The organism is Paraburkholderia sp. RCC_158, assembly GCF_041355255.1.
Taxonomy (GTDB): Bacteria; Pseudomonadota; Gammaproteobacteria; order Burkholderiales; family Burkholderiaceae; genus Paraburkholderia; species Paraburkholderia graminis.
In genome coordinates this window covers 1-44,534 of sequence record NZ_JBFUPM010000033.1, presented here as the reverse complement: position 1 = coordinate 44,534, position 44,534 = coordinate 1, and the positions used below count along the sequence as shown (strand labels likewise).

42 protein-coding genes and 4 pseudogenes are annotated in these 44,534 nt (G+C 62.3%); 30 read left to right on the top strand and 16 right to left on the bottom strand.

Annotated features, from left to right (window positions below):
- Positions 1-882: 882 nt before the first annotated feature.
- The 3 genes from AB6809_RS33840 to AB6809_RS33830 all read right to left on the bottom strand — a co-directional run bounded on the left by AB6809_RS33840 (position 883) and on the right by AB6809_RS33830 (position 3,690).
- Positions 883-2,124, bottom strand: a complete 1,242-nt coding sequence (locus AB6809_RS33840) for an MFS transporter (RefSeq protein WP_371028247.1) — start codon at positions 2,122-2,124, stop codon at positions 883-885.
- Positions 2,125-2,197: 73 nt separating this feature from the next.
- Positions 2,198-3,127 carry a 3-keto-5-aminohexanoate cleavage protein gene (locus tag AB6809_RS33835; RefSeq protein WP_310074299.1) on the bottom strand — a complete coding sequence of 310 codons (930 nt, stop codon included), beginning with the start codon at positions 3,125-3,127 and terminating at the stop codon, positions 2,198-2,200.
- Entirely contained in the window at positions 3,124-3,690 is a 567-nt protein-coding gene (locus tag AB6809_RS33830) for a cupin domain-containing protein (protein ID WP_371028246.1), read from the bottom strand. The genes AB6809_RS33835 and AB6809_RS33830 overlap by 4 nt, the downstream gene beginning before the upstream one ends.
- A 165-nt stretch (positions 3,691-3,855) precedes the next feature.
- Between AB6809_RS33830 and AB6809_RS33825 the strand changes: the two genes are divergently transcribed.
- The 3 genes from AB6809_RS33825 to AB6809_RS33815 are packed head-to-tail and all read left to right on the top strand — an operon-like array spanning position 3,856 to position 6,180.
- Complete coding sequence (locus tag AB6809_RS33825; protein WP_371028245.1) at positions 3,856-4,716, top strand: ABC transporter substrate-binding protein; 861 nt, start codon at positions 3,856-3,858, stop codon at positions 4,714-4,716.
- Positions 4,717-4,742: 26 nt separating this feature from the next.
- Entirely contained in the window at positions 4,743-5,711 is a 969-nt protein-coding gene (locus tag AB6809_RS33820) for a fumarylacetoacetate hydrolase family protein (protein WP_371028244.1), read from the top strand.
- Positions 5,704-6,180, top strand: coding sequence for a PaaI family thioesterase (locus AB6809_RS33815; RefSeq protein WP_371028243.1), 477 nt, complete (start codon positions 5,704-5,706; stop codon positions 6,178-6,180). The genes AB6809_RS33820 and AB6809_RS33815 overlap by 8 nt, the downstream gene beginning before the upstream one ends.
- Positions 6,181-6,182: 2 nt before the next feature.
- On the opposite strand, the gene AB6809_RS33810 is transcribed toward AB6809_RS33815, so the two are convergent.
- Entirely contained in the window at positions 6,183-7,115 is a 933-nt protein-coding gene (locus tag AB6809_RS33810) for a LysR family transcriptional regulator (RefSeq protein ID WP_371028242.1), read from the bottom strand.
- A gap of 109 nt (positions 7,116-7,224) precedes the next feature.
- On the opposite strand from AB6809_RS33810, the gene AB6809_RS33805 reads away from it, so the two are divergent.
- From AB6809_RS33805 to AB6809_RS33795, 3 genes are read left to right on the top strand one after another with little or no spacing between them, the layout of a single operon-like run.
- Positions 7,225-8,277 carry a Rieske 2Fe-2S domain-containing protein gene (locus AB6809_RS33805; protein ID WP_371028241.1) on the top strand — a complete coding sequence of 351 codons (1,053 nt, stop codon included), beginning with the start codon at positions 7,225-7,227 and terminating at the stop codon, positions 8,275-8,277.
- The gene (locus AB6809_RS33800; protein ID WP_371028240.1) at positions 8,274-9,224 is read left to right on the top strand and encodes a 2Fe-2S iron-sulfur cluster-binding protein; all 951 of its coding nucleotides are present in this window, start codon (positions 8,274-8,276) and stop codon (positions 9,222-9,224) included. Before AB6809_RS33805 ends, AB6809_RS33800 begins: the two co-directional genes overlap by 4 nt.
- 3 nt (positions 9,225-9,227) lie before the next feature.
- Positions 9,228-10,415 carry an MFS transporter gene (locus AB6809_RS33795; RefSeq protein ID WP_371028239.1) on the top strand — a complete coding sequence of 396 codons (1,188 nt, stop codon included), beginning with the start codon at positions 9,228-9,230 and terminating at the stop codon, positions 10,413-10,415.
- A gap of 103 nt (positions 10,416-10,518) precedes the next feature.
- Here the strand turns inward: AB6809_RS33795 and AB6809_RS33790 are convergent, their stop codons facing one another.
- The 3 genes from AB6809_RS33790 to AB6809_RS33780 form a co-directional block, all read right to left on the bottom strand.
- A complete protein-coding gene (locus AB6809_RS33790; RefSeq protein WP_371028238.1) occupies positions 10,519-11,418 on the bottom strand; it encodes a transporter in 900 nt (299 codons plus the stop codon).
- Positions 11,419-11,507: 89 nt separating this feature from the next.
- On the bottom strand, positions 11,508-11,876 hold the full coding sequence (locus AB6809_RS33785) for a Rieske (2Fe-2S) protein (protein ID WP_371028237.1): 369 nt from the start codon (positions 11,874-11,876) through the stop codon (positions 11,508-11,510).
- Positions 11,877-11,888: 12 nt separating this feature from the next.
- The gene (locus tag AB6809_RS33780) at positions 11,889-12,827 is read right to left on the bottom strand and encodes a VOC family protein (protein ID WP_371028236.1); all 939 of its coding nucleotides are present in this window, start codon (positions 12,825-12,827) and stop codon (positions 11,889-11,891) included.
- 251 nt (positions 12,828-13,078) lie between these two features.
- Here AB6809_RS33780 and AB6809_RS33775 point away from each other — a divergent pair, with 251 nt between their 5' ends.
- The 6 genes from AB6809_RS33775 (at position 13,079) to AB6809_RS33750 (ending at position 19,741) form a co-directional block, all read left to right on the top strand.
- The gene (locus AB6809_RS33775; protein WP_371028235.1) at positions 13,079-14,077 is read left to right on the top strand and encodes a fumarylacetoacetate hydrolase family protein; all 999 of its coding nucleotides are present in this window, start codon (positions 13,079-13,081) and stop codon (positions 14,075-14,077) included.
- Between the two features lie 37 nt (positions 14,078-14,114).
- Entirely contained in the window at positions 14,115-15,248 is a 1,134-nt protein-coding gene (locus AB6809_RS33770) for an FAD-dependent monooxygenase (protein ID WP_371028234.1), read from the top strand.
- 31 nt (positions 15,249-15,279) lie between these two features.
- The gene (locus tag AB6809_RS33765; protein WP_371028232.1) at positions 15,280-16,284 is read left to right on the top strand and encodes an ornithine cyclodeaminase family protein; all 1,005 of its coding nucleotides are present in this window, start codon (positions 15,280-15,282) and stop codon (positions 16,282-16,284) included.
- Between the two features lie 75 nt (positions 16,285-16,359).
- Positions 16,360-17,370: a dihydrodipicolinate synthase family protein gene (locus tag AB6809_RS33760; RefSeq protein WP_371028231.1), complete on the top strand. Its 1,011-nt coding sequence runs from the start codon at positions 16,360-16,362 to the stop codon at positions 17,368-17,370.
- Between the two features lie 7 nt (positions 17,371-17,377).
- Positions 17,378-18,847 carry an NAD-dependent succinate-semialdehyde dehydrogenase gene (locus AB6809_RS33755; protein ID WP_371028230.1) on the top strand — a complete coding sequence of 490 codons (1,470 nt, stop codon included), beginning with the start codon at positions 17,378-17,380 and terminating at the stop codon, positions 18,845-18,847.
- 123 nt (positions 18,848-18,970) lie between these two features.
- Positions 18,971-19,741, top strand: coding sequence for a TetR/AcrR family transcriptional regulator (locus AB6809_RS33750; RefSeq protein ID WP_371028229.1), 771 nt, complete (start codon positions 18,971-18,973; stop codon positions 19,739-19,741).
- Positions 19,742-20,640: 899 nt separating this feature from the next.
- On the opposite strand, the gene AB6809_RS33745 is transcribed toward AB6809_RS33750, so the two are convergent.
- Both AB6809_RS33745 and AB6809_RS33740 read right to left on the bottom strand, forming a co-directional pair.
- On the bottom strand, positions 20,641-21,189 hold the full coding sequence (locus tag AB6809_RS33745) for an acyloxyacyl hydrolase (protein WP_371028250.1): 549 nt from the start codon (positions 21,187-21,189) through the stop codon (positions 20,641-20,643).
- Between the two features lie 62 nt (positions 21,190-21,251).
- Positions 21,252-21,647, bottom strand: coding sequence for a response regulator transcription factor (locus tag AB6809_RS33740; RefSeq protein WP_371028228.1), 396 nt, complete (start codon positions 21,645-21,647; stop codon positions 21,252-21,254).
- Between the two features lie 412 nt (positions 21,648-22,059).
- On the opposite strand from AB6809_RS33740, the gene AB6809_RS33735 reads away from it, so the two are divergent.
- Positions 22,060-22,347 (top strand): hypothetical protein, encoded by a 288-nt coding sequence (locus tag AB6809_RS33735; RefSeq protein WP_371028227.1) that lies wholly within the window; start codon positions 22,060-22,062, stop codon positions 22,345-22,347.
- A 419-nt stretch (positions 22,348-22,766) separates the two neighbouring features.
- Here AB6809_RS33735 and AB6809_RS33730 read toward each other — a convergent pair whose 3' ends face one another.
- Positions 22,767-23,540 (bottom strand): SDR family oxidoreductase, encoded by a 774-nt coding sequence (locus AB6809_RS33730; protein WP_371028226.1) that lies wholly within the window; start codon positions 23,538-23,540, stop codon positions 22,767-22,769.
- 131 nt (positions 23,541-23,671) lie between these two features.
- Here AB6809_RS33730 and AB6809_RS33725 point away from each other — a divergent pair, with 131 nt between their 5' ends.
- A complete protein-coding gene (locus tag AB6809_RS33725) occupies positions 23,672-24,550 on the top strand; it encodes a LysR family transcriptional regulator (protein WP_371028225.1) in 879 nt (292 codons plus the stop codon).
- Here the strand turns inward: AB6809_RS33725 and AB6809_RS33720 are convergent.
- Complete coding sequence (locus tag AB6809_RS33720) at positions 24,489-25,448, bottom strand: IS5 family transposase (RefSeq protein WP_371028224.1); 960 nt, start codon at positions 25,446-25,448, stop codon at positions 24,489-24,491. The genes AB6809_RS33725 and AB6809_RS33720 overlap by 62 nt on opposite strands.
- Before the next feature lie 74 nt (positions 25,449-25,522).
- On the opposite strand from AB6809_RS33720, the pseudogene AB6809_RS33715 reads away from it, so the two are divergent.
- A pseudogene (locus AB6809_RS33715) lies at positions 25,523-25,780 on the top strand (LysR substrate-binding domain-containing protein); the annotation flags it as partial.
- Positions 25,781-26,143: 363 nt separating this feature from the next.
- Here AB6809_RS33715 and AB6809_RS33710 read toward each other — a convergent pair.
- Positions 26,144-26,335, bottom strand: coding sequence for a hypothetical protein (locus AB6809_RS33710; RefSeq protein ID WP_371028223.1), 192 nt, complete (start codon positions 26,333-26,335; stop codon positions 26,144-26,146).
- 101 nt (positions 26,336-26,436) lie between these two features.
- Here AB6809_RS33710 and AB6809_RS33705 point away from each other — a divergent pair.
- The 13 genes and pseudogenes from AB6809_RS33705 to AB6809_RS33645 all read left to right on the top strand — a co-directional run.
- Positions 26,437-26,819: pseudogene (locus AB6809_RS33705) on the top strand (helix-turn-helix domain-containing protein); the annotation flags it as partial.
- 111 nt (positions 26,820-26,930) lie between these two features.
- On the top strand, positions 26,931-27,617 hold the full coding sequence (locus tag AB6809_RS33700) for a GntR family transcriptional regulator (RefSeq protein WP_371028249.1): 687 nt from the start codon (positions 26,931-26,933) through the stop codon (positions 27,615-27,617).
- Positions 27,618-27,852: 235 nt separating this feature from the next.
- Positions 27,853-28,440, top strand: a complete 588-nt coding sequence (locus AB6809_RS33695; RefSeq protein ID WP_310031659.1) for an amino acid synthesis family protein — start codon at positions 27,853-27,855, stop codon at positions 28,438-28,440.
- Entirely contained in the window at positions 28,430-29,353 is a 924-nt protein-coding gene (locus AB6809_RS33690; RefSeq protein WP_371028222.1) for an alpha/beta fold hydrolase, read from the top strand. The genes AB6809_RS33695 and AB6809_RS33690 overlap by 11 nt, the downstream gene beginning before the upstream one ends.
- Positions 29,346-30,326 (top strand): flavin reductase family protein, encoded by a 981-nt coding sequence (locus tag AB6809_RS33685; RefSeq protein WP_310031655.1) that lies wholly within the window; start codon positions 29,346-29,348, stop codon positions 30,324-30,326. The genes AB6809_RS33690 and AB6809_RS33685 overlap by 8 nt, the downstream gene beginning before the upstream one ends.
- A 98-nt stretch (positions 30,327-30,424) precedes the next feature.
- Positions 30,425-31,468 (top strand): LLM class flavin-dependent oxidoreductase, encoded by a 1,044-nt coding sequence (locus AB6809_RS33680; protein ID WP_371028221.1) that lies wholly within the window; start codon positions 30,425-30,427, stop codon positions 31,466-31,468.
- A gap of 43 nt (positions 31,469-31,511) precedes the next feature.
- The gene (locus tag AB6809_RS33675) at positions 31,512-32,984 is read left to right on the top strand and encodes an aldehyde dehydrogenase (protein ID WP_371028220.1); all 1,473 of its coding nucleotides are present in this window, start codon (positions 31,512-31,514) and stop codon (positions 32,982-32,984) included.
- 28 nt (positions 32,985-33,012) lie between these two features.
- On the top strand, positions 33,013-33,327 hold the full coding sequence (locus AB6809_RS33670; RefSeq protein ID WP_310031649.1) for an NIPSNAP family protein: 315 nt from the start codon (positions 33,013-33,015) through the stop codon (positions 33,325-33,327).
- An 80-nt stretch (positions 33,328-33,407) separates the two neighbouring features.
- Positions 33,408-34,439, top strand: a complete 1,032-nt coding sequence (locus AB6809_RS33665; protein WP_310031648.1) for an ABC transporter substrate-binding protein — start codon at positions 33,408-33,410, stop codon at positions 34,437-34,439.
- 51 nt (positions 34,440-34,490) lie between these two features.
- Positions 34,491-35,372, top strand: a complete 882-nt coding sequence (locus AB6809_RS33660) for an ABC transporter permease (protein WP_371028219.1) — start codon at positions 34,491-34,493, stop codon at positions 35,370-35,372.
- 4 nt (positions 35,373-35,376) lie between these two features.
- Positions 35,377-36,171, top strand: a complete 795-nt coding sequence (locus AB6809_RS33655) for an ABC transporter permease (RefSeq protein ID WP_371028218.1) — start codon at positions 35,377-35,379, stop codon at positions 36,169-36,171.
- A 25-nt stretch (positions 36,172-36,196) separates the two neighbouring features.
- Positions 36,197-37,288, top strand: a complete 1,092-nt coding sequence (locus tag AB6809_RS33650; protein ID WP_310031642.1) for an ABC transporter ATP-binding protein — start codon at positions 36,197-36,199, stop codon at positions 37,286-37,288.
- Between the two features lie 7 nt (positions 37,289-37,295).
- Positions 37,296-38,003, top strand: coding sequence for a GntR family transcriptional regulator (locus AB6809_RS33645; RefSeq protein ID WP_371028217.1), 708 nt, complete (start codon positions 37,296-37,298; stop codon positions 38,001-38,003).
- 360 nt (positions 38,004-38,363) lie between these two features.
- On the opposite strand, the pseudogene AB6809_RS33640 reads toward AB6809_RS33645, so the two are convergent.
- The 4 genes and pseudogenes from AB6809_RS33640 to AB6809_RS33625 form a co-directional block, all read right to left on the bottom strand.
- A pseudogene (locus AB6809_RS33640) lies at positions 38,364-38,873 on the bottom strand (transposase); the annotation flags it as partial.
- A gap of 241 nt (positions 38,874-39,114) precedes the next feature.
- Positions 39,115-40,107 (bottom strand): asparaginase, encoded by a 993-nt coding sequence (locus AB6809_RS33635; RefSeq protein WP_371028216.1) that lies wholly within the window; start codon positions 40,105-40,107, stop codon positions 39,115-39,117.
- A gap of 57 nt (positions 40,108-40,164) precedes the next feature.
- A complete protein-coding gene (locus AB6809_RS33630; protein WP_371028215.1) occupies positions 40,165-41,415 on the bottom strand; it encodes a D-amino acid dehydrogenase in 1,251 nt (416 codons plus the stop codon).
- Between the two features lie 198 nt (positions 41,416-41,613).
- Positions 41,614-42,693, bottom strand: coding sequence for a GlxA family transcriptional regulator (locus tag AB6809_RS33625; RefSeq protein ID WP_371028214.1), 1,080 nt, complete (start codon positions 42,691-42,693; stop codon positions 41,614-41,616).
- Positions 42,694-43,014: 321 nt separating this feature from the next.
- On the opposite strand from AB6809_RS33625, the gene AB6809_RS33620 reads away from it, so the two are divergent.
- Both AB6809_RS33620 and AB6809_RS33615 read left to right on the top strand, forming a co-directional pair.
- Entirely contained in the window at positions 43,015-44,142 is a 1,128-nt protein-coding gene (locus AB6809_RS33620) for a branched-chain amino acid ABC transporter substrate-binding protein (protein WP_371028248.1), read from the top strand.
- Positions 44,143-44,334: 192 nt separating this feature from the next.
- Positions 44,335-44,534, top strand: a pseudogene (locus tag AB6809_RS33615) (branched-chain amino acid ABC transporter permease); the annotation flags it as partial.

Sequence of the window (44,534 nt, the reverse complement as noted above, 5' to 3'; positions counted from 1 at the left end):
AAAAACAACCTTGTCCTGCTGCCGGGTGGAGGAGTTTGCGCGACCACAAGTGGAGGAGTTTGAGGTGACCGTCCGGGGGATCGATGTCTGGCAATAAGCCAGCATACAGCTGCTGCGTTTATACGGAGATTGCTGGGGGTGAAGTGTCTTTGCGTGCCCGCAGGATGTATGTGCGCGCCCGCACGAAACGCATCAAAGGAGGTAGCGGGATGATCGACACATCTAGGGAAACGGCATTATTGACGCTGTAGCGCTTTTCGCTAGTTGTAGGAAAACAAGAAGAATGAAACTGCGGGAACGCGAGCGGGGGGCCGCTCCACCATGCACTGAGGTCCGTTGTCTGGCGGGAGCAGACATCCGTATGTCTGCGTGAAAATCCTTACCAACGACCGCAGTTGGCCGATCGGGTAAGGTCGCCAGCGGCCGCTTATCGGCACTCTACTTCGCGGAACCTAGATTTGGCTGAATGACCGGTTCGGAGAAAGTTATCTGACCGGAGTGGGTCGACTGCTCCCCGACGAGGCCGTTCTGTGGCCGGAGCACGCTGGCCGGTCGACGTCGGACCGGGGTGGGCCATTATGAGACATTGAACATCTCCCATTGCGAGCGCTTTGGAGTCCGTTCGTGACCTGCCAGCGGTCATTGGACTTGCCCAAGCGATTCCGTCGTCGATTGAGCGTCGGACGTTGCGGTCATCGCCAGTTGAAAGTGGCACGCCGTCTTTTGCCTTCTGCGAGCACGTCCCCCTTGGATGCGCTCCCGTTACCAGACCGTTGCTGTGAGGTCTTTCTGCGGCTCCTGAGCTTTGCGCCGCCGCTGGCAGTCTGGACGACGGGGAGTGCGGCGGACGATGGTCGTCAGCAAGCCGGGACGCCAAGGACATCAGACGGGCGTGACACGGCTAGACTGTGCCGCATGCACCGACTCCCTCGGTCCGCGCTTTGCGAGCGTCAGGATCAGAACCACGATTGCCGTGGCGGCGCACATTAACGCCATCCACGCGACGGCCTGGATGAGGCCGCCGGCAAATCTGCCGACCGATTCGACGACGAGCGGGCTCAGAAAATTACCGAGGAAGAACGAGCCCATGTACCCGCCGGTCGCTCGGCCGCTTTGCGCGAACGGCACGCGTGCCAACGTCCACGTTCCAAGAAGCGGAAGCGCCATGCCCGCACCCGCCGCCGCGAGAAACGCGCCCGCAACGGTCGCGTTGGCGCCCGGACACGATGCGATGACAAAAAAGCCAAAGGCGAGCAGTCCGAACGCGATGACAAGAAGCCGGTTGATCGGCCAGCGCGCGAGTCGGTGAAACGCAAACGAGCCCACTGGAATGCCCGCATTGGCGATGGCGCCGCCCAACCCGAGCATCGCGGGTGCCGTGACGCCGCGTGCGGCGAGCAGGAAACTGATCTGCACAGGCACCACGAAGAACATGACCGACGCGAAAAGAATCAGCAGACAGAGAAGACCGATCTCGCGCCACGGAAACGGCAACTTGTGCGCGGATGCCTGCTCTAGTTGCGTGTCTTCGGGTTCCCAGATCATCACCGCGATGAACGGAAGGAAGAGGATCGCGCATCCATAGACGAGGAACGGTGTGCGCCAGCCCGCCGCCAGGCTGCCGAGCGCTCCGCCGACGGCGAACATCAAGGCGGCCACGACGGAGGCCGACGCATGCTGCATCGTCAGCCACTTCTGTCGCCGCACGCCGGAGAAATAATTGGCGACGAGCGCGGTGGCGATCGTGACGATCGCGGCTTCCGCGAGACCGATCACCGCGCGTGACGCAACGATCGCGTAGAGGTTGTTCAGCCGGAACGGCAGCACGCCTGCGACCGCGTAGATCGCCACCGCGCCCAGATACAGGCGCTTGCGTCCGAACGCGTCGACCAGCGATCCGACGAGCGGGCTGAACAACGCGATCATCAGCGCCGGAATGACCAGTACGACGAGCGTCAGCACGTCGGCATTCGGAACACCCGCATAGTCGTGTCGCATCTGCGGGAGCACAGGCGCAATCAGCACGGCACCGGTAGAAGAAAGCCAGCAACTGGCCATCAACAGCCAGCCGTGCCTGGCACCGGCTATGCGCGCGGGCCGCGTTTCAGCGGAAAGATCAGTCATGTTCGTCTCCAATGTTTTTGTATTGGCTGCTTCCGACGCATAGCGCCAGCAACGTGTCGCCGTCTGCGGACTGCTAGAAGGCCACCTGGTCGTGACCCTTCAGATCGAGCATCCGTCTCGCTTCATCTGGCGAGGCGATCTCGATGCCAAGCTCACCAAGAATCCGGCGAATCTTGCGCACCTGGTCGGCGTTGCTTTGAGCCAGCTCTCCCCGGCCGATATACAGGCTGTCCTCGAGGCCGACGCGGACGTTGCCGCCCATCAGGCTCGCCATCGTCGCGACGGGCATCTGATGCTTGCCGGCCGCGAGCACGGACCAGTGGTAGTCGTTGCCGAACAGCCGGTCGGCCGTGCGCTTCTGATGCAACAGGTCCTCGGCGTGCGCGCCCATCGCGCCGCGCAAGCCGAACACCGTCTGCACGAAAAGCGGCGGCTTCACGAGACCCTTCTCGAGGAAGTACTGCAGCGTGTACAGATGGCCGACGTCGTAGCACTCGAATTCGAAACGCGTACCGCCGGCCTTTCCGACATGCTCGAGAATCCACTCGATGTCGTCATAGGTGTTGCGGAAGATCAGCCCGCGTGTGCCCTTCAGAAAAGGCACTTCCCAGTCATGTCGCCATTCGCGCTCGCGCTCGGCCATCTCCGACAGCACGAGGTTCAGCGAGCCCATGTTGAGCGAGCACATCTCGGGCTTGAGCGCGCGGCCCGCCGCCGCGCGTTCCTCGATGGACATGTGCGGACCGCCGCCGCCCGTCGAGATGTTGATGACGGCGTCGGTCGACGACTTGATGGCGGTCACGAAGCGCCTGAACAGGTCGGGATCGCCGGAAGGGCGGCCGTCCTGAGGATTGCGGGCATGCAGATGGATGATCGAGGCGCCGGCCTCGGCGGCCGCGATGGATTCCGCTGCGATTTGCTCCGGCGTGACCGGCAGAAACGGCGACATCGAGGGGGTATGAGCGCCGCCTGTCACGGCGCATGTAATGATCGCCTTGCTCACAACGGTTCTCCTTCGACGAGATCGAGCAGCACGAAGGCCATCCGGCACGGCTTGTCCGAGCGGTTCGCCCAGCTGTGATTGGTCGTGCGCTGGATCAGAACGTCTCCTGCGCGCATGAGGGTTTCGCCTTCGTCGAGCAGCGCCCAGATTTCGCCTTCGAGCACGATGGCATAGTCGAGCGACTCCGTTTTGTGGAACCAGAAATGCCGCGCGCCCGATTTGTCGCGTACGCCGCTGTCGTCGAGGAATTGCTTCAGTTGCGCTTCGTCGTAGTTTTTATCGGGCGGAAAGTCGACGATGCGCAGCAGCGAGCCGCCTTTCGAATGGAACGGGAACGCGTGACCGGCCGGCGCGGGCTCGTCGCCGGGCGCGCGCGCTTCGCCGGTGGCCCACACCACATGCGCAAGTGGCAGCCCCGGCCGGTTCGTCCGGTTCGGTGTGGGTCCATCCGACACAAAGCAGGACTTACCCTGCGTATTGGTGCCAGTGACGATCCGCCTGACCGGTCGATACCCGTCCACATCCGCCTGCTGCAAGCCCTGATCTTTTGCCAGCATCTCCATGTTCTCTCCATTAACGAGTCGTACCGTATCGTTAATGAGTCGTGGTTGGCTGTCAATAGGGAAAATGAGCAGGACCGATCAGCAGTTTTCGGCCGCATTCGCGCTTGACAAATATGAACGGTCCGTTTTGTAATGAGGGCATTCAAACGACAACGGCCGGGATTCATGGAGACAGAAAAAATTCGCGTGATGTGGTTCGTGCCGCCGCTGCTTGCGCTCGTCGCGAATCAGGACGCGCAGGCAATCGCGGTTGATGCCGCTCGCAACCGTTCGTCGGACGAGCAGTTCGACGCGCTCCTGGCCGGGCAGGTGGATGCGGTCGTGACTTCGATGGACAACGTCATCGGCTGGAATCGCCGCGTGGGGCCGCGAGATTTTCGCGTCGTCGCTCAGATCGAGCGAACCACGCCGTTGACGGTGATCGCGCGGCCGCCACTGCGCAAGCTGCACGATCTGCGCGGCACGAACCTGCTGGTCGACGCGCCCGACAACGGCTTCGTCGTTGCGCTCAGGGCGATGCTGCGCGATGCGGGCGTCGCGTCCGATGCTGTGCGCCTGACGCCCGCGGGCGGCGTCAAGGAGCGCTTCGACGCGCTCGTGGCGGGACACGGCGACGCAACCTTGCTCGGGCCGCCATTCGATTCGATGGCGCAAGCGGCAGGGCTTGCATGCATCGCAAACGTGCAGGACACGTATGCCGATTTTCCGGGGCAGGGCGTCGTCATGCGCCAGGGCGGCGCGGCGAACGCCAGCGTCGCCGCGTGGCTGGGAGCGCTGGATCGAGCGCGCCGGCGCGTGAGCGGGAGCGCTGAACTTGCGACGCAGGCAGTGCTCGTCGCTGGTTTTCCTGAGCCCGTCGCCGCTGCAATGATCGCGCAGAACCCCGACTCGCTGCGTCCATCGGCAGAGGGCGTCGCGCTGCTTATCGCGCACCGCCGCTCGCTCGGTCTCGCGGGTGCGGACAATGACTATTCGAGCATCGTCGACGATTCGATGATCGGGCAATACATGGGAGGACAGCAGTGAAGCACTACGCGCTCGGAACGTTTTCTGTGGGAAATGATGGTGCCCGGTTTGCGGGCTTCGTCGTGAATGATCGCGTGGCTTCGCTCGCCGAACTCGCCGCGCGTCATGGCGAACGTGATCTGGCGGACGCACGCGGCGTGCTCGCGCTGCTCGAGAACTGGTCGACGAGCGAGCCCGCATTAGCCCGTCTCGCCGCACAGGTCTCCGAGGAAAACGGCGAATGGTATGCGCTGTCCGATTTGCATACGCATCCGGCGATCGATCTGCCGCGTCAGATCTTTTGCACGGGCGCGAATTACCGCAAGCATGTGGTCGACCTCACGGTGGATGCGAAGGTCGGTCCCGAAGGACTCGACGAGGCCGGCCTTCGACGTTGGGCGGAAGCGATGATGGACGAGCGGCTTGCGAGCGGCGAGCCGTACGCCTTCACGAAGCCGGTCTCCACGGTCTCGGGGGCGTTCGATCCGCTGGTGTTGCCTGTCACGACAGAGAAGCCGGACTGGGAACTCGAGCTCGCCGTCGTGATTGGACGCAGCGGGTATCGGATTCCGCGCGACCAGGCGCTCGATTACGTCGCGGGCTACACCATCGCCAACGACATCTCCGCGCGCGATCTCATTCCACGTACCGACTACAAGATGCTCGGCACCGACTGGCTGCGCTCGAAGGGACAACCGGGCTTTTTGCCGCTCGGTCCTTATCTGGTGCCGAAGGCATTCGTTCCCGACCCACATCGTCTGAAGATGCGGCTCACGGTGTCGGGGCAAGTGATGCAGGACGAGACGACCGCCGACATGCTGTTCGGCATCGAGCGGCAGATCGAATACATATCGCGCTATTCGCGGCTGTTGCCGGGCGACGTCATCTGTACGGGTTCGCCGGCCGGCAACGGCACGCACTACAACCGTTTCCTGCGCGACGGCGATGTGATGGAAGCCGAGATCGAGGGATTGGGCCGCCAGCGGCAAATCTGCGTCGCACAACAGCATGGCTGACGTCATCGAACCGACGCTGCGCCGGGACAATCCTGATCGCGCCTTTCTTCACGAGCTTCTGTCCGCGCAAGCGAGCAACGTCGCGCTCGATATGAATCCCGCGTTGACCTCGCTTCGCGCCACATTGCTCGCGGGCAGCGAGGAAGCGCTGTCCATCCGCTTCAGTGCGCCGGCGCATTCCGTGCAAGGCAATGGCGTGGTATCGGGCGGGACCCTTGCTTCAATGCTCGATCTCGCGATGGCATTGGCGCTGCTCGCCAAACTGCCGCATGGGCGAACCTGCGCAACGATCAGTCTCACCGTCGACATGATCGAGCCGGGATACGTGGGCGACTTTATCGCCGACGCTCGCGTTAAACGTCTCGGCGGGCGCGTGTCGTTCGTGGAAGCCGACCTTTACGATGAGACGGGAACGCGGCGCGTGGCAAGTGCGACTGCGCCGTTTGCGGTGTTCGATGTGCGGGGCTGATTTCAGGCCTCGTCGTCCGCGAAATCCGGATAGCGGTCGAACGTTTCCTTGATCAGATGGCGCAGCCAGATATTGGCGGGATCGTCGTGGAATCGCGGGTGCCAATGCTGGTGGAGCGCGAACGGCGGCAACGGCACCGGCGGCGGCACGATCCTGATCGTGCCGAGCCGCGCGAAGACGTTGCCGAGTTCGAGCGGCACCGTGGCGATGAGATCCGGCTGTGCGTCGATCAGATGCGGCACGACCAGAAAGTGCGGCGTGGTCAAATAGATGTTGCGCTTGATGCCGTATTCGTCGAATGCGCTGTCGTAGGCAGCGCTCGCGCGGCCGGTCAGCGAGACGACGATCTGCGGCATGCGCTCGAACTGCGCCCGGCTGATCGTTTTGCCGACCGCCTTGTTGCGCACGCTGACCATCGTGACGAAGCTGTGCAAGAACAGGCGTTGCTGGAATAGTCCTTCGGGCGCCGCGCGCACCGAGCCGAGTGCGAGATCGGCTTCGCCGACGGCGAGCGTCGCCTCGATCTGTTCGAGCGGCACCTGCACGGAGCGCACCGCACAGTCAGGCGCGACCTTGCGCAAGCGGCGGATCAGCGGAGGCAGAAAAACGAGCTCGCCCATGTCGGTCATGCTGATCACGAAGGTGCGGCGAGCGCTGGCCGGATCGAAGCGGGCCTGCGACACGACGCGCTGTCTCAGTGCCGTCATGACCTCGGTAACCGTCGTGCCGAGCAACACGGCCTTCTCCGTCGGTTGCATGCCGGCCGACGTCTTGATGAATAACGGGTCCTCGAAAAACGTCCTGAGCCGGTTGAGTCCGTGACTCATCGCGCCTTGCGACAGCCCGACTTCCGCGGCGGCGCGCGTGACACTGCGTTCCCGCAGCAGGGCGTCGAACAGCACCAGCAGGTTGAGATCGAGGTCGCGAATATGCATGGCATGCATTAGGGGAATTAGTCCCATCAGGTTGACGCATGATCCGGGCAAACCTATCGTGGCGTCAAGCGTTGAAGAACGACGCGCTATAACGAATCGGGAGACAAGAATGTTCATCAGGAATACTTGGTATGTGGCCGCCTGGTCGCATGAGGTCGAGGGCGCCGATCTGTTCTCGCGCACCATTATCGGCACGCCTGTTTTGCTGTACCGCAAGGAGGATGGCGAAGTCGTCGCGCTGATGGATCGCTGTTGTCATCGCGGCGCACCGTTGTCGGTCGGGCGGCGTGAAGGCGATTGCGTTCGCTGCATGTATCACGGCCTGAAATTCGACAGCAATGGAGCGTGTGTCGAAGCTCCGGCTCAGGAGCGGATTCCGCCGCAGGCCAGGGTCAGACAGTTTCCGGTCGTGGAGCGTTACCGCTGGATCTGGATCTGGATGGGCGATCCCGCGCTGGCCGATCCGTCCACGATTCCCGATACGCACTGGGTCCACGATCCCGAATGGCGCTCGCTGCCCGGCTACATTCACTACGACGTCAACTATCTGCTCATCTGCGACAACCTGCTGGATTTTTCGCATCTGCCCTTTGTTCATCCGACCACGCTAGGCGGCGGCGAAGATTACGCAGCGAGCCAGCCGAAAGTCGAACGACTCGAAGACGGTGTACGCATCACGCGATGGACACTCGACACCGAGCCGCCGCCGTTCGCCAAAGCCGTTCGCGCGTGGCCGGGCAAGGTCGACCGCTGGAACATCTACGACTTCACAGTGCCGGCGATTCTGCGCATGGATTCAGGCATGGCGCCCGCGGGCACGGGTGCGCCCGAGGGCGTTCGCGTCGGCGCAGTCGAGTTTCGCGGCTGCCAGGCCCTGACGCCTGAAACCGAAAATTCGACGCATTATTTCTTTGCTCACCCGCATAATTTCTCGCTCGATCAGCCCGACGTGACGCGTTCGATTCATCAGGCGGTTGTCGACGCGTTCGACGAGGACCGCGACATCGTGACTGCGCAGCATCGAAATCTCACGCTCGATCCCGGGTTCAGGATGTTGGCTTTCGGCATCGACGCAGCGCTCTCGCAGTTTCGCCGGGCCGTGAACAAGCGGATCGACGAAGAAGGCGCCGCGGCCGCGCGGATGAGCGAGGCCACGTCGTGATCGAAGTCGTCGTCGCTAAAACTGCGCGTGTAGCTGAGGGCATACTCGACATCGAATTGCGCAGAGCGGATGGGGCAAGCCTTCCGTCATTCGATCCAGGAGCGCACGTCGACGTTCATTTGCGCGAGGGGCTCGTCCGTCAATATTCACTGTGCAACGACCCGATCGATCCGACACGCTATCGCCTCGGCGTAAGCCGAAGCGCGGCGTCGCGGGGCGGGTCGGCGCACATACACGAATCGCTGCGGCCTGGCGACACGCTGCGCATCAGCGAGCCGCGCTCGCTCTTTGCGCTATCGGCCGAAGCGGCCTGTCATCGCTTCATCGCCGGCGGCATTGGCATCACGCCGATCCTCAGCATGATCCGCTGGTGTGAGCGTCATGAGCTTCCGTGGCAGTTGAGCTACTGCGTTCGCTCGCGAGCACACGCGGCTTACCTGGACGAGTTGCTCGCGCTCGGCGGAGATATTCGTCTATATGTCGACGACGAAGCCGCTGTGCCGCATGACGTCAGCGGCATGCTCGCTGACGTGAAACCCGCCGAGCATGTCTACTGTTGCGGACCGGGCGGGCTCATGGACGCAGTTGCGGCGCGCGCCCACGACTTGCGCATCGGTGCGGATCGCGTTCATTTCGAGCGATTCGGGGCTCCAGCCGACGAGCGCGAGCGCGGCGACCCGCAACTGTTCACCGTCACCCTTGCCCGGAACGGCGCGCGATACACGGTAGAGCCCGACGAATCGATTCTCGATTGCCTCGAACGGCATGGCCTGACGCCTCCGTTTTCGTGCCGGGAAGGGCTTTGCAGAAGCTGCGAGACGGCGATCGTGTCAGGCAAGGTCGATCATCGCGACTTTGTACTGAGCGCCGCGGAACTGCGCGAGGGCAAGTCGCTCATGATTTGCGTGTCGAGAGCGACGACCCAGGAGCTGGTGATCGACCTATGAGTCATGAACGGAACACGCGGTAACCCGCGATGGCCGCTCTATATCTGCTGCTTCGGCAGCATGGCGTCCATGCGCATGTGCGATTCGATGCTGCCCGTTCTTGCGACGGAGTTCGCGGTCAGTGCCGATCGCGCCGCGCAGACCATGTCGTTGTTCGCGCTCGCCTATGGAGTCTTTCAGTTGGGCTCAGGGCCGCTCGGCGACCGCTTTGCGAAAACGCGTGTGATCGCCCTCGCGGCGTTTGCTTGCGCACTCGGCAATCTTGGCGCGTGCCTTGCCGGCAACCTCGACGAACTACGTATCGCGCGAATTTTTTCGGGCGCCGCGGCCGCCGGCATCGTTCCACTAACCATGGCGTGGATCGGCGATTACAGCCCGGACGACGAGCGTCAGGCGGCGCTCGCGCGCCTGCTGGGCGCTACCGTGTTCGGCATGATCGCGGGGCAATGGGGCGGCGCGGCCATGGCTTCGTCATGGGGATGGCGCGCTCCATTTGTGTCGATCGCGGCGGTGTTCGCGCTCGGTTGGTTGGTCACACTAAGCATTTCGCCGCCCGTCGCGCGAGACACCTCGGCGAAACAGCCGGCGTTCGTGCGGCAGACGATCGATATGCTTCGCGCAAGCCGGGTTCGCATGGTCTTGCTGGTGACGTTCGTCGAAGGCGCCTTGGCATACAGCTCATTGGCATTCTTGCCGACTTACCTCAACACGTCGTTTGCGCTGCCTTCGTCCACGGCGGGATTGATCGCCTCGAGCTACGGTGTAGGAGGGCTGCTGTTCAGTCTGGGCTCGAAGCGCCTGATACGGCGTTTCAGGGATGCGCGCCTTGCGCGAGTGGGCGGGCTGCTGCTCGCAATGTCACTGGTTGCGCTGGCCGTCTCCCCGTTCTGGTGGCTATCCGTCCCTGCCTGCATGCTCGCCGGATTCGGCTTTTACGCACTTCACAACGTCTTGCAAAACCGTGCCGCGCAGATGGCGCCGCACGCGAGAGGCACGGCCGTTTCGCTATTTTCGTGTGTGCTGTTTCTGGGGCAGTCGTTTGGAATCGCGTTGGGCGCGCGGTCGATCGCTCATGCTTCGGTACGCATCCTGTTCGGGGTCTGCGCGTTGGGACTGTTCGTGCTTGCGCTGGTCTTTGCGCATCTGTCGACGCCAAGGCGCGCGGCGTCGAGCTCGCGAGTGCCGGAATAAGCGGGCGGCTGCAATGCGATGGCGGCGCGTCGATACGCGGCGAAGCCAGACACGAGCAGCATAAAAATCGGGCGATGCAGCCGCAACGCCCGATGTTATGCCGCTAGAACTTGACGTACGCGTTGAGCCACAGCGTGTTGCCATAGGCGGCATTGCGCGCATAGATCTGATGCTGCCAGTGAAGCACGGCGCCCCATTTCTGTGTTCCATACCCGACCTGCGGTCCCAGCGTCAGCTCGTTCGTGCGATGTCCGTCGCCGAACGCGGACTGGCCATCGATCTTGTCGTCGTTGAGTTGCGTATTCACGTATCCGCCGACACCCACGAGCCAGTTCTGGTTGATGTGGTAATTGAGCCCGTAGTCCGCGGTAAGCTGGACGCCCGACTGATAGTGCGTGGCCGAATTGACGCTGCTGTAGCTCAGATTAATCTTCGAGCTGAGCTCGATCTGCTGAAGCGGCATCCAGGTAAACGCATAGGCCAGATAGAAACTCGTGACGTTGCTTCCCGGATTGAACAGGCGGGTCTTATCGTATGAACCCCACGGCGCGATGACATCTAGTTCGACAGTCTGGAGATAATGCGGCGATTCCCAGCCGACAAGCACGCCAAACAGCGGATCGGCGATTCCCCGCGCGCCGCCGGAGATGCCGAACGAAGGCAGGTGCAGCGTGCCGTCCACATAGGGCAGCGCAGCCTGGACGGCGATGTTGCCACCCAGGATGGTCGGCGTCTCGAACACATGCACCGCTCGCAGCGAATGAGCCTGCAGGCCGCCATTGGCGCCTTGCGGATTACTGTTGCCGCCACCGTCGCGCAGCGACGTGATGTTCTCGAATTTGTTGTACGTGTAGAGATAGGTGCCAGGGCCGCCGAGCAGTCCGCTCATCACCGTCATGATCCCCGACGGGTAGCTGCTCGTGCCGTTTTCAAGCGCAAAAGCAGGGCTCTGGACCAGGCCTGCCGCGACGCACGCGGCGCCGTAAAGTTTGTACCGGTTCATTGCAGTGTCTCCTGTATTTATACGGATTTTAATTGGTGGTACGAAATAAACTGTTTGTTAAAGGTCCTCGCGTTGCGTGCAGTGCGTCGTCATCGCCGCGTCGGGAAGAGAACGCTCACGTACCTGCCTTCTTCGATTCTCAACATGACGGCCTGGAGATACTGGCCCGTGCATGGTCCCGATATGCACAGGCCGTCGTCAATCGCGAACCTCGCGCCGTGGCCGTGACAAACAATATGGCTGGTATCGCGGTCGAGATAGGCATGCTTTCGCCACGGCAGCGAAGCGCCGGGCCAATGCGGACACGAATTGATATAGCCGCGCAAGCGTTCACCCTTGCGCACCAGAAAGAGATCGTCGACGCCGTTTCCCGACAGATCGAATCCGCGTGCGCCAGTCGGCGGGAGTGCATCGAGTTCGCAGACGCGGACCCATGAAGCAGCGCCGGCCTCAGGCATCACGCGTTTCGCTCAGGACTGTTGCGGAGGCGGACCTCCCGGCGCCCACGTTTCGCGCAACTGGAAGAGAAATTCCTGCGAGTTCTCGGCGATGGCCGGCGCGACGCGCGGAACCCACGAGTCGTCGAGCTGATCCATGTCCGCGTCGTATTCGATATGGCAACCCAGCGGGCTATTGAAATACCAGAACCAGTTCGAGCCGAACCGGTGACGCCCCGGCCCCCAGAACGATTCGTAACCCTTCGCCGCGAACGCATGGCCTGCGCGCAGCACGTCCGACGGACCGCCCATGTGGAACGTGAAATGTTCGCAACCCTGCATGGCCGGCGGCGTCTGGATGAAGAACAGTGTGTGATGGTCGAGCGTGCCGCGCGGGCGCAGGAACGGTCCCATTCCTGTGAAGCGGTCGTTGACCCGGAACCCGAGCCGGTTCACGTAGAACGCCTCGGCCTTATCCGTGTCGGGCACGAAGTAGACGACGTGCGAAAGCGTGCGAGGAAGCGGCGGTGGTTCGTCGCGGTTCGCCGGCGAACCGGTCACGTTCAGTCCGCGATGTGCATCGCCAGGCGCGTTGATCTGCTCGGCCGCAAGCGTCAGGGTTCGGCGCACCGATACCTGAAATCCCAGCACGAATCCCGAGTCGTCAGTTGCTTCAATCGAACCGTCCGCCAGAAATTTGACCTCCCGATCCTTGCCCAGCTCATGCGCGATTTCATCGAGCGCGGCTCGATCCTCTACACCGTAGATCGTCTTGCGCAATTGATTGGCCGTCGGCAGCGTCCATTTGGGAAGCGCCGGGTCGTCCTTGTGGCGAATCACGACGCCGGTTCCGTCGAGAGCTTCAAAGGCGCGATCGCCTTGTGGTGTCAGTCCGTAGTCGGCGAGGAACGTCGCGCAGCTATCGACGTCGTCGACGCCGAAAACGAGTGTGTCAGGTCCAAGAATTCTCACTTTTGAGCGTCCTTTGAAAGAGGAAACGGCGGTGTCGATTAATACGATACGGTGCGGATCATATTATTCCGCTTGCTGTGAATCAGGCAAGAGCGGTTCGTGTTTCGACGGCACTTTTTGGCATGAGGAAAAACCCTCGCTTACGATACGCAGCGTATCGTATATATAATGAGACCGTCGCTAACGAGGATGCATGCGGTCAGGCCGGAGACGCCGGTGCAGCCGCTGTATTCCGAAACTGGAGCCGAACAATGAAGCTGGGTCGCATCGCTGTTAACGGTCCGGACGGGGATGTCGCCCGCCTGGTGTTGGTATTGCCGGAGGAAGGGCGCGTCGTCGATCTGAAGCGCGCCAGCGTGCTCGCGCTGGAGAAGCAGGGCGCAACGGGCGAGTCGGCGCGCCGGTTATCGGAGGCGTTGTTTCCCGGCAGCATGTCGGCGGCGATTGGTCTGGGCGAGCGGTTTCTCGACGCGGCGCGGCGTGCGGACAGGGAGCGTCCCGACGAGGCGTCGATCACCATCGACGACGTCAAGTGGCTGCCGGCCACCGATCCCTCCGTGGTCCGCGACGGCTTGACGTTCATCGGACACATCAAGGGCTTTCACGAGAAGATCGGCCACAAGCCGCACGAGAGCCTGCTGAAGGTGCCGGGTTATTTCAAAGGGACGCCGCACACGGTCATCGGTCATGATGCGGAGGTGCCGTGGCCGGGTTACATCGGACATATGGATTACGAGCTCGAACTCGGGTACATCATCGGCCGGCGCGGCGGTAATCTGAGGCCGGAAGAGGCGCGCCCCTATCTGTTCGGTATCACGGTCTTCAACGACTTCAGTGCCCGCGATCGCCAGTCGATCGAAATGCCGATCCAGATGGGGCCGACCAAGTGCAAGGACTTCGCGTATGGGGTGGGTCCGTGGATCACGACGATCGACGAATTTGCCGACCTCGACGCGATTCCCATGGAAGTGCGCGTGAACGGCGAGACATGGGGCAAAGGCACGAGCGCGAACAAGCTCTGGAGCGTCGACGAACTGATTGCGTGGGCAAGCCTCGGCGAACTGCTGGAGCCGGGCGACGTGATCGGCTCGGGCACGATGGGCGGCGGCTCCGCGCTCGAACTCGATCGCAGGCTGCAGCCTGGCGATGTCGTGGAACTGGAAGTTGGCGGCGTCGGCATTCTGCGCAACCGGATGGGCCAGCCGCAATCGGGATTGTGGTGGCCCGAGCAGCGCGCGCCGTTCATGTGAGTTGACGTGACTACAAAAAATTTCAAGGAGACAGATCATGGCTTCGCAGCACAAGGTGCTTGTCGTCGGCGGAGGGATCAGCGGCATGACGCTCGCCCACGGACTTGCGCGCGCCGGCATGGACGCGCGGGTCGTGGAGAGCGGCCATCGAATGGATCAGCAGGGAACCGGTATTTCCCTGCTCGGCAACGCGTTGCGCGCGCTGGACCAGGTGGGACTCGCCGATAGCTGCATGGCGGCGGGCTCGGGCTGGGACACGGTCAGCATACGCAACCATGCGGGCGAGGTGGTCAACGAGCGGCGCCCGCCGCGCATCTTCAGACCGGACGCGCCGGGGGCGATCGGCATTATGCGGCCGAAGCTCGCGGAAGTGCTTGAAGCGGCGGCGCTCGCGAGCGGCGCCCGCATCGACTATCGCACGAGCGTCGAGGATTTCGAGCAGGACGGCGGCGGCGTTTCATATCGACTGTCTACGGGCGAAACCGGGCGCTGCAATCTGTTGGTCGCAGCCGACGGAACGTATTCGAAGACGCGTCTGAAGGTGTTCGGCGACGCGTATCAGCCCAGCTACGCGGGTCAGGGCGCGTGGCGCTTTACGGTGGAGCGTCCCGCGGAGTTCGACGGGCTCGTGCTGTACAAGCACCCGGACGGCCGCGCGGTGGGCGGCCTGCCGCTATCCGACACGCTTTGCTACTACTTCTTCCTCGAGAACGCCAAGGTTCATGCGCATATGCCGCAAGACCGGCTGAGCGAGATGTTCAGGGCGCGTCTCGAGGGTTTTTCAGCGCCGGATCTTCTTGCGGCGATCGGGCGTTGCGACGGCACACGCTATATCAGTTATCGACCGTTCGACATCCTGTTCATGGCAGAGCCGTGGCATCGCGGGCGAGTCGTGCTCATCGGCGATGCCGCGCATTCGGTCACGCCGCAGTTGACGTCCGGCGGCGGCATGGCGATCGAAGACGCGGTCGTGCTCACCGAGGAGCTGAGCCAGCGCGCGAGTATCGACGATGCGCTCGTCGCCTATGGCGAGCGCCGCCGCGAGCGGGCGAAGCGCGTGTTCGACATCTCACTGGCCATCTGCCAGGCGGAGCAGGACCCGCGCGCGGACGGACGGCGTGCCGTCGAGCTTCTGTTCGAGGGCTACGGCGTGCTCGCCGAGCCGTTCTGAGCGGCCCTTCCAACCACTCTCAATTTTTCCCATGACCACCACCTCGTTTGCTCCCGTGTTCGTCTCGAGCGAGACCGCAAGGGCCGTCTTCGATTGGACGGATGCGATACGCGCGCTGCAGTCGGCGTATGCGCGTCCGGTTGCGCCCAAATCCGCCCCGCCGCGCACCGTGGCCGCCGCGGGCAAGACCTGGCTGCGCACGCTGCCGGCCGTGCCGGTGGGCGGCCGCTACTACGGCGCCAAGATCATGGGCATGGCGATGGACGCCGCCGTGCCCGGCGTGGAATACGTGATCGTTTTGTTCGACCGGGAAACCAGCCGCATCGCCGCGTTCGTCGACGGCAATCTGGTCACCGGCTTTCGCACGGCGGCCACATCGGCGGCCGCGCTCGACAGGCTCGCGCCGCGTGGACCAGCGCGCCTCGCGGTGCTCGGCAGCGGCCTGGAAGCGACTATGCATACGCGTGCCATCGCGAGCGTGCGTGATGTGACGGAGGTCGTCGTGTTCAGCCCGACGCCCGAGCGGCGCACCGCGTTTGCGCAAGCCCTGACGCGCGATCTCGGCATACCCGCACGCGGCGCGGCGTCGGCGCAAGAAGCGGTGGAAGGCGCCGAGCTCGTGCTGGCCGCGGCGCGATCAAAGGGCGAACAGCCGATTCTTTTCGGCGACTGGCTCATACCTGGCGCGACCGTGGTATCGATCGGCTCGACCATTCCCGAGCAGCGCGAGATCGACGCGTCCGTCGTTGCTCGCAGCGACATCATCGTGTGCGACACGCTCGAGGAAGTGCTGGAGGAAACCGGCGACATGCTGGCCGCGCACGAAGCCGGCGTCGCGTTCCGCGACAAGTCGTTCAGCCTTGCGGACCTGATGAGCGGTGCAATCGATGAGCGTCTGAAAGAGGCCCGCACCCGCATGTACAAGTCGGTGGGTGGCGGGCTGCAGGACATCGTGGTGGCGGAACTCATCCTCGGCAAGGCAATCGAGGCCGGCCTCGTGACGCCGCTGCCGATCGAATTCGAAACCAAACGCTAGGCGCACGCCAACGCGCGCGACATTCAACGGCAATGGGATCAGCAACGCGAACAGCAATGCACAAAGGAGCACAGCATGGCCCGTTACACCAGAAAGGAAGCGCGCGAATGGGCGCGTGAGCATCTCGTCGGCGTCGCCAACGTGACCATTCCGACGATGACATCGGACTTCAGGCGCATCAACGAAAAGGCAGTTCGACATGATGTCGAACTGGCAATCGAGCACGGCTTCGTCGGTTCGCTTTCGTGCTCGGAGGTGGCGATCACGCAGGCACAGTACGGCGAGTTCTGCGGCATCATGGCCGACCAGGCCGCGGGCCGCCTCGTCATCGTGCATCACGCCGTGTTCAATACGCTGGAAGACAATATCGAGGCGATCCGGCTCGCGGAGGCGGGCGGGGCTGACCTCGTGTTGCTCGGCTATCCCCCGTACTTCTATCCCAAGTCCTACGACGAAGTATTCGAGTACACGAAGGCGATCTGCGCGTCGACGAACCTCGGCGTGATGGTGTTTCCGCTGCCCGCGTGGGGCTTTTCGCGTTTGCATCCCGCCGACATTCCGCTGCCCGTGCTGCGCCGCATGGTCGACGAAATACCGAACGTGGTCGCGATCAAGGCCGAGGGCGGTCTACCCTACATCATGTCGGCCATCGAGGTGCACCGCGAATTCCACGAAGAGGTGGTTATTTCCTCGCCGCTGGAATACGAGTACGTCCCGCTCGCGCAGGTCATGGACATTCCGTTTTGCGGCACCAATTATTCGGCCTACTACGGGCCGCTGCTGCCGCGAATTCATAAGCTCATCCGCGCTGGCGAATACAGTCAGGCAACGCAGCTCTGGTACAAAATGGACCCGGCACGAAAGGCGTTCGCGAGCCTGCCGATCGCGGCCAACGGCCTGCTCAACCGTATGTTGTGGAAGTACCAGGCCTGGTTGCAGGGCTACAACGGCGGCCCCTTGCCGCATCCGACCCAGCGCGTGTATCAGCGCGATATGGCCATCTTGCGCAAGGGTCTCGACGCAGCGGGCCTGAATCCGACAAGCGATCCCGACGAGGCGTTTTTCGTCGGCCGTCATCCCCTGTGAGACCGACATGAGCGAACCGATCACGCTACCCCTGAAGGACCCCGGCTTGCTGCGGCAGGCGATGCTCATCGACGGCGAATGGGTGCCCGCCGACAGTGGCGAGACGCTGGAGGTGCGCAATCCGGCCACAGGCGAACTGGTCGCGCGCGTGCCGAATGGCGGCGCGAACGAGACTCGCCGCGCAATCGCCGCAGCCGAGCGCGCAATGCGCACATGGCGCAGCGCGTTGCCCAAGGAGCGCGCCAAAGTGTTGCGCACGCTCTACGAGCTGATGCTGTCCAACATCGACGACCTCGCTGTCATCATGACCGCGGAGCAAGGTAAGCCGCTGGTCGAATCGCGCGGCGAAATCCTGTATGCGGCGGGCTTCATCGAGTGGTTCTCGGAGGAAGCGAAGCGCGTTTACGGCGACATCATTCCGCACAATGTCCACGGCCGCCGCATTCTCGCGCAGAAGGAGCCGATCGGCGTTTTCGCGGCGATCACGCCGTGGAATTTCCCGTCCGCGATGATTACGCGCAAGGCCGGTCCCGCGTGGGCCGTCGGTTGCGCTGGCGTCATCAAGCCGGCGAGCCAGACGCCGTTGTCCGCGCTCGCATTGGCGGTGCTCGCCGAACGTGCCGGTTTGCCGCCGGGCGTGTGCAATGTCGTGACCGGCTCGGCTCGCGCCATAGGCGGCGAGCTTACTTCGAGCGCGGCGGTGCGCAAGCTCTCGTTCACGGGTTCGACGGAAGTCGGCGCGCAACTGCTCGCGCAATGCGCGCCGACGATCAAGAAGACCAGCATGGAACTGGGCGGCAACGCTCCGCTTATCGTGTTCGACGATGCCGACCTGGACGCAGCAGTGAAAGGCGCGCTCGCCGCGAAATACCGCAACGCGGGCCAGGCGTGTGTGGCGGCCAATCGCATCCTGGTGCAGTCGGGCGTCTACGACAGCTTCGCGACGAAGCTGGCCGAAGCCACCGCGGCTCTCAACGTGGGCAACGGTATGCATGAAGGCGTGGTGCAGGGGCCGCTGATCAACGAAGACGCCGTCCGCAAGGTCGAAGAGCACATCTCGGATGCACTGCGCAAAGGCGCTCGTGTGCTGACGGGCGGCAAACGCCATGCGCTTGGCGGCTGCTTTTTCGAGCCCACGGTGTTGGCCGATGTTCCTGGCGACGCGATGATCTTCAACGAGGAAACCTTTGGACCGGTTGCGCCGCTGTTTCGCTTCGAGACGGAAGACGAGGCCATCGCGCTCGCCAACGACACGCCGTTCGGTCTCGCCTCCTACGTGTTTGCGCGCGACGTGGGGCGCATCTTCCGCGTTGTCGATCGACTGGAGTTCGGCATGGTCGGCGTCAACGAGGGGTTGATCTCGACGGAGGTCGCACCTTTCGGCGGAGTCAAGGCCTCGGGGCTCGGTCGCGAAGGCTCGAAGTACGGCGTCGACGACTACCTCGAAATTAAGTATGTCGCGCTGGGCGGGCTGTGAGGAATCGAACCGTCATTCTGACAGGAAGGCGAGAGGTGGCGTTCTCTCAACCTGGCAGGCCAATTAGGATACGATGAGCCTAATAATTCTGCGCGAGTGTCAGGCTCGTCGCAACGTGTCTGCTTGGGCCTGCAACGCGGCACGGCAGATAGAGGCGATATTGCCAGTCGACTTCCGAACACCTCAATGAAGACAAACGCTCAACTTCCCGTTCCAGCACTCTCAGCCGCACGTGGCGTCGGCCGGCCACGGAGCGAGGAAACCCGCGCCCAGATTCTTGCGGCGACCGTTCGTCTGCTGGAGACTCGAACGGTTCAGTCGATTTCGATCGAAGCCATCGCGAAGGAGGCGGGCGTCGGCAAGGCGACTATTTACCGCTGGTGGGATTCCAAAGCGCTCGTGGTAATTGATGCGTTCATCGAACATCATGTCGTCCAGACGCCGATGCCGCAAGATTTGCCGCCGGGCGACGCGATCGCGGTGCATCTCATTTCGCTGGTCCATGAATACGCCGGATGGTCTGGCCGGATCGTTGCGCAGATCATCGCCGAAGGGCAAGCTGATCCCGCCGTGCTACGCGAGTTTCGGGAGCGCTTTCACTATGGACGTCGAGCGCTCGTGCGCGAAATGCTCGAAGAGTGGCGCGGTTCAGCACGCATTCCCGTGCCGTCGAACATCGAGACGTTGAGCGAGGTTCTATACGCGCCGATCTACATGCGCCTGCTGGTCGGAAACGGTCCGCTCGACGACCACTTTGCGCAGGAGCACATCACGTACGTTTACACACTGCTGGGCGTCGACGTGCCCGATGTCCTGCAACTGCAGGAAAAAATCAGGCAGAAACGGTCCACGAAAAAGACAACGGGGGTGCGCACTAACGCGTCAAAGGCATAGCACCTCATATCGATCGGGAGGCCGATTTGAATTCGGTGACGCATAAGGCCAGATTGCCTCTCACGGCCGCGACTTTCCGGCTGTCGTACTAAGACGGTCGTATTGCGTTCAATGTGAGCCCGGTGAGACGCGGAACTTTATTGACAGCGCGGTGTTCCGCCCGCGCAGGAAACCGTTTGCGACGATTCGCTTAGAACTGCGAAAAGCGCTTCTTGGTTGTGCCGCAGATCGTCAGACTCATGAGCGGTGGCTGGCTGATGCCTATGTCCGGCGGTGGTATCGAGGCGTTGGGTCATGCATTCGACTTCGCCGCAAGCAATCGTTTAAACGACGAGGACAATGGCCGTTAACGCAAACAATGAGCCCGGCGAACGACCGCTCAGCAATCCCTAACCGGTCGCCGAGATCGCCGGTCTTCGAACGGCAGCTTCAGGTCGGGAGTACCCACTGCCGACTGACCGCATCCGGGAAGCGGAACTCCGATGGCCGCTTTCTGGCGATGAATTTGAAAAGCGGTCCGACGCAACCGACCCGAAGCGGACATACCCCGGCGATGCTGATACGACCGCTCAGCACGCACACCGGTCTTCCGAAGGCCGGTTGAGAGAGGACAGCGACTCAGCTACTCGGAGAGTACGTTCACGGTCAGTGCCGTTGAGGCGGGCCCACGGCTTGACCTTTTTACTGACGCGCCGATGCGCCATTTGCTCAACAGCCGTGAGGCCTCAGTCCCGCTGCAGCCGAGAGCACCTCGTTGCTAATACTCGCCGGACGCCGAACGAAGCAGCGCTGCGCTGCTTTTCCTGAACATTTAGCCCGTCAGACGCCATCGGGCTAGCCATACGCCTTTCGCCGCCATTGCTCAGCCCCTTGTACCGGTGAGCCGTACGCGGCCACGGTCAGAAGTTATATTGCAGATATAGCTGGTGGAAATTTATACCAGGATTCGGCTCTTTGATACCGCCGTTCGACACATGCTGGAAGCGGTAGCCGGCCTGGTACTGCTGGCGGCCGCCGAATTGCACGCCGACGCCCGCCATATCGGCGAACTGGAACGCCGTGGAAAGCGTGAAGGTCGAAGAGATTCTCGGGCTCGACAGAAGCCGCACGCCCGCGCCGGCCTCGACGAAAGGCCGGATCGTTCCCGATCCTTTGATGAAGCGAATGACAGGCGTCACACCGATTTCGCCGATGTTCTCGTGCACATTGCCTTCGTTCGTATGCCACCAGGCCACGTGCGCCTCGCCGATCAGCGCGAAATGCCAGTCGCCGATCTGCCACCAGGTCAGGTTCGGATCCCACAAGAGGCCAAGGTCAAGCTTTTTGACATGGTGATCGCCCAGTCCGCCCGCCACCTGGACGCCGAACTGATCGGCTGCGGCCAAGCCGGAGCAACCCAGCAAAAGAGTTGCGCACGCAGTGTTCAGAAACCGGACTCCGCCAGGCATTCTTTCTGTTCCCCATCTTATTCCGAAGAGACCCATCCGAGCTTTGGACGCACATTCGGCGCCTACGGGTTAAACCCCTTTTTTGGTGAGCCAATAATCATTTGCACAGCCCTGATCAACACGTCGCCGTTAAATGGTTTTGAGAGATAGTCTGCGGCACCCTGCGCGAGAACCTTCTCGCGAACGTCGGGATCGTCATTGCCGCTGATGAAGATGATGGGCATGCCGGTGGAGACGATGCGACGCTGTATCTCGAACCCGTCTATCCCTGGCATCTCCAGGTCTGCGATAACGCAGAGAGGGACGGACGAAGTCGCCGACGACAGCGAGTCCAGAAATGCTTCGCCACTGGAAAAAGTCTCTGCCTTGACGCCGGCGGAGTGCAGCAAACGCTTGAGGGCACGCCGAACGGATTCGTCATCATCGACCACCGCGATAATTCGAGTGAGGTTCACCATGAAGTCGTGAGCGCGCCGTGAGCTGGTTCTGGTGGCAGCGTAATCGAGGATCGGTTAATACGCTATAGGACTTTCGCTCCTCGCGCCAGGCCGCACGGCGATCAGGTCTGCGTTCACTACCGAACACGCTGCGGACGCTCGTCGTCAAGGTGTAGACGAGCCCGACGAATGCGTCCGGCAAGCTTCTGATCGCTCGGCTGCGCGACCTGTTCGAATCGGCAGTTTCGCGCGTAGACCTCGCCGTTGGGTTGCTGAAGGTCTATAACAGTATGGGCAGCCCGGAATGGTCATTGGATGCTGAAAGCTCGGAAAAACGTCAACGTCTGACCGGGGACGAGGTTCATCAACCGCGACCAAACGGATCCCTGCTTTGCATTTTCGAATCCGACTAGCCTGTGTATCGGAGGTAATCATGAAATGCGGGTACCGTGGCTGGATTATCGACGCGACTCCGGATTTCTCCCTTGGCAAATTCTTCGCCCGCGCCCGACTAGTCCGCATTTCTGCAGATGAGAAAACGGATAGTGAAATGCACATCGAGCGTGACCTTTCGTACTTTCATACCGAGGACGAGGCGATCGAGGCTGCGCAACAGTGGGCGTTTGAATGGATCAACGTGCGCGACGGAATGGTCGATAGCACGCAGGTTGCGGTGTCATCGCCGCGAAGGGGCATTCCGGGCGGGGCCCGAGCCCGATGAAATGCAGGACGCCTCGGCTGGTAATGACTGTTTTTTGCAGCTGATGCTTAGGAGGCCTCCCTCGCGAGTGGCCGTGTTGCATCAAGAACAGCCGATCAGGGATGGCACGCCAGCGTCCGTTGGCAGCATGGCAGGAGCCGTTCGTCCTTGGCATCAATCGAGCGAAGCTCGGAGCCGCTGCAAGACGGTTCCTGAGCGTAGCCGACGAGCCTTCTGGTCACGGCCGGCGATTCAACGGCCGTTGCCTCATCGATCGAACTTGAAGCGCAGTTGACCATCCCTAGACATCTTTCGCATGAAGTGGACGCCGGCAATCAACGGAATGCTTGCCGGCCATTGCATTCAAGTTGCTTGTGCCAACACTTGCTGCAGGGCCAACGCCTCTCGTTAATCAGAAGAGAGAGATATCATTCGCTCGCTTACTTGGTCGTATAGCCACCGTTGATCAGAATGGTCTGACCCGTAATCCACCACCCGTCGCTGACCAGATGGCGGACGAAGGGCACCACATCCCCTGGATCGGTCAAGCCAGTCGTGGAGAACGGCGAGAGTGCGGCGGCGGTCTTGTGATAAGCCACCGCGTCCGCGCCTTCGGCGGGATAGAAGAACGGCGTGGCCATGGGGCCGGGTCCGATGGCTGTCACCGAGATGCCACGCGCGCCGAATTCCTTGGCCGCCGCGCGCGTGAAATGTTCGACCGGTGCCTTGGTGCCCGCATAGGCAGCGTAAAACGGTGTGAACGCGCCGAGCAGCGACGTGACCAGCGTGACGATCTTGCCGTTGTCATTGACCTGCTTGCCTGCTTCCTTGAGGAAGAAGAACGCGGACTTTGAATTTACCGCCGTCATTTCATCGTACTCAGCCTCGGTGATGTCCACGAACGGTTTCTTCAACACCTTGCCCACCGTGTTGATCGCAATATCGGGGCGGCCGACGGCGGCGACAACATCTGCGAACAACTTCTCGATCGCACCGGCCGAGGTCAGATCCGCCTGGAAAGCGACCGCCTTGGCGCCTGCCGCCTCAATCGCGGCAAGTGTCTCGTCTGCCGCGGCCTTCGAACTCGCGCTGTTGTAGTGGATCGCCACCGCCTTGGCGCCCTGTGCAGCGAGATCCCGCGCAATCAGTCCACCGAGATTTTTCGCTCCGCCCGCAATGACGACGGTTTTGCCCTTGATGCTGTGGTTTGCCATGGTCCATCCCCAGTACCGAAGCCGCCCGATGCAGCCTCTCACCCTGCTGGATGATATATTCCAGGAAAATCATTTAAACCTGCTGTTTCTGACATCACTGGTCAGAAAAGTCGAACAGTGGAAAAGGGACCGTGGATCGTATTGACCTGTTTCGCGTGTTCGCGCGCGTTGTCGAATGTGCGAATTTCACGCGCGCGGCGGACACGCTCGGCCTGCCTCGCTCGTCGGTGTCGGCGGCGATCCAGGAGCTGGAAGGGCGGATCGGCGCCCGGCTGCTGCATCGGACAACGCGCAAGGTGTCGCCAACTCAGGACGGCGCCGCGCTCTATGAGCGCTGCCTGCGTCTGATCGCCGATGTCGAGGAGACCGAGAATCTGTTCCGCCACACATCGGTAGGACCGAGCGGCGTGCTGCGCATCGACGTGCCAAGCCGTATAGGCCGGCTGATCATCGCACCCGCACTGCCGAAATTCCTCGTCTCCTATCCAAAGATCGACATCACGTTCAGTATGACCGATCGCACGATCGACCTTGTCGAAGAACGCGTCTATTGCGTGCTGCGCGTAGGTAAGCCGCACGACTCCGGCATGATCGCGCGCCCCATTGGCGATCTGCCGCTGATCAATGTTGCGAGCCCCCTCTATTTGTCGCATCACGGTACGCCTTGCACGCCCGACGACATGACAACCCACCAGGTCGTTCAGTATGCGTCGCCATCCACCGGGCGTATCGCGCCCTGGGAATGGCTCGACGGCGAGACCATAAGGACGCTGACAACGCAAGGCCGTGTGACCGTTAAGGAAGGTCTGCAGAAGTCGTTTTCGGCGCGACGATCTTTCGCATTCTTCGCAGCCCGACCGTTGATCCAATTTCGGAGGCGAAGATCACCTCGTATTGCCGCCTGTCCACAGCTGTGTCGACGAAACGTGTGGCAACACCGAAGCGATTTCAGGATTTTCGCAAGGCTCCGCGCGCCATCCACAAGTTGCTCAAAGCAAACAATGTGGTGATCTGGGCGGTATTTTTCATCAAGCCACGGTAGCGGGTCTTCGCATAACCGAACTGCCTTTTGATGACGCGAAACGGATGCTCGACCTTGGCTCGAATTCCAGCCTTCAGCCGTTCGATTTTATCGTATATCGCGTCCAGAGGATCACTCTGATTCAGCATTCTGCGCTTGCCCGGTCTCATCGCAACATGCCAACGCGCTCCGTGATCCTGAGCCTCGCAGTGCTTTTCGATCCCCTGATAGCCGGCGTCGGCGTAGACATCGGTTTCTTCGCCATGCAGCAATGCCTCGGCAACGGTGATGTCGTGCACATTGGCCGCCGTCCCAATGACTGTATGAACCAGCCCTGAGTCTGCATCCACGCCGATATGCGATTTCATTCCGAAGTACCAGTTGCCGCCTTTCTGTGTCGAGCGCATTTCTGGATCCCGGGTGCCGGAACCGTTCTTTGTGGAACTGGGCGCAGCAATCAGCGTGGCGTCGACTGCGGACCCAGCTCTTAGCATCAAGCCTTTCTCCGTCAGGATCTCATTGACTAGTGCGAGCATTTGCGCGGCCAGACCGTGCGTTTCGAGCAGATGGCGGAACCGGAGAATCGTGCTTTCATCCGGCAAACGCGCCATGCCGCCGTCAAGACCTGCGAACTCGCGATACAGCGGTACGTCATAGAGCGCTTCTTCCATTGCAGGGTCGGACAGACCAAACCACTGCTGCATAAAATGAATCTGCAGCATCGTCGCGATCGGGAACGGCGGCCGACCCGTTTTACCCTTGGGATAATGCGGCTCGATGAGCGCAATCAGCTTTGACCACGGCACGACTCGGCCCATCTCATCTAGAAACTCCCGCTTGCGCGTCCGTTTTGTCGTCAGATCCAGACCAAGACCGAGTTGCGTCATCGACTCTCTCCAAAACATCCCTGTTACCCAGGATAGTTCACCTGCTTCTCAACGCAAGGCTTTTGCAGACCTTCCTTAACAGCGCGGAGGCGTATATCGCGTGTTGCCTTGCAGGACTCGGCTTGATCCAGATTCCTGCCTATGACGTGCATCAGCATCTACGTGCGGGCGAACTGATCGAGGTGATGCCAGAATACCAGGCTGCGCCAATGCCGATAAACTTGCTCTATCCGCATCGGCAACATCTGTCGCGCAGGGTTCAGGTGTTCGCCGACTGGCTCGATGCGCTGTTGAAAGGACAACTCGTTTGCGATTCAGGTGGAAGAAAGTGAAGCCGGCCGATCAGGGCCTCGCTCCTTTCTCGCACAGCAGGGCACACGTTCAACAGCGGTTGATTGGCAAGGACGAATATCGTAATGGCGTGGTTCATGCGTCCGTTCCGTTGCAGAATGCGGACGCTGACAAACTTGTCGCGATAGGCAACTTAGGGTCGGTATGGGACCGGCGCGGCGCAAAAAACGCGACGAATGCAAAGTGATGCCGACGAGAGAATCGGTTTCATGGCTGACATCTATCGGCGCAATGAACTGACGCTCCCGCTAGGTCGCGCATGAGGCTCTGTCCGGGACAGTGACGTGCTTTAAGTCGGACTGCTGTCCAGAGACGACGCACGATTGACGGCAGTATCGCCCTGTCTAAAACCCGAGCCCGACGCCGACGCCTCCGAAACCACTCCCACCGAAACTGCCTGCCCCAATCCCGATGCCGAAGCTGGGGCCCGGCGCATAATAGCCGGGCGGGTCGCCGTTGCCGTAATAGGGCGGCTGGGCAGCGACGCAACCCGCAATACCGAACGTTAAGGCCAGGATGCCAAGTAGCTTGATCATGACGCGCTCCGTTCCATGAGCAGGACAGGGACATCGCGAGCAAGATCCGGTCCCTCGCTGGCCGTCCCCGAGGTGGCGACCTTCCGCGCATGCATCCATGCAACCGGCGCGCGGACGGGCAGTTGCAGTTTTCGACCTTGCTCGACCTCGACCCGAAGTCCGACCGAATCCAGAAGGCGATCGACCACGCGAACGCGAATCTGCGCAACGCATTGACCGTCGAAGAACTCGCTGAGGTGGCGGGACTCAGCCCGCGGCAATTCAGCCGCGCGTTCAGCGCCGAGACGGGGCAGTCACCCGCCAAAGCGGTCGCGCATTTGCGCGTCGAAGCGGCGCGGCTGATGCTGGAAAAGCGCCGCCTGTCGCTGGATGTGATCGCGGACGAATGAGGCGCGCGTTCCTTCGCACGATCGGGCAGCCGCCTCAGGCGGTGCGTCGTCTGAGTCGGGAGGCGCGCAGAGCGGTGGAGTTGCACGCGGGGTGATGGCGAGCGTCGTCGCGCCAACCCTTCGCGACATCCCACAGGTATAAGCGATAATATGGCATTCCATCTGCCGGCCGCGCCGCCCGCATGAGCCATCTTCTTTCGCCGCCTATGTCAGACCTTCGCATCGACCGCAACGCCAAGACGCTGCGTGAACTCACGCTTGAAAAACTACGCGGCGCGATAGTGCAAGGGTATTTCCGGCCCGGCGCGCGGCTCGTCGAGCGGACTTTGTGCGACGAACTCGGCGTGAGCCGTACAGTTGTGCGCGAGGTGCTCCGGCATCTCGAAACGGAAGGGCTGGTCGAGATCGTCGCGCGGCAAGGCCCGATCGTAGCGCGGCTCGATCCCGACCAGGTTGCGGAAACCTATGAACTGCGCGGCCTGCTCGAAGCGAACGCCGCCCGCGCTTGCGCCGAGCAATCGACACCCGAACTCGTCGCCAGGCTCCGTGGTCTGCGCAAGACGATCGAAGATGCGTTCGCGAAGAACGATCTGCCGCGCGTGCTCGAATACACCGGACTCTTCTATGACGCCATGTTCGAGGGCGCGCACAAGCACGTATCGCTGAGCGTGGTGAAGACGCTGAACGCGCGCATCAATCGGCTGCGCGCGCTCACCATCGCGACGCCGGGGCGCGGCGACGAGTCCAACCAGGAAATGAACGCGTTGCTCGACGCAATCGAGCGGCGCGACGGCGAAGCCGCCGCGGCTGCATCGGCCGCGCACATCAAACGGGCCGGCGAACTCGCGATGACCGCGCTCGCCCAGCAAACGCAGCCTGCCGAAAGCGACTGACCACGCGTCGACGCGCTTCGTTGAAGAAGGCCGCCGGAGAAATCCGGCGGCCTTTTTGTTTAGGCCGTCGGCGAACAGATGGCTGCCCGGAATCATGCCCAACGCAGGCGATGGCATATCATGGTATTCCATAATACTGTTTTCCTTGGTGCGGGCCATAAGATGGAATACCATAATCTCAACGATCCGCATCACGCAGGACATTCCGGGCCGCGGCCCACGTCAGGAGAACGATATGAAGCTGGAAGTGCGCAAGCTCGTCACCTATGTCGAAGACACGTTCATCGAAGGCGGCAAGGCGGCCGCGCGGCCGCTCAAGCTGATTGGCGCGGCGGCGGTGCTGCGCAATCCTTGGGCGGGGCGCGGCTTCGTCGAGGACCTCAAGCCGGAGATTCACGGACTCGCGCCGCAACTCGGCGAGATGCTGACAGCGGAGATGCTGCGCGCCGCCGGTTCGGGCGATGCGATCGAAGGTTATGGCAAGGCCGCGATTGTCGGCACGTCGGGCGAGATCGAGCATGCGTCCGCGCTGATCCATACGTTGCGCTTCGGCAATCACTATCGGAAGGCCGTGGGCGCAAAGAGCTACCTGAGCTTCACGAATCTGCGCGGCGGCCCGAACTGCCCGATCTCGATTCCGCTGATGCACAAGCTCGATGAAGGCATGCGTTCGCACTATCTGACGGTGCAGTTTTCCATCGTCGATGCGCCCGCGCCCGACGAACTCGTGATTGCACTCGGCGCTTCGATCGGCGGGCGTCCGCATCATCGGATCGGCGACCGCTATCAGGATCTGAAGGAGCTCGAGTCCAATGAAGGCTGAGTTTGCGCCCGAGCGCGTCGCGTCGCGCGGCGCGGCCGGCGGCACCAGTTACAGCGTGTACGCCCCGCATTCGCGCGATGCGCTCGCGACCGTCGTGCTGATTCACGGCGTGGGCATGAACCAGAGCGTGTGGGCGCCGCAGATCGACGCGTTGACGGCAAGCTACCAGGTCGTCACCTACGACATGCTCGGGCACGGCGACAGCGCGCTGCCGAGCGCCACGCCGACGCTCGCCGAATACGCGTCGCAATTGAAGGCGCTATTCGATGCAACAGGAATCGAACGCGCGCACGTGATCGGGCATTCGATGGGCGCGCTCATCGCACTCGAATTCGCGCTGACGCATCCGCAACGCACGCTGAGTGTCATCGCGCTCAACGCGGTATACGACCGCACGCCCGCGCAACGTGAAGCCGTGATGTCGCGCGCCGCATCGCTCGGCGCAACGACGCACGAGGCGCAAGACGCACAAGACACGCACGACGCGAGCGTGGATGCCACGCTCTCACGCTGGTTCGGCCATCCGGTGCCCGGCCATCTGACGCAAGCGGCGCAAGCGGTGCGCGCGCTGCTGCTGTCCGTCGATCCGCTCGGTTACGCGCGCACGTACCGGCTGTTCGCTTCGTCGGACGACGCGCATGTCGGCCGCCTCGCGAATCTCACGGTGCCCGCGCTGTTCCTGACAGGCGAGTGCGATCCGAACTCGAGCCCGTCGATGTCGCGGGCGATGGCCGCCGCGGCGCCGCAAGGCCGCGCGGAAGTTCTGCCGAACGCGCGCCACATGATGAACGTTACCGACCCTGCACGCGTGAACGAACGGCTGCTCGCGTTCCTCGCTGAAGCAGCCCATGCAGACGACGCACCGGACGTGCCGCATGCAAAAGCATCGATCATTGGAGAAAGCCATGAATGAGCCGACGTTCGACAAGACAGCGGAACAGGCTTTCGACGCCGCCGGATTCCGCCGCGCGCTGGGCGCGTTCGTGACCGGCGTGACCGTCGTCACGACGATTCAGGCCGACGGATCGCCGCGTGGCTTCACCGCGAATTCGTTCACGTCGGTATCGCTCGATCCGCCGCTGATTCTCGTCTGCATCGCGAAGAGCGCTTCGAGCTACGCGGTGTTCTCCGGCACGCGTCACTTCGCCGTGAGCGTGCTCGCGGAAGATCAGAAGAGCGTGTCGGGCGTGTTCGCTTCGAAAGCCGCCGACAAGTTCGCGCAAGTCGCATGGGAAACGCGCAACACGGGCGCGCCGGTAATGACGGGCGCGGCGGCGAGCTTCGACTGCGCGGCGCATGAGGTTGTCGATGCGGGCGACCACATCATTCTCATCGGACGCGTGCTCGATTTCGTTCACACGAGCGCATCGCCGCTTGGCTATTGCCGCGGCGCCTATGTGAACTTCAGCCTCTCGCAGGATGCGCTCGCCGCAGCGGGCTCGCGCGCGCAGGTCGGCGCGATCCTCGAACATCGCGACGGACTTGTGCTGCTCGACACGCCGCAAGGCCTCAAATTGCCGACGGGTATCAAGCTCGAACCCGCAAGCGACGCAGCGAGCCTGCGTGGCGTGCTCGCGAAGCTCGGCCTCGACGTGCATCTCGACTTCATCTTTGCGGTGTTCGAATCGGGCAGCGCACCGGCAAGCGGCCAGCCCGCGAGCGTGCAGATCTACTATCGCGGCCGCGTGATCGACAACGGCGCGGCATGGATGGACAGCGCGATCCGCATCGTTCCGCTCGCGCAGATTCCGTGGGATCAGTTGCACGACGAAGCGGTGCGCTCGATGTTGCAACGCTACGTGCGCGAACGCAGCGAAGACGCGTTCGGCATCTACGTCGGCGATACGGAAGCCGGCAAGATCCAGACACTCGCGATCGCGCACTGAGCTGACTGACGCAAGCTCGGTCCACTTCGCCAACGAATCCGCTGTATGCGCTCGCATGAATGCGTGCCGCCCGCAGCAGTCACGGTAAAGGAATCATCATGAAGTTCTCGTTATTCCTGCATATGGAGCGTTACGACGACACCACGTCGCATCGCGAACTGTTCGACCAGATGACCGAGCTCGTGCAGCTCGCCGAGCGCGGCGGTTTCGAAACCGCCTGGATCGGCGAGCATCACGCGATGGAGTTCACCATCGCGCCGAATCCGTTCGTCAATCTGTCGTATCTCGCGGCAAAGACGGAGCGCATTCGTCTGGGTACGGGAACCGTGATCGCGCCGTTCTGGCATCCGATCGCACTCGCCGGCGAGGCGGGCATGGTGGATGTCGCGAGCAACGGCCGGCTCGATCTCGGCATCGCGCGCGGCGCTTATTCGTTCGAATACGAGCGCCTGTTGCCCGGACTTGACGCGATGACGGCAGGCGCGCGCATGCGCGAACTGGTGCCCGCGTTGCGTGAGCTTTTCAAGGGCGACTACGCGCATCAAGGCGAATTCTGGTCGTGGCCGAGGAGCACGCCGGTGCCGCGCCCGATTCAGCAACCGCATCCGCCGATGTGGCTCGCCGCACGCGATCCGAACTCACACGCGTTTGCTATTGCGAACGGCTGCAATGTGCAGGTGACGTCGCTCGCGCAAGGCGATGCCGAAGTGGTGAACCTGATCGAGCGCTTCAATGCCGCATGCGCCGCTAATCCCGACGTGCCGCGTCCGCAAGTGATGATGCTGATGCACACGTTCGTCGGCGCGAATGCCACCGAAGTCGATGCGGCTGTCGAGGACCTCGCGCAGTTTTATCGCTACTTCAGCAAGTGGTTCAAGAACGAGAGGCCGATCGAGCAGGGCTTCATCGAGCCGCTGACCGATGCCGACGTCGAGATGTTTCCGCAATATTCATCAGAAGCGATCCGCAAGAATCTCGTGATCGGCGAGCCCAGGCAGGTGATCGCGCGTTTGAAGGGATATGAGGAGCTGGGCTACGACCAGTACAGTTTCTGGCTGGACAGTCATATGAGTTTCGAGCGCAAGCGCAAGTCGTTGGAACTCTTCGTCTCCGACGTCATGCCCGCATTCGGCGCGCGCTGAACGCAGCAGCCTGGCTGCCTGTTTAATTTTTGGAGTGGCTGACATGGTCCCGCGGTTCCAGCAATACATCGACGGTGCGTTTGAAGACGCGCATGAATACTTCGACAGCGTCGATCCGTCGACGGGTGAAGTGTGGGCGCGCATGCCGGCCGCAAGCGCGGACGACGTCGACCGCGCGGTGACTGCCGCGCATCTCGCGCTCAACGATCCGGCGTGGGCGAGCCTCACGGCGAGCGCGCGCGGCAAGCTGCTTTACAAGCTCGCCGATCTCGTCGCGCAGCACGCGCCGCGGCTTGCCGAACTCGAAACGCAGGACACCGGCAAGATCATCCGCGAGACGAAAAGCCAGATCGGCTATGTGGCCGAGTACTACCGCTATTACGCGGGCGTTGCCGACAAGATTCAGGGCGCGTGGCTGCCGGTCGACAAACCCGATATGGAAGTCACATTGCGGCGCGAACCGGTCGGCGTTGTGGCCGGCATCGTGCCGTGGAATTCGCAGCTGTTTCTGTCGGCCGTGAAGATCGGTCCCGCACTCGCAGCGGGTTGCACGATCGTATTGAAGGCTTCCGAAGACGGCCCCGCGCCGTTGCTCGAATTCGCGCGGCTCGTGCACGAAGCGGGCTTTCCGAAAGGCGTGGTTAATATCGTCACGGGCTTCGGCAACGACTGCGGCCGCACGCTGACGAGCCATCCGCTCGTGTCGCGCATTGCCTTTACGGGCGGTCCCGAAACAGCGCGCCACGTGGTGCGCAATTCGGCGGCGAATCTCGCGGCGATGTCGCTGGAACTGGGAGGCAAGTCGCCGGTGCTCGTATTCGACGACGCCGACCTGGAGAGCGCGTGCAACGCCGTGATCGCCGGCATTTTTGCGGCGACCGGACAAAGCTGCGTGGCCGGTTCGCGGCTCGTCGTGCAGCGCGGCATTCATGACGCGCTGATTGAGCGGCTCGTGACGAAAGCGAAGGCGATCCGCATCGGCAATCCGCACGATGCGGCCACCGAAATGGGACCGCTCGCGACGCGCCGGCAACTGGAGCACATCGAAAACGTGCTGCGCGCAAGCGTTGAAGCGGGCGGTCGCGTGGTGACGGGCGGCACACGGCCCGAGGGTCTTGCCAACGGCAACTACTTCCTGCCGACCATTGTCGATTGTTCGGACTCGCAGGTGCCTAGCGTGACCGAAGAATTGTTCGGTCCGGTGCTGAGCGTCGTCACGTTCGATACCGAAGCCGACGCGATCGCGCTGGCCAACGGCACGCGCTATGGCCTCGCGTCCGGCGTGTTCACGCGCGATCTGACGCGCGCGCATCGTCTCACGCGGGCATTGCGCGCCGGCATCGTGTGGGTCAACACCTATCGCGCGGTATCGCCGATCGTGCCGTTCGGCGGCTATGGGCTCTCTGGCCTCGGCCGCGAAGGCGGCCTCGAAGCGGTGCTCGAATACACGCGCACCAAGTCGGTATGGATTCGCACGTCGGACGAACCGATCGCCGATCCGTTCGTCATGCGCTGATGCGCGGACCTTTGCAACTGGAGCCTGTATGTACTACGAAATCCGCACGTACCGCATCAAGACCGGCGCTGTGCCGGCGTATCTGAAGCTCGTCGAGGAAGAGGGCGTCGAGTTGCAGAAGCGCTATCTCGGCGAACTGATCGGCTACTTCTTTTCGGAGATCGGGCCGTTGAATCAGATCGTGCATATCTGGGCCTACCCGAGCCTCGACGAACGCGAGCGGCGCCGCGCCGCGCTCGCCGAAGACCGCGCATGGCAAGCGTTCGCGCCAAAAATTCAGGCACTGATGGAAGAGATGGAAAACAAGATCATGAAGCCGGCGCGTTTCTCGCCGCTTGCGTGAAAAATCAAAGAACTCAAGAGCCGGCATTCGACTGGCCACGTATGCGTTGCCCGATACGAACCATATCCATGGAGACAGACATGAACAGCAGAAGTACTTCCTTTATCGCGCCGCTGATTGCACTATGCACGGCGACGCTTGCCGTGGCGCCCGCGCTTGCAGCTGACCCGATCGTATTCACGAGTTGGGGTGGCACCACGCAGTCGTCGCAACAGAAAAACTGGGCGCAGCCGTTCACGCAGGCTACAGGTATCAACGTGCTGATGGACGGCCCGACCGACTACGGCAAGTTGAAGGCGATGGTCGACAGCGGCAATGTGAATTGGGATGTCGTCGACGTTGAAGGCGATTTCGCCTACGCGGCGCAACAGGCCGGGCTCATCGAGCCGATCGATTATTCGGTCGTGAAGAAGGATGAACTCGATCCGCGCTTTGCGACGCCGGCGGCGGTCGGCAGCTTCTATTACTCGTTCGTGCTCGGCTACAACAAGGCGAAGTACGCGGGCGCGCAACCGCAAGCCTGGTCCGATCTGTTCGACACCAAGAAATTCCCCGGCAAGCGCACGCTCTACAAATGGTCCGCGCCCGGCGTGCTGGAAATCGCGCTGCTCGCCGACGGCGTGCCGGCAAACAAGCTGTATCCGCTGGATCTCGATCGTGCGTTCAAAAAGCTCGACACGATCAAGGGCGACATTGTCTGGTGGAGCGGCGGCGCGCAATCGCAGCAGTTGCTTGCATCGGGGGAGGCGCCTATCGGCATGTTCTGGAACGGCCGCCTGCATGCGCTCGAACAAACGGGCGTGCCGGTCGGCATCTCATGGAACCAAAACCTGACCGCCGCCGACATGCTCGTGATTCCGAAGGGCGCCAAACATAAGGCGGAAGCGATGAAGTATCTCGCCGCCGCGACGAGTCCGCAGGCGCAGGCGAAGTTCGCAACCGACACCGGCTATGCGCCCGTCAACGTGAAGTCCGCAGCGCTGATGTCGCCGGCGGTCGCAAAGACGCTGCCCGATCAGTACAAGTCCTCGCAGATCAATCTCGACATGAAGTACTGGGCCGAGAATCGCGACGCCATTGCCAAGCGCTGGTATGCGTGGCAGTCGAAATAAGCATGCGGCGCAGCCGCGCCGCACCGCCAGCGAACTGGATGGGGAGACACCATGCCTAATGTCCTGAGTACCGTCGCGCACCCGCCTGCCACGGTCCCGCGCCGGCGGCGCGACTGGCGCAGCATGCGCCTTCTCATGCCGGCGCTGTTGCTGCTGGTCATCTTCTTCATGCTGCCGGTGTTGTCGCTGTTGCTGCGCAGTGTGCTGGAGCCGACGCCGGGCTTGCAGAACTACACGCAACTGCTTGGCTCGACGACGTACCTGCGCGTGTTCGGCAATACGTTTCTGGTCGCCACGGTAGTCACGGCCGCGACGCTCGCGATCGGTTTTCCGACCGCGTGGCTGCTCGCCATCGCGCCGCGCAGGCTGAGCACGGTGCTGTTCGCGATCCTGCTGCTGTCGATGTGGACCAACCTGCTCGCGCGCACCTTCGCGTGGATGGTGCTGTTGCAGCAGACCGGCCCGATCAACCGTCTGTTGATGGCGCTCGGCGTGATCAGCGAGCCGCTCACGCTCGTCAACAATTTGATCGGCGTGACGATCGGCATGACGTACATCATGTTGCCGTTTCTCGTAATGCCGCTGCACGCGACGTTGCGCGGCATCGATCCATCGACGCTGCGGGCCGCCGCCGTGTGCGGCGCGAGCCGCTGGCAGGCGTTCTGGCGCATTCTCATACCGCTCGCGATGCCCGGCATCGCCGCAGGCGGGCTGATGGTGTTCGTGATGGCGCTCGGCTACTTCGTCACGCCTGCGCTGCTCGGCGGTGCTTCGTACATGATGCTCGCGGAACTCATCGCGCAGCTCGTGCAGCAACTGCTGAACTGGGGCCTGGCCGGCGCTGCCGCATTCGTGCTGCTCGTCGTAACGCTCGCGCTGTATGCGTTGCAATTGCGGTTTGCGGGCGGCGCCCGCGCGGCTGCGGGAGGTTAATAGCATGCTCCTCGACTTCGATCGGCTCGGCGCCATGCGCTGGGTTCTGCTTGCCGTCGGCGGCGCTGTCGCGCTGTTTCTGTTGCTGCCGATTCTGTTCATCGTCGCGCTGTCGTTCGGCAATTCGCAATGGCTGATCTTTCCGCCGCCGGGCTGGACGCTGGAGTGGTATCGCCAGCTCTTCACCGACGCCGGCTGGATCGACTCGCTGCTGACGAGCGCGAAGCTCGGCGCGATCGTCACCGTGTTGTCGGTGTTGATCGGTTTTCTTGCGTCGCTAGCGCTCGTGCGCGGCAAGTTCCGCGGACGCGAGGCGGCGCGAGCCTTCTTCATCACGCCGATGGTGCTGCCCGTCGTCGTGCTCGCGGTCGCGCTGTATGCGTTCTTCCTGCGCATCGGACTGAACGGCACGATCACGGGCTTTGTGATCGGCCATCTGATCATCGCGTTGCCGTTCTCGATCATCTCGATCAGCAATTCGCTCGCGAGCTTCGACACGGCGCTCGAAGATGCGGCGCTCATCTGCGGTGCGTCGCCGTTTCAGGTGAAACTGCGCGTGATGCTGCCGGCCATCCGCCTCGGCCTCTTCACGGCCGCGATTTTCTCGTTCCTCGCATCGTGGGACGAAGTCGTGGTGTCGATCTTCATGGCGAGCCCGACGCTGCAGACCTTGCCCGTGCGGATCTGGGCGACGCTGCGGCAGGACCTGACGCCCGTGGTGGCGGCGGCGTCCTCGCTGCTCGTCGGATTGACGGCCATTCTGATGCTGGCGGGCGCGGTGCTGCGCCGCGCGCGATAACGCACGACCAATGAGGTAACGAGCCATGACTGCTGCATTTCTGCAAATCCAGCGCCTGCGCAAGACTTATGACGACGTCGTCGCCATCGATCATGTTTCGCTCGACGTACGCAAGGGCGAGTTCATGACCTTCCTCGGGCCGTCCGGCTCGGGCAAGAGCACGACGCTTTATATCGTCGCGGGCTTTCAGGAGCCCAGCGAAGGGCGCGTGCTGCTCGACGGCAAGCCGCTGCTTTCCGTCGCGCCGAACAAGCGCAACATCGGCATGGTGTTTCAGCGCTACACGCTGTTTCCGCATCTGAGCGTGGGCGAGAACATCGCGTTTCCGTTGCGCGTGCGCCGCCGTCCGGAAGCGGAAGTGAAAGCAAAAGTTGAACAGATGCTGAAGCTTGTGCATCTGTCCGAATGCCGCGACCGGATGCCCGCTCAGCTATCGGGCGGGCAGCAGCAGCGCGTCGCGATTGCGCGCGCGCTTGCCTACGATCCTCCGGTGCTGCTGATGGACGAGCCGCTGTCCGCGCTCGACAAGAAGCTGCGCGAGGAAATACAGCTCGAATTGCGGCGCATTCATCAGGAGACGGGCGTCACGATTCTGTATGTGACGCACGACCAGGAAGAGGCGCTGCGTCTTTCGGACCGCATCGCCGTGTTCAACAACGGGCGCATCGAGCAGGTCGGCACGGGCGAGCAGTTGTATGCGAACCCGGCGTCGCGCTTCGTGGCGAGCTTCATCGGCAATTCGAATTTCTTGCCGGTGCGTGTCACCGCGCATAGCGACGGCCGCATGAACGGCGTCTTTCCGAATGGGCACGAGGTGGCGACCGGCAGTTTTCATCCGGCGCTGAGCACGGGCGACGACGGCACGCTGATGATCCGTCCCGAGCAGATGCGCATTCACGCACTGCGCGATGCGCGCAACGCGGCAGGGTTGCCCGTGACGGTGCGCGACATCACGTATCTCGGGGACGCGCTGCATTACGCGGTGGCGACGCCGTGGCAACAGGAGATTTCGATTCGCATGCCGGCCGCGCATCGTCACGACAGCGGCCTCGCGGTCGGCACGCAGGCGCTCGTCGATTGGGACGCGCGCGACGTGCGGCTCTTCGCTCAGGCCTGAACCCGCGATGAGCGATGCGCTGCCCTCGCTGAAGGTCGAACGCCGTACCACGACGTTGCGTGAACTCGTGCTCGAGAAAATGCGCACGGCCATTCTGGATGCGCATTTTCGTCCGGGCGAGCGGCTGGTCGAGCGCTCGCTCTGCGAAGAGCTGGGCGTGAGCCGCACGGTAGTGCGCGAAGTGTTGCGGCATCTGGAGACAGAGGGGCTCGTCGACTCGATACCGAACCAGGGGCCGATCGTCGCGACACTCGACGCGGCCACGGCAGCGGAGATCTACGAGATTCGCGCTCTCCTCGAAGGCGAGGCCGCGATGGCGTGCGCGCGATACGCCGACGAGCGGACCATCGCCGATCTCGCTTTATGCCTGCGCAAGATCGAGGATGCGTTCGACGGAGAGAATCATCAGGCCGTGCGCGAGTCCACTACCGCGTTTTACGAACGGATGTTCAGCGCGGGAAAAAAACGCGTCGCGTGGGAGATCGTGCAGTCGCTGACCGCGCGCATCAATCGCCTGAGGGCATTGACCATTGCATCGGATGATCGTGGCCGGCAAGCGGTTCACGAGATGAATCGGATACTCGGCGCGATCCGCTCGGGCGATCAGCCGGCCGCACGCGACGCGGCGATCGCGCACGTCGCACGCGTTGCGGAAATCGCGCGCGAGCTTCTGGACGGGGGGCGCGAGAGCGCGCATCGCAACATTTCAAGCTGACGTTGCCGGGCGGGATCGGGAAGTCTTAGGGGCGTCCGCGCGGAAGGGGCGCGGAAGGCCGCGAAGCTTACTTGGCGCGTCAGCCACGCGCCGGTGCTCCCCCAATCACAAACCCACGAGCCGCCACGCGCACTCTATTAGCGCGTCGCGCATAGCCGGCGCTCGACGCCATTGCGCGGCTCGAATCTTTGTTTTTCAATCCACTTCAGGCTTTTCGACGCCCCGTCATGACGACCGAAGCTACGTTCAGGAGACTTGCGCGTGCAATTTCCCGCTGAATTACCGGTGTGCCCTGCGATCCGCGCGGGGCATGCGCACGTATGCAGCCCTGCTGGCGCGCAGTCTTCACGCCGTGACGGCTCATCGCGTCGCCAGTTGCGGCACCACGCCTGGCATTCGCGCCATGCGGGTCAGATTGCTCGCGGCCATCGTCAGCTTGAAATGCTGGTCGACGCGCCTGATGCCGCGATAGACGGTTTGACGTATCCGGCCGACCGTTTTACCAGAGCCGAAATGCTCTTCGATACGTTTGCGGATGATCTGGCTGATTCGATAGCCCGCATGCCGCGAAGTGCGACCGTCGATCGCGCTACCACCTTGGCGATCGTCGTTGCGCGCGACATGTGGCGTCACATTGCGAGCGCGGCAATCGTTCAGGAAGTCACGAGTGTCATACGCCTTGTCGGCACCGACTGTCTTTGCATGAGCGCCTGTTAGGCAATCGAGCAATCGCAACGCGCTGGCCCGCTCGGCGAACCCATCGGCGTGACTGACCACGGCGCCGACCACCAGCCCCGAGCGGTTCTCCATCAGGATGTGCCCGTGGTAGCACAGCATGGCCGGGCTCTTGCCGCTCTTCTTGAACAGTCGAATACACTTTCGCGCCACATACGCCTGCGTTCGGCCGAATCGCTCCATCGTGCTGAGCATGATGTCGTCGCCCCTGATTCTGACGCGCGGCGGAATCCGTGCGCGGCCCCTGCCATGTTCTTCCAGCGCGACACGCAGTTCCTCGATCGCGTCGCGCGTCGTGATGAGGCGGCGCACGTCGTCGTTAATGAAGTGCATGATGTGTGCTTCCGGTGGGGACGGTTGTGAAGGAGCGCCCGCTTCAGTAGCGCTCGAAGGTAGCTTGCAACGCTTGCAAGTCGCGGGCTTGTGTCAGTGCCAGCATCAGAAGGATGCGGGCTTTTGAGGGAACCTGATCCTCTACGGTGAGCCAGCCGTAGGCGTCGTCGGGTTGCGCGCCGTTACGCAACACGATCCCGCTGCCGGTGCGCGATGCGCGCACCACATGAACGCCGCGCCGGACGGCATCGCGCAGCGGCTCGATGAGGTGCGCTGCGACGTTGCCGTTGCCGGTGCCTGCATAGATCAACCCTTGCGCACGGGCGGCGATCGCGCTGACTGCTTCCGCTTCAAGCGCGCCGTAGGCGTAGACGATGTCGACTTGGGGCAGTGGTCCGAGCGTCTCGACAGACCACGGTGTCGCGAGCGTATGGGCACGCGATGGATGACGGTAGTAGCGTGGCTGACCTTCGATCACGTAGCCGAGCGGGCCGTACGGTGAGCGGAACGCCTCGATCTTGAAACTGTTGCTCTTCACAACGTCTCGTGCGGTGTGGATTTCGTCGTTGGCGAACACAAGTGTGCCGAGGCCAATCGACGATCGGTGTGCAGCGACCACGATCGCATCGTAGAGGTTCAGCGCCGCGTCGGAACTCATCGCCGACGGCGGACGCATCGAGCCAACCACCACCACCGGCTTGGAGCTCTTGAGCGTGAGATGTAGGAAGTACGCGGTATCCTCGATCGTATCGGTGCCGTGCGCGATCACGGCCCCATCGACGTCGTCTTGTGCGAGCAGCGTGGACACGCGCTTACCGATCGTGAGCAGATGCTTATTACTGAAATTCTCGGAGCCGTTTTGCAGCAACTGCTCTGTGCGCAGATTCGCCAGGGCGCAGGCATGGGGAATCGTGTTAAGAATGTCATCGATGCCCCGCACCGAACACTCGTATGCGGATGTGTTGTTGGCAGCTTTGCCCTGACCGGCAATCGTGCCACCTGTGCCGATAACGATGATGTTGGCCTTTTCTGTCATGCGATGTCGATGATGTTGCGAGAGTTAGCTCGTTACGAAGCGCATCGCCTCGCGAGTTCAATGCGAAAAAGCAAATGTGCTGCGCAGTTCCTGGTCGTTGCTGCTTGCCAGCCACTGCGCCAGCAGTGCCGCTGAACCCATGGCAAGCGTGAAGCCGAGCGCGCCATGGCCGACGTTGAGCCATAGATTGCGGTAGCACGTCGGTCCGACGATCGGCGTGCCACGCGGCGTCGCTGGGCGCAAGCCGATCCATTCGCTACCCGGACAAGCTCTGACGATGTGGGGATACATTGCAGCCGCCTCTGCTCGCAGCGTCGCAAGGCGTGTGGGATCGGGTTCGAGCGAATAACCGTCGATATCGGCGATGCCCGCGACGCGCAGCCGCTTGCCAAGCCGCGCATACACTACTTTGCGGGCGAAGTCGGTGATGCTTACATGGGGCGCAGCCGTCTGCGGCTGCAGGTCGAACGTCAGGCTGTAGCCTTTGAGCGGATAGACCGGCACACGGACGCAGAGAGGCTTCAGTAACCGGGCCGCACCCGCGCCTGAGGCGACCACGACATGATCGGACGCGAGCGGCGCACCGCCACTCCAGGCTTCGACACGGCCGCCCGATTCAGGCCTCAGACAGTCGATCGTTGTGTTCATCAGGAACTGCACGCCGCGAACGCGCAGCAGTGCTTCGAGGCTCTTGCAGAAGCGTTGGCAATCGGCCGTGTCCTCGCTTGGCGTATGGATGCCGCCCGCGAGAGAAGACCGCAGGTGCGCGAGCGTGGGTTCTAGTTCGACGCACGCGTCGGCGCTCAATGCCTGCTGTTCGCAGCCGAGCGGACGCTGGAATTCCAGCAGTTTGACCGCGCTCTGCATCGCACCCGCGTCACGATGCAGCACGAGCTTGCCGGAGCGGACGAAATCGAAGTCGAGTGAGGGTTCGGCAGCAATCAGGTCGTGAAGCAGCGTCCGGCTCAGGAACGACAGTGACAGCAGCTTGCGCGTCGTGAGTTCGCTCTGTTCGCGAGTGCATGCCGACAGAAACTGAAAGCACCAGCGCCACTGTTCGGTGCTCAGTTTCGGGCGAAAGCGCACCGGCGAATCGTTGCGCGTGAGCCAGCGCGGCAGTTTCGAGACCACACCGGGACCGGCTAGCGGCGCAACATAGCTATACGATAGCTGGCCGCCGTTGCCGGAACTTGTCTCGCTCGCCACCTCCGAATGCCGGTCAGCGATCGTGACTTCGTGGCCGGCCCGGCTCAGGTAATAGGCGCTCGACAGACCAATGACGCCTGCACCGAGGATCAATATCCGCATACTGCCGCACTCGCTCTTCTTCGTGTGTTTGCATGGAGGCCGATTGCCGCAGACGCGTCATCAACCCGTCCACCGGACTGTACGAGGCCGTCGACGTGGCGGATTGCATCGATCTGCCGGAAAGTAGAAGAATTGCGACAGGCACGTGCGGAACATGACGGTCGGCGTTGAGGGTCGGCGTTGCGCCGACCTGATGGATCATGCGGCGGCAGCGCCCCGCGATGTGCGCAGCTTGCCGGGTGTCACACCGTACGCCTCGCGAAACACGCGGATGAAATGCGCGGCGTCCGCGAATCCAGATTCGTAGGCGATGTCGGTGATCTTGCGGGTCGTATTGACGAGCATCCAGCGCGCGTAACGCAGGCGCGTGCGCCGGTAGAATTCGTTCGGTGATGCGTTCATCTCGGCCATGAACGCGCGCTCGAGATTGCGCACGCTGGTGCCGATCATCTTTGCGATGACGGGGATATTTAGCGGCGCCTCGAGGTTTTCTTCCATCAGCAGCACCGCGTGGCGCACGGTTGCATCTTCGACCGACACGTAACCGAGCGCCGCACGCCGCTCGACGAACGACGAGCCGCCCTGGCGGCTGACCGTCATCTGATGAATCACTTTGGACGCGCGGTCGGGCCCACAGTGCAGACTGATCAGGCGCGCGGCCAGTTCCACCACGGAAATGCCGCCCGCACAGGTGATGCGGGCGCCGTCCATGAGGTAATCAGCATGCGTCATTACGCGCAGCAAGGGAAACATACGTCGGTAATCGCCGACGTGGAAGCTGTGCACGCAGGCAACGTGGTCTTCCATCAGACCCGCGCGGGCCAGCACGAGACTACCGGTGCACACGCCGACGAGCGGAATGCCCGCGTCGGCAGCGTGTTTCAGGTAGTCCCAGTAGCGCCGGTCGACCTGGTCGAGATGTGGCAGCAGGCCGCCGATCACGACGAGATAGTCGAATTGCGCGACCTCTGGAAACGTGGACTGCGCCTTTACCACAATGCCGCAGCTCGCTTCGATCAATTCGCCCTCTGTGCCGACAATCGTCCAGAGACAGCGCAGCTGACGGCTCTGATCGCCGCGATCGGCCGCATGACGCAGCGCATCGCACAGGCCGCCCAGCGACAGCATCGGAAAGCGCGGCCACAACAGGATGCCGACACTTAGTTCTGCGCCGGAACGGCTCGCGCGAGCCTCCAGGGTGCGCGGCAACGCATCCAGTTGTTCGACCAGATCGGGAGCGGTATCGGTCACTCGGGCGGGATCGGCGGCAGTCGGCATGCGCAAACTCATGGGCGGATAGCTGGATTATACGGTGGTGCATTGCGAATCGCTGCCATGCGCCGTTGCCGCAATTCTTCTGTTTTCCGGCAGATCGATGCAATCCCAACGTATTGTGGCTGCATAAATTCAACCCCGCTAACGACCGGCGCCGCATTGTGAGACACAAATGATCCGGCGATGGCAGGACCACTGCCGGCATTTCAGCGGCAGATGGCCGAGTGTTTCCGATCGGCGGACGGCCATTGCCGTCCGCCCCCGGCCAACCACAACTCTTTTTCTGGGTAAAGCATGAGCAAAAGCACAACCTTGGGTCGCGGCATGGCGACCGTCGGGATTCTGGGGACATTGGCGGCCGCTGCAGTGGGCGTCGCCCGTGCCGACGAGATGGTGAAGATCGGCGAGGCCGCGCCCGTGACGGGACCGGCCTCGTATCTCGGCAAAGACACCGAGAACGGCGCCCGCCTTGCGATTGAGGAGATCAACCAGACGGGCCTCGTGATCGGCGGAAAGAAGGTGACGCTGGTCTTCGACGCGCAGGACGATGCGGGCGACCCGCGTCAGGCCACCCAGGTCGCGCAGAAGCTGGTGGATGACAAGGTCGTTGCGGTGGTCGGCCACATGCAGTCCGGCTCGACGATTCCGGCGTCGAAGATCTACAGCGATGCAGGCATCGCGCAGGTGTCACCGTCGGCGACGAATCCGGCTTATACGCAGCAGGGCTTCAAAACCACGTATCGCGTAGTCGCCACTGATGCACAGCAAGGGCCAACGCTCGCCGACTACGCAGCGAAAACGCTGAAAGTAAAGAAGGTCGCCATCGTCGACGACTCGACCGCATACGGCCAGGGTCTTGCGGTCGAATTTGAAAAGCGGGCAAAAGCCAACGGCATCACGGTCCTGTCGCACGACGCGAGCACCGACAAGGCCGTCGATTTCCGCGCGATTCTCACGAAGATCAAGGGCGAAAAGCCTGACGTGATCATGTATGGCGGCCTCGATGGCACGGGTGGGCCGTTCGCGAAGCAAGCCAAGCAGTTGGGGATCGCGGTGAAAGTGTTGGCCGGAGACGGCCTGTGCGCTGACGACCTCGCGAAACTCGCCGGCGATGCGGCCGATAACGTCATCTGCTCGATTGCTGGCGCGCCACTGCTGAAGATGGCCGAAGGTCCGGCGTTCGTCGAGCGCTACAAGAAGCGCTTCGGTTACGCACCGGTTCTGAACTCACCGTTTTCGTACGACGCGGTGGGTGTGATCGTCGATGCGATGAAGCGCGCGCAATCAACCGAGCCAGCGAAAATCCTCGCCGCGATCCCTGCGACCGACCATCGGGGAGTGCTCGGCGAAACGCAGTTCGATTCGAAGGGCGATCTGCGGCACGGCGTGATTTCGCTGTACAGATACGTCGGCGGCAAGCAAACGCTGGTCGACGTCGTGGAGAAAAAATAGCAGGCCTTGGCGGTAGTTGGTGTTGTACCCGTATCAATCTGTTGACAGTCTTGTCGTTGCTGAGCGGCACGGGAGCTTGATCCCTGTGCCGCTTTTTTATGACGTCGTGATTCCGAGGCGCACATTAAAGCCGTTCACACCGCCGCGTATTAGCGGGAACGGAGGTTCATAGAGATATAAGGAGAAGGAGGCATGGATATCTTCATCCAGCAGGTCCTCAACGGGCTGGTGCTTGGCAGCGTTTATGCCATCATCGCACTGGGCTATACGATGGTTTACGGCATTCTGGGCATCATCAACTTCGCTCACGGCGATGTGTTGATGGTCGGCGCGATGGTTGCGCTGTCAGCCATAGGCGTGCTGCAGAACCACTTCCCCGGCTTGGGCAATGT

Bases quoted from the DNA above. Each gene is read 5' to 3' on its own strand.
- AB6809_RS33760 (WP_371028231.1), top strand. From the start codon at position 16,360: ATGGCCCGTTACACCAGAAAGGAAGCGCGCGAATGGGCGCGTGAGCAT.
- AB6809_RS33660 (WP_371028219.1), top strand. From the start codon at position 34,491: ATGCCTAATGTCCTGAGTACCGTCGCGCACCCGCCTGCCACGGTCCCG.
- AB6809_RS33745 (WP_371028250.1), bottom strand. From the start codon at position 21,189: ATGCCTGGCGGAGTCCGGTTTCTGAACACTGCGTGCGCAACTCTTTTG.
- AB6809_RS33690 (WP_371028222.1), top strand. From the start codon at position 28,430: ATGAAGGCTGAGTTTGCGCCCGAGCGCGTCGCGTCGCGCGGCGCGGCC.
- AB6809_RS33785 (WP_371028237.1), bottom strand. From the start codon at position 11,876: ATGCCTGAGGCCGGCGCTGCTTCATGGGTCCGCGTCTGCGAACTCGAT.
- AB6809_RS33790 (WP_371028238.1), bottom strand. From the start codon at position 11,418: ATGAACCGGTACAAACTTTACGGCGCCGCGTGCGTCGCGGCAGGCCTG.
- AB6809_RS33695 (WP_310031659.1), top strand. From the start codon at position 27,853: ATGAAGCTGGAAGTGCGCAAGCTCGTCACCTATGTCGAAGACACGTTC.
- AB6809_RS33675 (WP_371028220.1), top strand. From the start codon at position 31,512: ATGGTCCCGCGGTTCCAGCAATACATCGACGGTGCGTTTGAAGACGCG.
- AB6809_RS33735 (WP_371028227.1), top strand. From the start codon at position 22,060: ATGAAATGCGGGTACCGTGGCTGGATTATCGACGCGACTCCGGATTTC.
- AB6809_RS33825 (WP_371028245.1), top strand. From the start codon at position 3,856: ATGGAGACAGAAAAAATTCGCGTGATGTGGTTCGTGCCGCCGCTGCTT.
- AB6809_RS33625 (WP_371028214.1), bottom strand. From the start codon at position 42,693: ATGCCGACTGCCGCCGATCCCGCCCGAGTGACCGATACCGCTCCCGAT.
- AB6809_RS33645 (WP_371028217.1), top strand. From the start codon at position 37,296: ATGAGCGATGCGCTGCCCTCGCTGAAGGTCGAACGCCGTACCACGACG.
- AB6809_RS33770 (WP_371028234.1), top strand. From the start codon at position 14,115: ATGGCTTCGCAGCACAAGGTGCTTGTCGTCGGCGGAGGGATCAGCGGC.
- AB6809_RS33650 (WP_310031642.1), top strand. From the start codon at position 36,197: ATGACTGCTGCATTTCTGCAAATCCAGCGCCTGCGCAAGACTTATGAC.
- AB6809_RS33810 (WP_371028242.1), bottom strand. From the start codon at position 7,115: ATGCATATTCGCGACCTCGATCTCAACCTGCTGGTGCTGTTCGACGCC.
- AB6809_RS33620 (WP_371028248.1), top strand. From the start codon at position 43,015: ATGGCGACCGTCGGGATTCTGGGGACATTGGCGGCCGCTGCAGTGGGC.
- AB6809_RS33795 (WP_371028239.1), top strand. From the start codon at position 9,228: ATGAACGGAACACGCGGTAACCCGCGATGGCCGCTCTATATCTGCTGC.
- AB6809_RS33755 (WP_371028230.1), top strand. From the start codon at position 17,378: ATGAGCGAACCGATCACGCTACCCCTGAAGGACCCCGGCTTGCTGCGG.
- AB6809_RS33775 (WP_371028235.1), top strand. From the start codon at position 13,079: ATGAAGCTGGGTCGCATCGCTGTTAACGGTCCGGACGGGGATGTCGCC.
- AB6809_RS33635 (WP_371028216.1), bottom strand. From the start codon at position 40,107: ATGACAGAAAAGGCCAACATCATCGTTATCGGCACAGGTGGCACGATT.
- AB6809_RS33765 (WP_371028232.1), top strand. From the start codon at position 15,280: ATGACCACCACCTCGTTTGCTCCCGTGTTCGTCTCGAGCGAGACCGCA.
- AB6809_RS33630 (WP_371028215.1), bottom strand. From the start codon at position 41,415: ATGCGGATATTGATCCTCGGTGCAGGCGTCATTGGTCTGTCGAGCGCC.
- AB6809_RS33655 (WP_371028218.1), top strand. From the start codon at position 35,377: ATGCTCCTCGACTTCGATCGGCTCGGCGCCATGCGCTGGGTTCTGCTT.
- AB6809_RS33840 (WP_371028247.1), bottom strand. From the start codon at position 2,124: ATGACTGATCTTTCCGCTGAAACGCGGCCCGCGCGCATAGCCGGTGCC.
- AB6809_RS33710 (WP_371028223.1), bottom strand. From the start codon at position 26,335: ATGATCAAGCTACTTGGCATCCTGGCCTTAACGTTCGGTATTGCGGGT.
- AB6809_RS33830 (WP_371028246.1), bottom strand. From the start codon at position 3,690: ATGGAGATGCTGGCAAAAGATCAGGGCTTGCAGCAGGCGGATGTGGAC.
- AB6809_RS33685 (WP_310031655.1), top strand. From the start codon at position 29,346: ATGAATGAGCCGACGTTCGACAAGACAGCGGAACAGGCTTTCGACGCC.
- AB6809_RS33665 (WP_310031648.1), top strand. From the start codon at position 33,408: ATGAACAGCAGAAGTACTTCCTTTATCGCGCCGCTGATTGCACTATGC.
- AB6809_RS33700 (WP_371028249.1), top strand. From the start codon at position 26,931: ATGTCAGACCTTCGCATCGACCGCAACGCCAAGACGCTGCGTGAACTC.
- AB6809_RS33740 (WP_371028228.1), bottom strand. From the start codon at position 21,647: ATGGTGAACCTCACTCGAATTATCGCGGTGGTCGATGATGACGAATCC.
- AB6809_RS33680 (WP_371028221.1), top strand. From the start codon at position 30,425: ATGAAGTTCTCGTTATTCCTGCATATGGAGCGTTACGACGACACCACG.
- AB6809_RS33720 (WP_371028224.1), bottom strand. From the start codon at position 25,448: ATGACGCAACTCGGTCTTGGTCTGGATCTGACGACAAAACGGACGCGC.
- AB6809_RS33670 (WP_310031649.1), top strand. From the start codon at position 33,013: ATGTACTACGAAATCCGCACGTACCGCATCAAGACCGGCGCTGTGCCG.
- AB6809_RS33805 (WP_371028241.1), top strand. From the start codon at position 7,225: ATGTTCATCAGGAATACTTGGTATGTGGCCGCCTGGTCGCATGAGGTC.
- AB6809_RS33730 (WP_371028226.1), bottom strand. From the start codon at position 23,540: ATGGCAAACCACAGCATCAAGGGCAAAACCGTCGTCATTGCGGGCGGA.
- AB6809_RS33815 (WP_371028243.1), top strand. From the start codon at position 5,704: ATGGCTGACGTCATCGAACCGACGCTGCGCCGGGACAATCCTGATCGC.